This window comes from Sphingobacterium multivorum (genome assembly GCF_039511225.1).
GTDB lineage: Bacteria > Bacteroidota > Bacteroidia > Sphingobacteriales > Sphingobacteriaceae > Sphingobacterium.
In genome coordinates this window covers 4,207,578-4,265,248 of the sequence record NZ_CP154261.1, presented here as the reverse complement: position 1 = coordinate 4,265,248, position 57,671 = coordinate 4,207,578, and the positions used below count along the sequence as shown (strand labels likewise).

Genomic DNA, 57,671 nt, shown 5'->3' with positions numbered 1-57,671 from the left:
TTGGTACCCAGTATAGTCCCGTAAATACTGAAATTTTTGATCCGACAAAGGTGGGTATGGATCTGATTAAAATGGTACAGATCAATAACACAGATACCTACGCTTATGTGAAGGATGGTAGCGGCCAACTGTATGAACTGAAGTTCAATGCAAATTTTAACGGACCGTTTATGATTACGGCAATACATAAGAGACTCTTTATAAAACAAGAATGGATAAATACCGAAACAAAGATGGTGGCCACCCGCAATGGGTACATCTATGTGGCCTACAAAAATCAGGTGTTTCGCTATAATCCGCTCAATCAGCAGGTGGAACTGTTGAAGGCAGCCATCAAATCGGATGTCAGCCTGCTCAAACTGGATGATGACGAGAATACATTGATTGCGGGGGCAGAAGGCGCGCTGTATTATATAGATATCCGGGTAGGGAAAAACGGCGAGCTGCTTAAAACAATTGACGGTCTTCCCGGAAATCCCGTGGATATGACCTGGCGTAAGTAAAAAAAGAACAATATACAATCTAATTATATAAACATGAAAAATTTAAAAATAGCTGCCTTAGCGCTGGCATTTTTGCCCTTGACATTATTTGCGCAACAAGCCGGTTTTCAGATCAAAGGAACTGTACCACAAGCTTTCAATGGCAAAAAAGTGTATCTCGATTACACAAAAGATGGATTTCCAGCCTCGGATTCATCGGCTATTGTGGATGGCAAGTTTAGTTTCAAAGGAACGGTGGAGGAGCCAGCTTACTCCCGAATGGTGTTTGATCAGGACGGTAAGGGTAAATTGATCGCACAAAATATTGGCGATCGATTATATTTTTATTTGGGTAATGAAACTTACAACATGACCATCAAAGATTCACTGCGTACCGCTGCCATAAAGGGGTCGCCCTTGCATAACGCCTATGTCGCTTATTTAAATGAGATTGGCGGTGGTTTTATGGATATTATTGATGCGGGTAACAAGGCCTTTTCGGCGGTAAAGCAGGATGCTCCTGATGCCAATGAGCAGTATAAGGCTATCCATGAGAAGTTTGAGGCGCGATTTGAGGCGCGACGGGTTAAAGAGCTGGCATTTGCTGCCAAAAATCCCAATTCAATCTTTGCGGTGGACGCGCTTATTGATGCGGCCAATAAACGCAAGCTCAGTGAGATCGAACCTTTGTTTTTAAAGCTTTCCAAAGAGGTGCGTCAAATGACAAATGCGCGACAGTTGGAAGCACGTTTCCTAGCGGAGAGAAGTGTGAAAATCGGTAATAAGGCACCTGATTTTTCCCAGCCAGATACGGAAGGGAAATTGGTCAACGTATCCGATTTTAAAGGTCAGTATGTGCTGATCGACTTTTGGGCAAGCTGGTGTAGTCCCTGCCGTGCTGAAAACCCCAACTTATTGAAGGCATACAACAAATATAAAAATAAGGGCCTGGAAGTGCTCGCGGTTTCGCTGGATGATACAAAAGGAAAAAATGCCTGGTTAAAGGCCATTAAGGATGATGGATTGCCTTGGATACATGTCGCCGATCTAAAGGGCTGGAGCAATGAGGCAGCAGTGCTGTATGGCGTGCGTGCCGTACCGCAAAATTATCTGGTGGATCCTCAAGGAAACATTGTTGCTATCAATATCAAAGGTGAACTGTTACACCAGGAATTAGCCAAAATTTTTGGAAATTAAAGGACAACAGTATGTACTGTTATTGCCTTAAGCCATAAAGGATACTATTATTAGAACGAATGGCCATATCGATCATGGTGTGTATCACTATGGCTGATTATCTGTAAAGGCTAGGGATTGATTCCCTAGCTTTTTTATTTCGTTGTTTTTTTTAGCAATTTAAGCATGCTTGCCGCATAGTTTTTGCCTAGCTGCCGGTATCCCGCAGGACTGAAATGTAGTCCGTCGCCAATACCTGCACAGCCTTTGGAGGAGATGATATGGGCAGTAGGGATGGTAGCGGGCAGTGTCTGAATGATAGCGTTCATGCTTGCGCATTTACCGCCGGCTTCGGCCGAAAGGAGTTCGCCGGCAAGCAGCGGGACATCTTGGGCGCTCAGGTGCAAATCGCGCAGGAGGCTTTCATAGACTTTTTTTACTTTATTGGGCCATTGCCGATCGCCAGTGTTGGACTCACCCTGATGAAGCAAAATACCTTTGATAACACCTTTCTGCTGCGCCATCCTGGCTAGGGCTACCAGTCTCTGATAAGGATTGTTGTCATAGGCAGCAAGCATGGATTTCATCCATTCCGGTGACTTTGCAACATAACTTGCTGTGCTGTCCTGATCAAATAATTGAATATGACAGCCACCTACTGAAACGTTGATGACACCGACCTCAATATTTTTGGGAAGATTTTCTACAAGTGTTCGGCCAAAATAATCTGCAGGTGTAAGTCCGGTGTGGCAGCGTGTGAGTGGTGCCCGGGCCGGCGACCATTGGCCATATTGCCGCTCTAAATCGGGGCAATCTACTGCCGATAGTACCTTGAACCGTTCGATGGCCATGGTATCCTGGGGTTCGAATTTACCGTGCCCTTCCATATTGGATTGTCCAAAGCAAAGGTAAATATGGAAGTTTTTGTCTTGGGCGAACGCTGCTGTACCTGAAAAACCGTATAGAAGGAAGATCATTAACAGGATTTTAAATTGTGTTTGTCGCATGGTGAAGTTTTTCATGTGATTAAAATAAACTATTTCGCGGTAAGAATAGCTTACCGCGAAAAGATGACCTTTAGTTCATCGCTATAAATTTGAATTTAAACAACTGACAGGATGTACCATAGTAATCCCAAAGCTGCAGATTGGAGTTGCCATCCATCGTGCAGTTGGGTACATCCCAACCGCGTGTGGCATCTACCTTTGAGGTAATTTTGTAATAGCCATTAGCTACAGCTGTGACCTTCCAGGCCTGCGCATCATTGCCATAGTTCTGCCAGAGCCGGATGGCAGTTCCGAGTACATTGCTGTTACTTGTCAGATCGATGCAACGACTGCTTGCGCTTGCTTTGGAGACAAAGCGCCAGTAACCATTGCCTGCATCGATGGCTACCCAGCGCTGTGCGTTTGCACCATTTCGGGTCCAAGGTCTGAGTGCTGCACCGTTGGCATCTTCCCCTGATTTCAAATCAAGGACTTTGTTGGCATCGGTCTGAAATTCAATTTCGTAAATCCCATTGTTCACCAAGCTGGTGACGGTGCAGTTAGACATGGGGTAATTGGAGGCGGCATATTGCTGAAACCATTGTTTACTCGGTGCAGCGCAGGCCTCCCAATCGTTATTAAAGGCGGTGCCGGCATTGGGGTCGCCTTTATGGAGCAGGTCGTCGGGAGCAAGGAGGTTCCAGCTGACATTGCCAGACTGATCGACGATATATTTCAAATTTGCACCAAAACCATTACCACCAGCGGTGCCCGTAGATCCTGTGCCGAAAGTACCATATCCCTGTGGAGCCCAGTCGGTCTCTGTAATAGCGATTGGCGCAATGTCAGCAATAGGTTTGACATTGGTATTCCAGGCATTTTGGAAAGCTTGATAGGTATTGACACCGCCCCAATAACCGGGATAAATGTGTACCGCATAGCCAATGTTGCCACCCGTAATCTGGTTATTGACGTAGCCTTGGTAATGGGATTGCCAACCGGTACCGGGTATCCAGCAGACGTTGTTGGCTCCGTTGTTACGGATGATATTGACTAAGGGCTGAAAGAAATTCTTCAGCGCGGCAAAATGTTCATTTCCCGTCATTCCCCAAGTACCGTTCGTCCCAAGGATTTCAACAGGTTCGTTAGCCAATTCAAACATCACATTGTCTGCATTTTTTAGGGCAGTGTGCTGCGACAGAAAAGTCCATACGGTCTTGAGATAGGTATGATAAGCATCATTGACGGCGATACGGTGCGGACATACACCTGGAGGACGCAAGATGACATACATACCGCGGCTGCGGGCATGATTGATTAAGGGTACAATGACCTGGTCAGTGTAAGTAACCAGACGATTGTAGTTGAACCTTGAGATATCGTCTTCGGGAATGGGTGCACCTGGATCATTGGTCCAATAAGGATCAATATGCAGACGGATATAATTGAGGTACCAACCGTCGGCGGCGCTGCTGAGCTTGTCCATGACCGCCTTGTTGTAATTGAGTGCGCCCTGCACATTGTAATTGTCCCAGGTGCAGTAGCCCGAGTTGGCTCCATACTGACAGCCATTGAACCAAGGGCTTGGTGTAATGGCTACCCCGTGCAGGACAATATTATTGTCACAGGGATCTTTGAGGTACTTGCCACCGACATGTAGGGTAGGGGTTGGCCGCGGCCAGCTTGTAACGGCTTGCGCGGAAACATTGGATTTAAGACTTCTTTCGGATTCGCTGATCAATGTTTTTTCTTCCAGCCGCGAGCAGCTGGAAAAAATAGCTAATAAAAAGATCAGCAATAACCACATGTTGTTTGTTCTCATAATTTACATATTTAAAGGGTGATTAATGATCTTATTTTTTAGCTGACAATGCCTCAGCAACAGCCTGATAGGCTGGCTTTCGAACAAATCCTTCGGTCCATAAGCCGATGGGCTCTCCACGTCGCCAGAATGAACCCTCTTGGTCTGGACTATCCAACGGGCTCCATAGGGTGATACCGTACTGTTTATCCTTGGGAATGATCTCGAGGTATTTCTCAATGACAAACTTGTATAAGTCAGCCTGTTTCTGATACATTTCAGCTGTTGCATTGCTGGTCTTTATGCCGTTTCCAAGGCCGATATCGAGCTCAGACACTTTAATCAGCTTGCCTGTTGCGGCCAATAGATTGAACATGCTGACGATTTGGTCTTTACTGGTATTGATATCGATGTGCATCTGGGTGCCGATTCCATCCACTTTGGCCCCTTTGCCTTCGATGTAGCCGACATAGGCGATGAGCCCTTTACATTTGTTGCCACTGCCTTCCAAGCCATAGTCATTGATGAAAAGGAGATCATTGGCATTACCATATTTGCGGGCAAACTGGAAGGCTTTCACGGCATAATCTTTACCCAAATAATCCTGCCAGTAGAATTCATCATCCGCCAGATCGGTTTTGCCGACTCCCGTCTTTAGGGCATATTGGTCGGGCCAGTCGGACATCGGTTCGTTGACTACGTCCCAAGCCTTGATGTAGCCTTTGGTTTTCTCAAGCATGCCGGCAATAAATGTCTCCAGCGCTTTCGCGAGAATGGCTTCTTTCTCGGCAGGGGTTTTCTCGATCGTGCTGCCCCCAGGGCTTCCATAACCTTCGCCATTGGCGGACTGCGCTCTGGAGGAATTGTTTCCCCAGCCAAACCAGCCATCAATATTGTTTTCAAAATCACTGTTGGCAATAAGGCTTGCCGAACTACCTGTTTTTGTCAGCACGACTTTGTCGATGAAAATAGTTCCATCATATTGACCAAAATTGATGATAAAACGGTTACGCGCTGCAGTTGCGGTGACTTTGAGTTCGTATTCTTTGTAGCTTGTTGTTAATGCCAATGAACCCATATTGTCGCCCGTATAATTGGAGGTGCTCTGCAGATCGATACCAATGTTGCCCGCTTTACTGCCCCGGGCTACAATCTTCAATACATATTCTTTCCCTATTTCCGTTGGGTTAATGTCTGTGGCTGTCTGTGCTTCCCAGGCATTGACAAAAGAGGGATTGCTCATTTTTAGTGCATGTCCCGCTAGAGCTGGTCCTCCAGAACCTGGTATAACCACAGGAGCGATTAACTTATTCAGATAGGCGGCATTCTGTCCCGAATGCCAGCACAACGTGTGGCCATAAAGTGCCATGTTGTTTTCCTGTGCAGCTGTGATCAGCTGTTCTACACGAGATAGATTCAGGCTTCCGTCGGCTTGCACAATGGAACCATGCTTCATTTCATAGCCCATCACCATTTCTTCGAAATTACGATTAGCCAAGCGGTAGAGTACTCCTTTATTAAAATAATCGTTCATATTGAGCGCGACACCAAGTTTAAATGCGGGGTTTGCCTGTTTGTCTAAATAAGTTTTCAGGGGATTGTAGGCATTTATATCTTCCTGCGCCAGCACTTCCTGCGGTTTATCAACAGCAAATTCCAAGGGTTGATATTTGGAGCAGGAACTCCAGACAGTGCCGAGCGAAAGTAGGATGACGATAGTTTTATTGATTTTTTTCATCGTTGTTCGTTATTGAATTGATACTACTTTTTGACGGGCGTAAAAGTTTCCATTTTTACGGATCGGTCCCGCATAACGAGGGTATCCTTGCTTGTGACGGTCATTTGTGCCATATCGATCGTGTAGGATAGATATAGTGCGTCTCGGTCTGCATTGCCCCAGCTGTTTTTTTCACCCCGTTTGACGAATTTTCCACTTCCGGTAGCTGATACGCCGGCACTAGCCGAGCTAACACTGCAATTGTTGTCGTCGTCAAAAGATAGGTTCAGATTGACATTGATATTGACATCACCTGCTCCTTTAAAAGATAGGGGCAAGACTGATTTCTTAAGTGCTGCCGTACTGATGTTTTTGACTTCATCTTTTTCGACGTAGGCCTGATGCCTGACAACGCTTTTTGTCAAGCTACTGTTGGCGCCTTTGCCAACGATCTGATCGGTACCGCGGCGAAGGTAATTGCCATGCCAGGGATTGATATATTTGAGGGCATAGAAGATAAAATCTTTCGGTGCAGCGTCCCAGTCGGATGCAATTGCCCTATTGGCAGTCTGTAATGAGGTTTTACCGGAGAGTATTGAATCGGCATTGACAACCTTTGTCATCCGGAGCGGTAAAACGTAATAGGTTTCCAACGACTTGGGGTCGGCAAAAAACGCGTCGGTTAGCTGTACCTCCACACCGCCCGTGAGGCTACCGCTGGGAATGCTGATCTGGTTGCTGGCAAGCTGATAATAATTGTCAGGCAGTGCGGTAACAGCCTGCCCATTTGGGTAGTGAAGCCCATTTGTGAGACTGTTGTCGACAACGAAGTCGATACGAATATCTTTTTTGTTGTTGTACACGCCGCCTGTAGTTGCCATGACTTTGACCTTATGTTGGTTGTCGAGGCTATTGTCAAAGATGTCTTCGCCCAGGGTCACTGTTCTGACCGGTGTCTGATAAGCGAAGTATACCGATTGAAATTCAAAGTCAGGGAACTCCCAGTCGTTATTTTTGCAGGACGCCAAACTTACTAAAGCCATTGCGTACAGGATATTGATTTTTTTCATCGTGTGCATGTTAAGTTTAATTCCAACCTATATTTTGTACAAGATTGCTGTATTTAAGTACCTCGCTGTACGGGATTGGGCCGTAATTCATATAGTTTTCATAGAGTCTATTCTCGACAGGTATTTCGGTATAGCTGTTGTTGTTGTTGATACTCATGCCCTTGGCGGCGACATTGATATCCATTTTCCAACGGCGAAGATCCCAAAACCGGAATCCTTCAAAGCAAAGCTCCAGTCGGCGTTCGTTTCGGATCAGCTGCCGCATTTGATCTTTATTGTTTTTGACTTGCTCCAGGTAAGGGTCGCCATTGTTGGTGCCTACACCTGCACGCCGGCGAATAGCTTTGATGATGTCGTAGGCCGAGAACGTAAAGGTACCCATACCTGTAGGTCCCCAAGCTTCATTGGCCGCCTCGGCATAGGCCAGATACATTTCCGTCATGCGTATACGCGCGTTGAAGTGCATTTGTTGCGTAGAAGATGAGGGGTTGAGGTTGACATCCTGACGCAGGAGCTTTTTCAGGTAATAACCCGTCCGTGTGGATGTTTCGACTTTGTTCAAGCCGTCATTGGTCGGACTATTGGCTGTCGTATTGATTGCTGAATTGCTCACACCTGCTGTCGCACCATTGACAATGATATAGGTCTTCAATCGTGGATCCCGTTTATCGTAAGGATTGGCTTTATTGTAGGCCGAATTGGCATCGGCAATGGGATAGCCATTTTCCATAGGGAAGGCATCGACCAGGTTCTGCGTTGGGTTGAGTCGGCCTCTACCGAATAATGTTGGCGGAAAATGATCTTGTTCCATACTGTTACTATTTCCTTTGTCTGTACGCCAAAGAATTTCGGCCGGATTGGAGCCGGAGGTTAAACCGTCGACCACCTCTTTATTGTACCAGGTAAATCCTTTAGGGTCGATCCCACTGACACCGCCTTTGGCTTGGATGACCTGCCCCGCATAGATCGCGGCTTGCTCCCAGGTCGTTTTACTCCCTTCACTGTATGCTGGACTTGCTGCTAATAGCGCTGCCCTGGCACGAATAGCCTGTGCAATGCGCTTGGTCATCCGTAATTTAAACGTGGAGCCAAATACGCGATTGTAATCATTGGCGTTTACGGTTCCTGCATATTTAACTGGAACCTGGCTATCGCTTGCTATATTTTCATAATCCATCGGCAATAGATCCTCTGCTTTGTTGATGTCGTCGTACAATTGCTGCATACAGGCTTCAAATGAGGCTCGGGGTTGATTGAAATCCGAATTGACGGTCTCAGGAGTCAAATGGATCGGAACGCCCAATATCTCTCCAGTGCCTGACTTGCCGGCATGCGCCTGTAGGAGATGGAACATAAACAGTGCACGAAGGCCATAGGCTTCGCCTTTCATCCGGTCGTTGAATAGGGCGCTAACTTTTGGCTCCATGGCCCATTCAACCTGGTCTGTTAAGGACAGAAAATTGTTCAGGTATTGTATGGCCGAATAGCTGTTGCGCCATTGATCAAAGGGGTTGTTGATACTTGTCCACTGGCCGGTTGCCGTTTTTAGAAATGTATTGTTCTTATCGTTGCTCACCGCATTGTCGGTCGCAACGTCATCAAAGCTGTAGCTATTGCTTGGGATTCGGTTGTATCCGTTTAAAAGCAATCCCTGAGCATATAACGGGCGGCTATTGGCCGTTTCAATTTCAAGATTATTCTCGAGAGCCGGTTCAAACATATCTTCGCAGGAAGAAAATAACAGGCTGCTCGCGATGGCTAGCGTTAATAGTTTTTTCATCATTCTCATTTTAAATATTCATGATTAAAATAGAGCCTTTAGGCCGACGTTGAAAAATCGCGTTTGAGGCGCTTGTCCGATATTCAATTGCATGATTTCTTTTTCCTTTGCAATCATCAACAGATTGGATCCGTTGGCGTAAATACCTAATTCATGGATAAATTTGGAACTGAGTATACGTTTGGGGAAATCGTAGGAAAGCTGCACTTTGGACAGGTTGATGCGATCCGTCTTATAAAGCCAAAAATCTGAGCTTCGAAAGTTGTTATCACTGTTGAAGGTAGTTAGGCGTGGATAAGTAGCGGTTTCTTTGGTCGACTCTGTCCAGCGGTCGCGCACGACCACGGAATATTTATCCTCCGCATCTACCCAAAAGTAAGAACTGTTTTTCATGGCCTTGGCACCAAACTGGCCCGTAGCGGCAGCAAAAAGGGTGAAGTTGTTCCATTTGACCGTCAGGTTGAGTCCTAATGTAAGTGGAGCTCCGCTCCATCCGCCTTTGCCCAGATAAACTTCGTCACGCGTATCAATCGTGCCGTCCCCGTTTTGGTCTTTATACTTAATATCACCCGGTTTTACTTCACCAAATGAAGAGAAGGCCGAATTGTCAATGTCGGACTGGCTCATATAAAAACCATCATGCTGTAAACCCCATAATGCATCGAGCGGTTTCCCGGCTTTATTTTGATAGCTAAACTGATAAAGTTCGTCCCTTTTTACGGCCTTTGTCGTATAGTACATCCCATTGAGTCCCAGTGATACAAAAGTTTGGTTTAACTGTTTGTTCAGATTGACTCCAAAGTCTACACCCCGCCGTTCGTCACTGTTGTAATTGATAAAGGGAAGATCCGAATAAACAGGCCAACCTGTCGTAAAATACATCGGGTATTGCGTTGCCGCTTGCACCAAACCACCGCTCATGCGGTTAAAAAAGTAGGATGTATTGAAAGTGATCAAGTTATTGTAAAGTCCACCTTCAAGGCTGATGTTAAGTTCCTTGCGTTTTGGAAATTTCATGTTTGGATTGTCGCCTCTCCGTCGGTCAAAAGAGTGCACCAATGCGCCATCCGCCCAGCTATACCAGGCCCCATTGTTGTAGGTATAATAGCCTTGATACAGGAAATAATCGCTAATGTCCAGATCTGTGTTTAAGATCCCCGCCGAAGCGGACAATCTTAGGTCATTGACAACTTTGCTATTGACAAGAAAGTTTTCTTTTGACAGGCGCCAGGCAAGGGCTAATGTCGGGGAGAGGGCCTGTCTGTTCCCCTGCGGTAATTTTGCCGAATGGCTATAGGCGCTACTAAAATCAACATAATATTTACCGGAATAGTTGTAGCCTAACTGTAGCCCTAGGTTGGCATTACTGAGTTTATGGTAACTGCCGGAGGCAGCGATCTGAAATGCATTGGCCAATAGGATTGCCGAAAGATGGTGGTTGTTATCGTAGGTGCGGTTAAAGTTTAAGGATCCATTGAGTCCGATGGTCTGCCGATAGGTGCTGCCGCTGATGTTTTGCAAGCCCGAAATGCGGTCATCCCCATATTTTGTAAGGCTACTGATTCGATCTTTTCCGTCATAGTTGTTCCATGAAGCTTGATATACTGCATAATTGTTGTTGTAGGCCTGATTGTAATTGGACTGATAGTCCACGGCGAGGTTGGTTTTGAAAACCAATCCTTCCAGGATATTTTTCAAGTCAAAATTCAAACCTGTATTGAATTGAAACTGGCGGTTGAGATAGCGGTTGGTGCCACCGGCATAAATGTTAGCAAAGGCATTGGTCTGATCCAGCTGACTTCCCCCCAGAAGGTATTTACCATCGATGAGAAAATTACTATTGTTGACATACACCATCGAATTGATGTCACCTTCTTCGATCATATCGATCGGGATGAGTGGGGAGAAGCGATGCGGCCTAGCGATGGCGGCTGCTCCCCAATAATCTGCGTTGACTCCTTTTAACATGTAAAAGCTGGCCGAAGCGTCCACATTGAGCGAGATCATTTCATTGACTTTGACGTCGATGTTGCCACGCATATTAAATCGATTGGCACCACCATTTTTCTTGGCCTGTCCAAAATTGAGCATAGACCCTTCGGACCAAAAACCAAAGTTGGTATAATATTGTGCCCGCTGATTTCCGCCTGAGATTTCGGCGGTGGCATCGTAGCGATTATAATGATCCTTGATATAGTCCGAGGAATAATAATCAACATTTGGGTAGCGGAAAGGGTTTGTTCCGGCTGCATGTTGGTAGATGGTTTCGGCACCGTAGAGTGCCGAGAGACCGTCATTTTGCCGGGCCTCGTTGTATAACGTCATATATTCGGCAGAGCCCAGGTATTGCGGATAACTGATCGCCGTATTGATACCGCTATTGGCCCTGATTTTTATCTGCTGACCCCCAGCTTTTCCGCGTTTGGTGTTAATGCTGATTACTCCTTTTGCCGCCCGACTACCATAGAGTGCAATGGCATTGACTCCTTTTAGGACACTGATCTGATCGATCTCGGTCGGCATAACGTTATTGGCGTCGCGCGGAAATCCATCCACTAAGACCAGATAACCGCTCATCCCCCAGATATTACCGTTATATCCGGAAATAAAGGCATCGAGATTTTCCAGACTGTAGGTGTTGTAACTCTTGTCGAGCAATTGTGGGATGTTGATGGACTGGACATTGCCCATGAGGTCTTTTTTCTGAACTTTTCGGAAAGCAACTTGTACAAGTGTTGTACTGTCTTTGCCGATACTATCCTGAAGACCAGTTTTCGAACATGTTGAATGTGTATTTTTATATTGTCCAATGGTTGGATTAAGCGATTCTTTGGCCATTCCTTCCGTGGTGGCGATCCAGCTTAATCCAAGACATAGTGCTATACTTAATTTTTTGTACTTCATTTTTTAAATGATTAAATGAAAAACTCGTTACCAGCCTGGGTTCTGATAGAACTCGGGATACATATTGACATCTCTGACCTTTAGTGGCAGCCAATAATGCTTGCTCGTAAATTTGCGTTCCAGAATAACGTTCTCTTGAATATTGACTACGCGATTTTGAGACGGATCTTGGTTGTTAAACATACCTGCTCGATCAAACGAAACTGCTTTCTTTAAGGTGTAAGGCGCTTCGGTCAATAACAACCAACGGCGCAGATCATTAAAACGGTGACCTTCGAAGGCAAGTTCCACAGCACGTTCGCGACGTAGCTCGGGAAGCAGGGCGGCCGCGGAGCTGAGAAATTTGCTGTCTACATGGCCCACACCGGCGCGATCGCGTACGATATTGATGGCATCGACAGCTGTTTTACCGTAATTGTCTGCTTTGCCCGTAGCCGAATTGGAAGCCATTAGGGCAGACTCGGCATACATCAGATAGACATCAGCAAGACGCATGTAAGGGACGTAAATATGAAGATTGGTACCGTAACTGTAGGCTTGATCATATTTATTGGATGTTAAAGGGATAAATTTGCGTAAGACGTAGCCCGTCTGACTTCCGGTACGGGTATCCCGATAGCTGCCACCTGTGAATAGATTGGCATAGCGGTTTTTTTCTTCTGATGCCGACATATTTCCCTGTATGACTTTTGTGCCGTCAAAAATAATGTCCTTATAAAAGCGTGGGTCGCGATCTTTCCAGGGGTATTCGGCATTGTATCCCGACTCCGCATCGGACTGGGTAATGTCCTTGATCGGTAAGCCGCTTTTCATGCCATAGTAATCGACATAATTTGCCGTTGGGTTAAACTTAAGGTCGCCATCTCCAACCTCCAGTGGAATATATTGTTTGCTTGTTCCCCAGTTAGACACCCAAGCGTCAATATAAGGGCCTCTGAATATGGCCTCTGTACTACCTGGCATGGCCCAGTTTTGTCCCGTGGTGTAAAAGTTTAAATGAATATTGGCCAGGGGTACCAGTGCATAATTTGTTTGGCCGCTCTCCACAAGGGACAGCAATTCGCCAAAGGCTTGGGCAGCTTTTTTGCAGTAATCAGCCTGATAGGTTTTACTTCCGGTGGACTGAAAATTCATCAGTGGACTTCCTGCCCAAAGGTAGTTTTTGCCAAGATAGGCCAGTGCCATGATTTTATTGATGCGCAACTGGTTTTTACCGAGTGTACGCTTTCCTGCGGTTGTATTGTCCCAGTCGATCGGCAAGAGGTTGGCCGCTTCTCTAAAATCGGCTGCAGCTAGGTCTGCACAGGCCTGGTAGCTAAGTCTTGGCAACCGGAGCTTTTCGTCACTTGGGAGTACATAATTGATGTACGGCATACCGCCAAAGTATTCCATCAACCGGTGGTGAAACCAACCCCTGAAAAATAACAATTGCCCTTTGATCAGGTTTCTTTCCTCCTGCGTCGCTTCGGTCAGTTTATCGATATTCTCTAGGCCAAGGCTTATTTTACGAAGGCCAAACCAGGAGGCACTCCATAGATCTCGGAAGGCACGATTGGCAAATACATCGTCGTTTCTGGTGGTAAAATCACCCTGATCCATCCAACCGGCACCCCAACCGTCGAATTCCCTTTGCCAACCCCAAAAATTGCCTTGATCGATCTTGTTTACGTAATGAAAGTTGTTCGCTGTGGAAGTTATTTCATCTTCACCCCAGTTCCAGGAGTTGGTCCAGTAGTTGTTGCTGAAATTGACTACACAGTTGTACAGTTCTTCAGTATAACCCTGAAAGTTGATAAAGTTTTTAAATGCTTCTTTGGATGATACATTCGACTGTTCCTCTTTGTCTAGATATTTATTGCAGGATAGTAGTGAGGCAGTGGACCACAGTACACCCGTTATAAAGATTACCTTAAAATATTTTTTCATCTGTCTAATTGCTTTAAAAAGTAATGTTTGCACCTAAATTGAAACGCTTTACCGTAGGATAGGCTCCTTGAGAAGCCCAACCGGTACCGGCGTAATTGGATTCTCGGTCATCCGGCATTTTCGACCAGAAGACCAGGTTGTTGCCATTCAGGAATAGACGGAGATTTTGAAGGCCCAGGCGTTTGATTACGCCGGATTCGCGATTAAAATTGTAAGCAATTTCTGCTGTCTTCAACCGAATGTATGAACCGTCAAACATATATCTGTTGCCAGGGGCGTAGCTGCTTGACTGGGATAACCATCGGGGGAGTGGTACATCCGCATTGATATTGTCCTTTGACCAATAGGAACCCTCATCGTAGGCCAAATTTAGCTGTCCCGAGAAACTATTGAAGACAACCTGACGCGTCACATTGTTGACGGCATACCATTGTGTCATGACACTGAAATTCTTCCAGTCAAACCCAATCGTACAATTGTAGGTGTTTTGTGGAACGGAGGGAAAGGCATAAGGAATATTGTCTTTGGCATCGATAATACCATCGCCGTTATAGTCCAGGATGTGGTAATTGCCGGGAAGCTTAGCAAGGTCATTGCTTTCATGTATGGTGCTGCCATACAGTTCATCCCAGGTATTATAATATCCGGAGCTAACATAGGAATAGGTTTGACTCACCTGTTTGTTATCCGGTTTTTGATATTCGGGTAGCAACTCAGGTGCATCGGCATTAATGACTTTATCCTTGGCATGAGTAAAATTGACATCGGCCCATATCCGCCAATCGGGGTTAAGTTGTTTATTGAATTTCAGTTCGACCTCATAACCTTTATTTTCTACCTCTCCAAGGTTGGCCGTTGGAGCCTCGACTCCAAAATAGGATGGAATAGACCGACCGCCACCTGTGATAAGCACATTCGTCCGATGATCTTTGAAGAAGTCTACCTTTCCGGAAATCTGTCCATTGAACAGTCCGAAATCTACGCCGAAGTTTAATTTCTTCACTTTTTCCCAACGGATATTGGGGTTTCCAAGCACATTTTCTTTATACCAGATGTAAGGACTGGTATTTCCATCCGAGTAGGAAAACCGGCCGTCTACCCCCATTCCTGAAGTACCGCCATAAGCCCATTGCGTTAAATAAAGAAACTGTCCACCACCACTATCGTCGCCAATATCCCCATAAGAGCCACGCAGCTTTAAGGTGTTCAAAAAGGATAATGGCTTCATAAACTCTTCTTCCGAAACTAACCAGCCAATACCACCTGAATTAAAAAAGGCAAATCTGTTTTCGGGGGCAAATTTCTCCGATCCTGTGTATGCGCCGTTATACTCCAGCATATATCTGTTTTTATAGTTGTAGGTCGTGCGGAATACCCAGTCTTCGCGATAGGAGGGAACGGTGCTCCCCCTACCGTATTGATTTCGGTTGACAAGTCCCATTGCCGAAATATTGTGGTGTTGAGCAATGGTTGTTGCATAATTTAATTGTAGCTGATAAAATAATCTTCTGTAAGTGGCTCTGTCGTCGACAAATCCTGCTCCTGTTGTCCAGTCAATACCCTCCACAAAATCAAATCTATTGGTGCCATCGAAAGGGATCTGGTAGGTTGGAAGTCCAGTTTTGGGATCTATCCACTTGCTCTGCGTGTTATTATTCGCGTCGTTGATACCACGATTGGCTTCAACAAAAGTGTTATCCAGCGAGAGCGTTCCCCGTATATTGAGCCCTTTTGCTAAGAACTTAAGATCCTGTTCCAGTGTGAAATCGCTTGTAATGCGACTTGTAGTTGTATATTCCGTTCCACTGATGGCCAGTACACGCGCGGAGTTTATTCCGGCATTCGGGTTTGGCGCATTAAATCCCCAGGTGCCATCGGAATAACGTGGATAAATAACATCCGGCGCCACAGTGTAGGCTGCAATCCAATAGGAATAATTATTGCCGCCACCAAACGGACTTTTTCGGACACCGCGGGAGCCCGCAAGATTCGTTGAAAATTTTGTTGTTGGCGTAAGCTGGAAATCCAGATTCGAACGCACGTTGAGCCGGTTAAATCCATAGCCTGCTTTATACCCTCTGGCGTTTTCAAACTGGCGGAACATATCACCTTCGTAGAGATAATCTGCATTGGCAAAGTATTTGACAAATGGTGTACCGCCGGCAATATTAACACTGCTATTTTGCGAAAATGCTTGGCTTTTAAAGAGTTCTTTTGCCCAATCGGTATTTACATAGCGCTCCCGTTCCGTTTGGTCGGCCGGGAAACGGTATTTATTGATAATATCCTGTGGTGAATAATCGGCCCAACTGGCAGGGTTAATGCCTAATTCATACTCAATCACTTTATTGCGCAGCATCAATGCATCATATGAATCCATTTTGCCCGGAAGCTGGGAGACGGTCTTAACAATGTTGTTTACGGTACCGCGGATCAGCATTTGCCCTTCTTTCCCTCGCTTGGTGGTGATTAAAATAACGCCGTTGGCTCCTCTGACACCATACACGGCGGTTGCTGATGCGTCTTTGAGCACGGAAATAGTTTCGATGGAACTGATATCAACAGCGGATAATGGTCGTTCCACCCCATCGACCATGACTAATGGGTCGGTATTATTCCAGGTACTGCGTCCGCGGATCACAATACGGGGGTCTTCTTCCCCCGGCATACCGGTACTTGCCGTGGTAATGACACCGGGCACATTACCGGTCAATGCCGCTCCTACACTAGAAACACCACCTGCGCGCTCGAGTATTTTACCGGAAGTTTGCGCAATGGCGCCAACAACGGTTTCTTTTTTCTGACGACCGTAACCGACAACAACGGTTTCCTCGATTTCGATAGACTTATCGGTTAACTGTACTTCCACCGTGTTCTTATTGTGGATATCCACTTCGAGTTGACCATATCCTAGTTTGGAGATGGTCAATAAATTAATATCGGCAGGGACTTGGATCGTGAAAACTCCATTGTCATCGGTAGCCGTGGCTAGTGAGGTGCCCTTTACCCTGATGGACGCGCCGCTCACCTTTTTATGGTTACTATCGACGACAATACCCCTTATCTGCCTTTTGGCTTGGGCGTAGAGTGTCGCTTGTCCCATGTAAAGTAGGAACAGCAGTAAAGTGAACGGTTTAGCTATGCCCCATAGCTTTTTCCAATGCCTTACTTGTGTGATTGTACATATAATCATCATCGCATGTTGATTGATAAATAGGTTGAAGAATTATTGGTTAAATTTTCTTGAATTGGTTAGGTATAATGATACCTGTTTCGCGCGGTTCATTTGGCAAAAATGAACCGTCATTTAAGGACTGTTCTGTGCTATCATATTTTTGTTTAATAATTGGTTATTTCTCCCGGTCTTAATTATATCGCAACCGGTTGCATCATTGAGACACAATTTCCCCATCAATGGGAGATGCCTTTCAAAGCAGTTTATAATTGTAGACCAAAGCTAGCCATTGTAAATTCGCAGGGATAGCAAGAATGTTTAAATGAAGGATAAGAATGTCAAAAATGACAGTCAGTGGTGTATAAATCGTTGTGAAGACTAGTTTGGAAGGGATTAATTTGATAATTTAGTTGCTCACCTCAAGTTTTTGTGGTGGGATGATATACCTAAAGATATGATACGGATTTTACTGGCATTAAGCTGGATGCTGCTGACGTTGTTTTCATACGGGCAAAACCAGCCTGTAACATTTCAACGCTATTCTTCAAAAGACGGACTTTCCTCCAATACGATCTATAGTATCTATCGCGATAGCTATGGTTTTCTTTGGCTGGGGACAGAAGATGGACTGAATCGTTTCGACGGACGTCATTACAGTGTCTATCGCTATGATGCGAATAAAGCAAACAGTTTAATGGCAAATCATATTTCAGCCTTAAATGAAGACAAAAAGGGAAGGATATGGATCGGTACAAATGGGGGTGGTTTAAGTTATTATGATCGGGAAGCTGACCGTATACGGTCGTATAATCTTACACCCGATGGTAAATGGCTCAGCACGGCGATTAACGCAATTGATCAGGATGCAAAAGGAAATATTTGGATCGCTTCTTATGGTGCTCTGTATATTTTGGATGTCAATGATCTACAAAAGAAGATGGATCCAACCTATCGACGTATTGTGGAAATGTTTGCGGGTAAAGTGACAGGATGTGTCTTTCGCGATCGACACAGCAACATGTGGGTGTCGTCAGAGAATGGAATTTTTCGTATCTCAGCAGATTTAAAGACCATCAAACGTTTTGAAGTTCTTACGGAGCAGGAAGGTTATGGGAATGAGGTTGAAGTTACTTCCATTGTTGAAGATGATAAAGGGAGAATCTGGATAGGGTCTATGCTCGGACTTAAATATTTAAGCCCGGGCGATGTTCAGTTCAATAAATTTGGGGCAGGCGTGGGGAAAGCTGTTTTGAGTAGCCCACGCATTTATACCTTGTGTTATAATCAAAAGCGGGACTTATGGATCGGAACGGACAATGGTCTTGATATACTTAATACCAATGATTTTACAGTTCGGACCTTTAAGCCTGACTTAAGTAATGTTCATAGCCTTTCTCATAAATCGATACGGTCTATATTTATGGACAACAGTGGAATCTACTGGATAGGTACATTTCAGGGGGGCTTAAATAAATTCGATACCAATTTAAGTCAGTTCAGTTTAAAAAGTCTGGATTTCCTGGAAGGTATGACTGGAGACCCAGCAATGGTGACCTCTTTTGCGGCCTATCAAAGTAAGATCTTTTTGGGAGTTGACGGTGGTGGTATTTGGAAATACGATCGAACGACTGACCGATTGTCATCCGTTGCGCTTTCTGCCAGCCTGCCTAAAGATCTTACAGTACTGGCCTTGGAAAGAAAACTCGATGAGCTTTGGATCGGAACTTATCAGCAAGGGGTGATGCGTTATGATCTCACTTCAGGGAATCTCAAAAGATACACCGTTGGTAATCGGACAGACAACTTGAATAATAATGATATTTTTTGCTTGAAAGTTGACTTTCAGGGAAATACATGGGTTGGGACAAATGGAGGCGGTGTGAATATCATCCAAAAGGGAAGTGGAACTGTCAAAAAATACAAACGGGAAGAACACTCAGACGATGGGATGGAGTTGCCAGGGAATTTTATACGTGCCCTAGCTGAAGACCAGGGTCACAACATGTGGATAGGGACGTACGGCTCGGGTCTGGCGATGTATGATCCTTTGAAAAAACGCGCTACACTTTATGATAAAGCAAAAAATAGGCTTCCTAGCAATTATATTTTAGCTATACATGCAGATAAAAACGGGAATCTATGGGTCGGAACAAACGGTAACGGGGTAGGTTTGCTACGAAAAGGGAAAGCACTATTTGAAACGCTTTCCGAGAAAGATGGGTTAGTGAATGGTGCTATCCAGAGTATTATTGAAGATGATAGAGGGCGGATTTGGTTTTCAACGAACAAAGGCTTGAGTTGTTATTCTCCAACACAGCATACGTTTAAAAATTATTCAAATGCAGTTGGATTGCAAGACGGCGCTTTTATGCTTGGGGCGTCGTTAAAAACGGATGACGGAGAAATTTACTTTGGCGGACAGAAAGGGTTTAACCATTTTTATCCCGCTCATTTAAAAACCAACAGTAATCCTGCCAAGGTCGCATTAACGGATCTAAAAATTGACAATGTGATCATTCAGCCTACCGAAAATGGTCCGATACAACAGTCTCTGTTGACTGCCGATCGCATCAACCTGAAGTATAAGCAGAATTTTTCAATTTCTTTTGCGGCATTAAACCTTACCGTGCCGGAAGACAACAATTATGAGTACCGTCTCGTCGGTTTTGACAAAAACTGGATTCGAAACGGAAAGGAAAACAGTGCTTATTATACAAATTTAGATCCTGGAGACTATATTTTTGAGGTACGCGCAAGCAATAATGATGGTATTTGGAATAAGGAAATCAAATCGATAGCCATACACGTTGCGCCACCGATTTGGCGTACAATTTATGCCTATTTATTTTATGTGCTAGCCTTTGTTGCGGTGCTGTTGTCCATCAGGCATCGTGGGATTCAAAAGTTAAAGCAAAAATTTGCGCTCGAGCAGGAACGTATCCAGGCGCGGCAGCTTATTGAGCAACAGAAAAGGGATGCAGAGACCAAACATCAATTGGATGCGATGAAAATTAGGTTTTTAACTAATTTAAGTCATGAATTCCGCACACCAATCTCTTTGATCATGGGCCCTATAGATGCATTGGTTGCTAAAAATAAAGATAGTAAGCTGGGGGAACAGCTTAATTTGATCAGCCGTAACGCGCGCCGCCTGTTGAATTTGGTCAATCAGTTACTTGATTTTCGAAAAATGGAATACCATGAACTGAAATTGCAGGATGAGGCTGGCGAGTTGGTCACTTTTGTCCAGGAAGTATATCGCTCATTTCAGGATATGGCCTTACAAAAAGGGATAGATTATTCTTTCTACCCTTGCCAGGAGAAATTATATTGCCGATTTGACCGTAACAAGGTTGAGCGTATTTTGTTTAATTTGATCTATAATGCTTTCAAATTCACGAAAAAAGGTGGGGATATCGCCGTAAGTATATCTTCGGTAAATATGGTCAATAAAAAGCTGCATGTTTACCTTGAAGTGCGGGATACTGGTATCGGAATTCCCGAGCAGTTGCAACAATCGATATTTGAGAGCTTTTTTCAGCATGATACTGAGGGTAAAGTGGCGAGCCAAGGTTCAGGAATCGGACTGTCAATTGCACAATCATTTGTTCAGATGTATCATGGCGAGATTTCGGTAAGCAGTCAACCTGACAGCGGAAGTGTCTTTAAGTTTGATCTATGGTTGGATCAAGCTGATCCAGTTTACGAAGGTGTGCCTGAACCAGAAGCGATCGCTTTGGCACAACCTGCGGAGCTTAGACAATGCCCACTTGTGTTGATTATTGAAGATGATGAAGATTTTAGGTATTACCTCAGCGAGTCTTTAAAAGAGTATTATCAGATTATCGAGGCTACCAACGGTAAGGATGGCTGGCAAAAAGCACTTTTCCATCATCCTGACCTTGTGGTGAGCGATGTACAGATGCCGTATATGAATGGTATGGAATTTTCACAGAAGCTTGCACAGGATAAGCGGACAAAACATATCCCTGTTGTTTTGCTAACGGCTTCGCAAGTCGATAATGGTCTTGTCTGTGGCCTTGAGTCTGGGGCGGTGGGTTACCTGACCAAACCCTTTGATATGGATGTACTGGTGGCGAAGGTTAACAGCCTGCTCCAGCTGAACCAAGCATTCAAGGAAGTCTATAGTAAACAGGTATCTATTGTAGCTCCCGAAATGACGATTAAGTCCGAAAAAGATAAATTTTTACAAAAAGTGCTCAAATATGTGCACGATAATATCGATAATCCACAACTTTCGGTAGAAGCGCTGAGTGCCCACACATCGATGAGCCGAGCCTCCCTATACAATAAGTTGCTGGAACTTACGGGAATGTCACCTGTAGATTTTATACGCTCGGTAAAACTAGAAAAGGCTGCAGGCTTGCTTGAAAAAAGTGATAAGTCCATTTCTGAAATTGCTTACGAGACGGGATTTGCCAATCCAAACTATTTTACAAAAGTCTTTAAAGCGAAATATCAAATGACACCAAGTGAATATATCCAATTGCAAAAAAGCACATCCGTGTAATAAGCACAAAATTGTCGTTTAAAAAGGTCGTTTTAGATCAGTTTTTTGGAAGGGTAATCTGTTTTAAACATTTTTACCCTTCTTTTTTTTATTTGTTGCAATCCTATCTGGTTGAAAACTATAGTTTTGCCTTATAACCAATCGCTAGAGATCTAGCGAATACAAAACTAATCAACTCAAAAAGATGAAATTTTTTATCGATACAGCAAGGCTCACTGAGATTCGTATGGCTCAAAATTTAGGTGTCCTAGATGGAGTGACGACCAATCCTTCGCTCATGGCCAAAGAGGGCATTACAGGAACAACTCATGTACATGCCCATTACAAAGCTATCTGTGATATTGTGGAGGGTGATGTCAGTGCTGAAGTAATTTCGACAGATTATAACGCAATGATTGAGGAGGGCTTGCTCCTGGCGGCCTTGGACACTAAGATTGTTGTTAAGGTTCCGATGACTGAAGACGGCGTTAAAGCGATCAAATATTTTAGTACGAAACATATTAAAACCAATTGTACGTTGGTATTTTCCGCAGGCCAGGCACTCTTGGCCGCGAAAGCTGGAGCTACTTATGTATCGCCTTTTGTCGGAAGGCTAGATGATATTTCTGTCGATGGATTGGCGCTGATCCGTGAAATACGGACCATTTATGATAATTATGCTTTTGAAACCCAAATTCTTGCGGCTTCGGTACGTCATAGTGCGCATATACTAGGTTGTGCCAAGATTGGTGCAGATGTCATGACGGGACCTTTGCAGGCCATCTTCTCCCTCTTAAAACATCCGCTGACGGACAGTGGGCTCGCTCAATTTTTAGCTGATCATAAACGCGTTGCTGCACAAAGTAACAATTAAGATGGTCATGACGAAACATAGTATACATAATTTAGAAGCTATTGTTAAGCAAGTTAGAAGAGATATTGTCCGCATGGTACACGGTTGTCAATCGGGGCATCCTGGAGGATCGTTGGGTTGTACTGAATTGTTGGTCTCTTTGTATTTCGAGTTGATGCAGCGAAACGATCATTTTGACTTGAATGGTGTGGGGGAAGATCTGTTTTTCCTTTCCAATGGTCATATCTCTCCGGTATTTTATAGTGTGTTGGCGCGATCGGGGTATTTTCCAATCGATGAACTTGCCACTTTCAGAAAACTCAACTCACGGTTGCAGGGACATCCGACAACGCATGAAGGACTGCCAGGTATCCGGGTCGCTTCGGGATCCTTGGGACAAGGGCTTTCTGTCGCTATTGGCGCTGCTCAAGCAAAAAAACTAAATAAAGATAACCGCTTTGTTTATGTGCTGATGGGCGATGGTGAATTGCAGGAAGGGCAGGTATGGGAAGCGGCCATGTATGCCGCCCACAACAAAATGGATAATCTGATTGCTATTGTAGATTATAATGGTGCCCAGATTGATGGTGCGACCAACGATGTCCTTTCGTTGGGCGACCTACCTCGCAAATGGATGGCATTTGGCTGGAACGTTATTGAGATTATGCGTGGTAATGATATTGGTTCTGTGATTTCAGGGCTTCGAAAGGCTCAGGCTTCAACCGGAGTTGGCTTGCCAGTAATGGTGTTGCTCCATACGGAAATGGGTAATGGCGTCGATTTTATGATGGGCTCGCATAAATGGCATGGCATTGCTCCCAGCGAAGAGCAACTGCTTATAGCTTTAAACCAGAATGCAGAAACTTTGGGTGATTATATCGTCTCCTAAGAAAGGAGATTTTGAAATAGAATTAACATGAAAAAATATACATACACAGAATCGAAAGACACACGTTCTGGATTTGGTGCCGGTTTGCTGGAAGCGGGAAAGGAAGACGAAAATGTGGTAGCACTCTGTGCAGACCTGATCGGTTCCCTCAAAATGAACGATTTCATCAAGGCCTTTCCGGAGCGTTTTTTTCAGATCGGCATTGCCGAAGCAAATATGATGGGTATTGCGGCTGGACTTACCATTGGTGGAAAAATACCGTTTACAGGTACATTTGCCAATTTTTCAACGGGTCGGGTATATGATCAGATCCGACAGTCCATCGCCTATTCGGATAAAAACGTAAAAATAGCAGCCTCGCACGCAGGTCTCACCTTAGGCGAAGATGGAGCGACGCATCAGATATTGGAAGATATCGGATTGATGAAGATGCTTCCCGGGATGACGGTGATCAACCCTTGCGATTATAACCAGACGAAGGCAGCGACGAAAGCTGCCGCCAAGCACAAAGGGCCTGTTTACCTGCGGTTTGGACGGCCAGTGGTGCCGGTTTTTACACCCGAAGATCAGCAATTTGTGATCGGTGAAGCCGTGATGCTCAACCCGGGTAATGCAGTGACTATTTTGGCAACAGGGCATCTCGTTTGGGAAGCTATACGTGCGGGGGAAGAATTGGAAACATTGGGTATTGATGCCGAAATCATTAATATCCATACCATCAAACCCCTAGACGAGAAAGCGGTACTGACTTCTGTCGCTAAGACGGGCTGCGTTGTTACAGCCGAAGAACATAACCGTATCGGTGGACTCGGAGATAGTGTCGCGCAACTGTTAGCAAAACAATTGCCTACTCCGCAAGAATATGTAGCTGTAAACGACAGTTTCGGTGAATCGGGACCGCCAAGTGCGCTGATGGATAAATATGGCCTAAACGCCGACGCTATTGTAGCGGCGGTATTACGGGTAATCAAGAGGAAAGTGGCGACCTAATTGCCATGGGCTATTGTTCTATTATGAAATTAGGCAACTGTTTCTAGATTGGATGTGCGCTGTTGCTTTTATCGGTTGCTTACCTAAAATTGATGTACTGTTAAACCAATTATATGATGAGAAAAATGATCTACACGTTATTGTGCGTGTTTTCTGTCAGCTTAATCGCTCGGGCGCAGCAGGCTGCTCCACAAGGATTCGATGTGGAACGAAAATTGGCGTCCTATGGAAAAATCGACTCCGTAGTTTATCCTTCGAAAACTGTAGGGGTTACTAGGAAAGCCTTAATCTATACGCCGCCGGGATATGATACCGCAAAAAAATACCCTGTACTGTACCTGCTGCATGGAATAGGCGGCGATGAACGGGAATGGTTCAGACATGGAAATCCGCAGGTTATTTTCGATAACCTATATGCGGAAGGAAAAATGGAACCCATGCTGGTGATCATGCCCAATGGCCGTGCCATGGAAGATGACCGTGCTGGTGGAAATGTGATGGCACCGGATCGGGTAGCGGCGTTTTCAACTTTTGAAAAAGATCTGCTCAATGACCTGATTCCATTTGTTGAAAAGCAGTTTCCCGTTATCAAGGATCGTGAACACCGCGCGATTTTTGGGTTGTCTATGGGGGGAGGCCAGGCGCTGAATTTTGGACTGGGCCATATGGATACCTTCTCGTGGGTCGGGGGTTTTTCTTCTGCGCCAAACACCAAGATGCCACAGGAATTACTGCCTGCTCCAAAAGAAGCTAAAGATAGCCTAAAAATGCTGTGGATCTCCTGTGGTGACCAGGACGGTTTGCTCAATATCAGTAAGCGTACACATGAGTACCTTTTAGAACACGGAGTGCCTCATATTTATTATCTGGAGCCTGGAGGGCATGACTTCAATGTGTGGAGAAATGACCTCTATAATGTTTCGCAATTGTTATTTAAGGATAAGAAATAAAAGACCTTAATAAGTTGATCATAGCAATAAACTATTCGACGGTTTGCCTCGGCCTATCTCACAATGAGTTTGTTGGTCCTCTGCATTAATCCCGAAACTGCAAAAAATGGTATCAAGAAAAATGATTGAAAACTTTATTTGGAAGTACATAAGTATATTCATTGTGATCTTGTCACTGCATACTACTTTGTTGTTTGCCCAAAAGCGATCGACATTGACCCTATGGTATGATCGGCCTGCAGACGAAAGGGTATGGGAACAAGCTTTACCGCTGGGAAATGGTCGGTTGGGCTCGATGGTTTATGGAATTCCATCTTGTGAACGCATGCAGCTCAATGAGGAAACTATTTGGGCGGGTGGACCTTATCGCAACGATAATAAAAAAGGTGGGGCGGCATTAAAAACTATTCAGCATTATATATTCGATGGAAAATCGGCTGAAGCCGATAGGCTTGCGAATGAAACCTTCTTCACCAAAACCCATGGCATGCCCTATCAGACCGCAGGAAATATACTGCTGCGGTTTCCTGGGCACGAACAGTATCAGGATTATTATCGCGAACTGGATATTGAACGGGCGGTAGCACTGTCCCGTTATACAGTAGATGGGGTAACATTTACCAGAGAAGTTTTTACTTCGTTTGCTGATGATGTCATTGTCATGAAAATAAAGTCGAGTAAGAAAAGGAAACTCAACTGCACATTAACTTATGAGAATGAGTCGAAGCATACTATTTACAAAAACGGTGATAAGCTTATATTAGCAGGACGAGGATCCGATCATGAGGGTATTAAAGGGCAGGTTGTTTATCAGATTCATACGGGAGTAAAGCATACCGATGGACAGCTTGTTGTGAAAGACCAATCGATTGATATAAAAGGTGCAAGTTCTATTTCTCTTTACATTTCCATAGCGAGCAATTTTCAAAATTACAAACAATTGGGGGCTGATCCCCATAAGGTGGCTGCTAAAAGGTTGCAAAAAGCGATGGATAAGGATTATCAGCTTGCTTTGCGGCAGCACATCGCTTCTTATGGCAAACAATTTAACCGCTTCCAGCTCCATTTGGGCAGTTTGAGCAGTGAACATCAGGAGCCTATTGCAAAGCGTATCGCAAATTTTGCCCGTACACAGGACCCGGCGCTCGTGACTTTGTTGACTCAATTCGGCCGCTATTTGCTTATCTGTTCTTCGCAGGCAGGTGGTCAACCTGCTAATCTGCAAGGCATCTGGAACCGCTCCATGCAACCAGCCTGGGACAGTAAATATACGATCAATATCAATACCGAAATGAACTATTGGCCAGCAGAGGTTACCAACCTTTCTGGCACGCTCCAGCCGTTATTTTCGATGATTAAAGAGCTCAGTGAAAGTGGAGAAGAGACAGCGAAGACATTGTACCATGCGCGCGGCTGGGTGGCCCATCACAATACCGATATCTGGCGCGTGACGAGTCCGATTGATTTTGCGGCTGCCGGAATGTGGCCGAGTGGAGGGCTGTGGTTGTCTCAACATTTGTGGGAACATTACCTTTTTACGGGAGATAAGGTCTTTTTAAGGCAATATTATCCAGTAATGAGGGGAGCTTGCGACTTTCTTTTGTCTGTGCTTGTCGAGCATCGTGGTTATCCGACTAAACAATGGCTCGTTCTGAGTCCTTCAATTTCGCCCGAGCAAGGGCCACTTGCGGCAGGCGTAACCATGGATAATCAGCTATGCTACGACATGCTGACACGTACTGCTTTGGCGGCAGAAGCCCTCGGTGTTGATGCAATGTATAGGGACACATTATTGGCAACGGCACGGCGGATTCCACCAATGCATATAGGTCGTTATACTCAGTTACAAGAATGGCTGGAAGACGTGGATGATCCGCACAATCAACATCGGCATGTATCCCATTTATATGGATTGTTTCCAGGTAGTCAAATTTCACCGTTCCGCACGCCTGAATTGTTTGAGGCAGCACGTAATTCGTTGATCTATCGAGGTGATTTTGCGACGGGATGGTCAATTGGATGGAAAATAAATTTATGGGCCCGTTTATTGGACGGAAACCATGCCTACGAAATTATAAAAAAGATGTTGACGGTTTCCGATGAAAACCATCCCGAGGGACGTACCTATCCCAATCTGTTTACGGCACATCCTCCATTTCAGATTGATGGTAATTTTGGCTTAACGGCCGGAATTGCGGAGATGCTGATCCAAAGCCACGATGGTGCTGTGCATTTACTGCCAGCTATTCCCGATCAATGGAAAGACGGCTGGGTAAAGGGGATCAAGGCGCGAGGTGGATTTGAAATTGAAATGCAATGGCAAAAAGGAAAGATAAAGGAAGTTATGGTCTTTTCATCTTTAGGCGGTAATTTGCGGTTGCGCACGGCTTCGCCATTGAAAGGACCTGAACTTCAAATAGCAAAAGGCGAACAGACTAATGCCCTTTTAGCTCCTGTAATAACACCAGCAACTATTCATTCGGCAGATTCACACTTGAAAGGAATTGAATTACCAAGCTATTATGAATACGATGTAGGAACCTTGCCTGGAAAATACTATACATTTAAGGTTTACTAAATTAATGCGACTCATAAATCCTGTCAATATGTTAAGAATGAAAATCAGCGCTTTTGTCTTCTCCTCGATGATCACGTTTTTGGGAGCGACAGCGCAACAGGCCCATAATCCAATCATCTTTGCTGATGTGCCCGATATGTCTATGATACGCGTCGGTGATACCTATTATATGAGCAGCACGACCATGCATATGAATCCCGGTGTCCCGATTATGAAGTCCAAAGATCTGGTCAATTGGACGATGATTAATTATGCTTACGATCGTCTTGGCGATCAGGATGAACTCAATCTGTCAAACCATAAAAATGCGTATGGGCACGGCTCCTGGGCGAGCAGTTTGCGCTTTCATGAGGGGCGGTACTATGTCAGCACATTTTCGGCCAATACAGGAAAAACGCATGTTTACCAGACAGCAGATATTGAACATGGACCCTGGACTTCGAAAGAATTTCAACCGATGATGCACGATCATAGCTTATTCTTTGACGAGGGGAAAATTTATATGATCTGGGGTGGGGGGCGCATCTATATTGCTGAATTATCGCCAGATTTTTCAGGTGTTAAAGCAGGAACACAACGGGTATTGATAGAGAATGCCTCTTTACCCGCCAATCCTAAAGAAGGCAAAGCCGGTTTACCTGCGGAAGGATCCCAAATGTTTAAGATCAATGGTATGTATTATCTTTTTAATATTTCATGGCCAGCGGGAGGGATGCGCACAGTAATTGTACATCGGGCCAGCCAATTGGAAGGTCCGTATGAGGGGAAAGTGGTTTTGCAGGATCAGGGTGTGGCACAGGGAGGGCTGATCGATATGCCCAACGGAAAATGGTATGCTTATCTTTTTCAGGATTATGGTGCTGTAGGCCGAATTCCGTTTTTGGTTCCTGTCAACTGGGAGGATGGCTGGCCTGTGCTTGGAATTGACGGAAAAGTCGCGGCTAAATTGGATCTTCCTGCAAATAAAAGCTTAAGCCCCGGAATTGTTAGCTCAGATGATTTTGAGCGGAAAGCTGGCGAACCCGCCCTTCCCCTAGTATGGCAATGGAACCATAACCCAGTTGCTGATCTATGGTCAGTGACCGAACGCAGTGGCTTTTTGAGACTGCGAACCGGCGACCTTACTGAGGACTTTCTGTCGGCTAAAAATACATTGACGCAACGCACCATCGGCCCGAGCTGCAGCGCCGCTATTGCTGTAGAGGTTTCTAACATGAAAGATGGTGATTTCGCCGGATTATCGCTATTGCAAAAAAACTATGGTTTAGTAGGAGTTCGGATGGAAGGAAACACAAAATCATTGGTAATGATCAATGCGATGACGGGGGCACCACAAGAACTGGCCAAGATCGACCTCAAACAGCAACGTGTATTTTTTAAAGCGAGCTGTGATTTTTCAAACAAAAAAGATACGGCCCAATTTTTTTATAGTACGGATGGACACAATTGGAACAGAATAGGTAACGTGTTAAAAATGAGTTATACCATTCCTCATTTTATGGGGTATCGGTTCGGACTTTTTAACTATGCGAGTAAAGCAGCTGGCGGCTATGTAGACTTTGATTACTTCCATTTGACCAGCAATTAAAATGATATGAGAAAACAATTTTTTACGCTATTACTGGTCGGGTTTCTGATCATGTTTTTTGTTACGATAAATGCATTGAAGGCACAAAATCCGATTGTACAAACAGCCTATACGGCAGATCCTGCACCTTTGGTATATAATAACCGTCTTTATCTATACACCACACAGGATGAAGAAGAGTCCACCTGGTTTACTATGAATAATTGGCGGGTATATTCAACCATTGACATGGTGAACTGGACGGATCATGGTGCGATTCTCTCTTATACTGATTTTGATTGGGCAAAAGGTGATGCGTGGGCGGCACAATGTGTTGAAAAAAACGGTAAATTTTATCTATACGTGCCTGTTATTTCTAAGCAGAACAACCGCGGTGCGATCGGCGTTGCTGTCGGGGATAGCCCATTAGGTCCATTTCACGATCCTTTGGGCAGACCGTTGCTGCAGAGTGAATGGGGCGATATCGATCCGACTGTATTTATTGACGACGATGGTCAGGCGCATATGTACTGGGGTAATCCCCAATTGAAATATGTCAAGCTGAATGAAGATATGATCTCCTATGCAGGTGATATCGTTGAGGTTCCAATGACGGCAGCTTCTTTCGGAAAACGAGCGGGCGACCCGAAACGACCGACAAGCTATGAGGAGGGTCCCTGGTTGTATAAAAGAAATGGCTTGTATTATCTCTTTTGGCCGGGAGGTCCTCTACCTGAATTTATCGGTTATTCGACCAGCAAAAAAGCCGAAGGTCCCTGGAAGTATGGCGGAGTAATCATGCCTGCGGAAGGAAAAGCATTCACAAACCATCCAGGTGTTGTTGATTTTAAAGGAAAGAGTTACTTCTTTTACCACAATGGAGCTTTGCCCGGCGGTGGAGGTTTTACGCGCTCTGTTGCTGTTCAGGAGTTAAACTTTAATCCAGACGGCAGTATCCCGCCGATGAAAATGACAGCTGGAATTACTCGTGCGCTAGCAGCGGTGAATCCCTACGAGCTCCATCAGGCCGAAATGATTGCGTGGTCCGAATATGTTAAATCCTATCAGAATGAAAAAGTAGGCGTTTTTATAAAAGCAAAGAAAGATGGAGCTTATACCTGTGTGAAAAACGTTGACTTTGGTGAGAGAGGTGCAAGCAATTTTTTTGCGCGACTGGGAACAACACATAACGGTGGTGTCAGTATGGAGGTACGTTCGGGAGCGATCGATGGGGCTTTACTAGCTACTATACAAGTTCCCATGACGGGAGGCGATGACCGCTGGACTACAGTGGAGACTGTACTAGCCGATAAAGTGAAGGGAGTACATGATTTATACTTTGTTTTTAAAGGCAAGGCTCCGTCAAATATCCTGTTTTTCGATTGTTGGAAATTTGGAAGGTAAAGTGGTAGAATATGTTTTTTAGAATAGAAAATTTCTTTTGCTTTTCATCTTTTTTTAGTCGTCTAACACTGGTTATTGTTTGTCTTCTCGGACTGCTGCCATGCGCTGCCGGTGTACGGCTGCCAGCAATCATGGGAGACCAGATGGTTCTACAGCGGGATATCGAACTCCATATTTGGGGATGGGCATCGAAAGGTGAGAAGGTTACCCTTCGTTTTAGAGGGGCATACTATTATACAGAAGCCGGACAGGATGGCAAGTGGAATGTGCGGATCCCGCCACAGCATCATGGGGGACCCTATACGATGGAGATTAATGACATTGTTATTCGTGATGTGTTAATCGGCGATGTCTGGCTTTGTTCGGGTCAGTCTAATATGGAAACGCCAATTAAGCGTCTTGTCGAACGTTTTCCTGAAATAAATGAATCTAATAATCATATGATCCGTTATTTCAAGGTTCCGACACAAAATAGTCCCATCGAGGTAAAGCAAGAGATACCGCCTGGTGAACGTTGGCATTCGGGCATAGCTTCAGATGTGATGAATTGGACGGCATTAGCCTATTTCTATGCATTGGAGTCCTATCAACATAACGGTATTCCGGTCGGAATGATCGTATCTAGCCTTGGTGGATCGGGAATAGAACGCTGGGTCGACCAGAAGTCTCTAAGGCAATTTCCAGAGCTGTTGCTAGATCAACATGCGATCGATAGCCTTAGGTTGGCTGAAAAAGATGGCGGGGTAGATCTGTGGACCGCAGAAAATTATAATGATTTGCATTGGCCAACAGTGCCGGTTCCCGAATACTGGAGCAAACCGCATCGATTAAACAGAGGTGTCAGTTATTTTCGGAAGGATTTTGCCGTTCCGGCCGCTAAAGAGGGACGGCATGCCAAGTTGTATTTGGGAACGTTGATTGATAGTGATTCGGTGTATGTAAATGGTCATTTTGTTGGTTCTACGGCCTATCGGTATCCACCACGGATTTACGATATACCAGCGGGGATACTTCGCGCTGGAAGAAATAATTTAACTGTACGTCTTCGAACGGATGATAAGGATGGTGGATTCACACCTGATAAATCCTATGAGATCAAGCTCGACGACGTACGCATTGATCTCACAGGCGAATGGCATTGGCAAGTTGCCGTGGACCAAGATAAAGTTGATCGCTATAAAAGCCGCCTACAGAACTTGGGACAGGTTGGCTCAGGCCTCTACAATGGAATGATCTATCCGTTGCATGACTACGGGTTAAAGGGAGTAATTTGGTATCAAGGGGAGGCCAATACCGCCAATCCATTACGTTATCAGCGGTATCTTACGTCGTTGGTTCATAGTTGGCGCGCGCATTTTGGTCAACCGCAGCTCCCCTTTCTGATGGTACAGTTGCCGAACTTTATGGTCAAGGATACGGTACCAGCAGAATCCAATTGGGCACGTATCAGGGAAGCTCAGTTTCAGGCCAGCAAAGAACTATCATTTACCGCACTGGCGGTAACGTACGATCTTGGTGAGTGGAACGATATTCATCCGCTCAATAAAAAGGATATGGCCAAGCGTTTATTGCTATGCGCGCGCAAGATGTTGTATAAAGACCAAGTCGTTGCTTCAGGTCCTCAGTATAAGCAGATGCGGGTTGATGGGGATCGGATTATTATTTCATTCGACGAAATTGGAAAGGGGCTGGCTGTCCGTCAGGGAAAAAAACTACAACATTTTGCGATTGCCGGTTCAGATCGAAAATTCCTATGGGCGAATGCCGTCATACATGGGAATGAGGTCGTGTTGAGTCATCCAAAGATCAGCAATCCGAAGGCAGTCCGCTACGCATGGAGCAATAATCCCGAAAATGTAAATCTAATCAATAAGGAAGGAATGCTAGCCGTACCATTTCGTACTGATAATTGGTAGCATGAGTAGCTCGTGGCAAAAGAAATCAATTGAATACTATAAAATATAATTCAGCAATTTAATTAATTTAATCAATTTATGAAGGGACTAAATATTGTCTTAAAAAAACGGACAATGGTATTGTTATTATCCGTTACAGGAATTTTATCAACAACAAGGATACTGGGGCAACAGCAAAATATGGTGAAGGATCTCAGTAAGGGGTTTGTGCACCAGTCTATCGGTAATCCATACCTACCGCTTTGGGAGCATCTTCCTGATGGTGAACCCCGTGTTTTTGAAGATCCTGACCAGCCGGGGAAATATCGCGCTTATATTATTGGTTCCCATGATTTACGTTTTACCAGTTATTGCGGGCCTGACATTCGGATGTGGTCAGCGCCGATTGAAAACTTAACGAGTTGGCGCGATGAGGGGGCTATTTTTACCTATCCGATCGATGGAAAATGGGATGTGATGTATGCCCCAGATCTGGTAGAGGTCAAACGTAAAGATGGGAAAAAAGAATACTACTTGTTTCCACACAGCAGAGGAGATAAACGTGAAGCAATGGTAGTCAAAGGCGATCGGCCGAATGGGCCCTTTAAACCGATAAACCTCACGGAAGATGGCAAGCGTACCCTGCCTGGAAGTATCCTTGGATTTGATCCGGCCGTTTACATTGAATATGTGACGGATCCCAAAGATCCTGATTACGAAATTGGATTCCGGGCATACGGTTTTTGGGGGTTTCAACGCTCGATGGCGGCACAGTTAGATCAGAAAACGATGTATTCGCTGCGACCGGGTACCGAAATTATTAATTATCTATTGCCGGCAAGTGCGCGATATGGTGAATTGCGTGATCCAAAAGGCACCGCGTACCCTAATATTTTTGAGGGGGAGGATTTAGGAACTTTTAATTTTTTTGAAGCGTCGTCAATTCGTAAAGTCGGCAACAAATATGTATCGGTATACAGTGGCTATTCAGGTCCAGAATATGGGGTCGGGAGCTCAAATTCAACCTTACGGTATGCGGTGGCAGATTCACCCTTGGGACCTTGGAAGAGCGGCGGTGTCCTGGTCGATTCGCGTGCTCCAGTATTAAATAAAGACGGATCGGCTATCGAAACCAGTAATGCAGGGCATAATACCCATGGGAGTATCGAACTAATCAACGGACAATGGTACGTATTTTACCATAGACCACCGCGCGGATTTGGTTTTGCACGTCAGGCTGTGGTCGAACCTATCAAAGTTGCATGGGATGAAAAAAGTGTCAAAGAAGGGGGAATGGTTTCTATCCGGGCTTTTGACCCTTTTCAAGAAAATTTAACCATCAAAGATAAACAAGGAAAAGAATATAAAGGTGCAGAGGTAACATCAGAAGGATTTCATTTTTATGGATTAGACCCTTATCGGTACTATTCCGCTGGATATGCCTGTTACCTTTCAGATATCAGTTTGCAACAGGATTCATGGGATGTATGGGATAACCATATGCCTGTGACAAATATGAAAAATGGAACTATCGCAGGTTTTAAATATTTCGGATTCGGTGGTCTGAAACAAGATAAGTTTGGGTTAAAGGCTTTTGAGGGAACGAAAAATGGAAACCGCAGCGCTTTTAATCTGTTTATTGCACCAAAGACACAGACTTCATTTAAGGTCAACGTGTGGCTGGATGGCCCTTGGGATAATGATATCTGGAAAGGAAAGCGGATTGCCCAAATAACCGTTCCGGAAAATACTGCGACAACAGTAAAGCAATTTACGGTCGATGTTTCTAACTATGTGGATCAACTGGATGGCAAACATGCCTTGTTTCTTGTCGCTGAGGGTGAAGAAGGCAAGCCGCTTTTTGATTTTATAGGATTGGGATTTAGTTCGAAAGACAAAAAAATTGAACGTCCAGTACCACCTTCGGTTACGATTACAGTGAATGGCAAAAAACTAATGTTGCCTTCGATTCCCGTGCGATCGACTGATGAGAATGGCATCGTTGGTTACAACTATTATGAAGTTACTTTTCCAATAGAAACCAACGACAAGAAGATTCCAGTGGTGAAGGCTGTGGCAAATAATGCTGAAGTTGAAATCAAAGTTAAACAAGGCAGCTCGTTGACCGGTTACGCACAGGTAGATTGTGTTTACAGAGGACAAACCAAAAGCTATCTTGTAAAGTATGTAAGGAATTGAACCTTTAGCCGGTAAGCGGCTTTACAAACCATGTAGAAAAAGGCTGTCTAAAAAAATAGACGGCCTTTTTTAAACATTTTTATTGGAATATAAAACATTTGTATTGGTTCCCGGTCCAAAGCTACTTGTAGTTTTACCCTTGTAATTCAACTAATCGAATAACCAATTATATGGATCAAAGTATGACCGAGGTAAAGCCTATTAAAGGTTTTTACAAACTTTCAATGAAACAACGGGTGGGGTTTGGTGCTGGTGATCTTGCCCAGAATCTTATTTACCAGACTGTTTCGATGTACCTCCTGATTTTTTATACCAATGTTTATGGAATTTCTGCTGCTTCGGCAGGAGTCATGTTTCTTATTGTCCGAATCGTGGATGTACTGTGGGATCCCATTGTAGGCGCATTTGTTGATAAAAGAAATCCACGGATGGGAAAGTACAGATCTTATTTGGTGTTGGGAGGAATTCCGTTGACGGGCTTTGCAATTCTGTGTTTTTGGAATGGATTTTCGGGTTCTTTGGTCTACGCCTATGTCACTTATGTTGGGCTATCCATGCTTTATACCCTGGTGAATGTCCCCTATGGTGCTTTAAATGCTTCCTTGACGAGGGATACAGACGAGGTGACAAAACTAACATCGACGCGTATGTTCATGGCCAACGTTGGTGGGCTTGCGGTCGGTTATGGCGTTCCGTTGGTTGTACAGTATTTCTCTCCGGATGGAAAGATAAACTCAAAAGATTCGGCCGAAGCTTGGTTTATAACGATGCTGATTTACGCTTTAGTCGGATTGGCCCTTCTAATTTTTTGTTTTTCACAAACAAAAGAGCGGGTTATTATGGATGAAAAGGATACAGATAATGTGCGCGTATCTGATCTATGGCGAGAATTTAAGCACAATCGACCTTTGCGCATTTTAGCCTTTTTTTTCATTACAGCATTTGCGATGATGGCCATCGGTAATTCGGCAGGATCCTATTACATGATCTACAATGTACATGCTCCGGATATGTTGCCTTATTTCATGGCCCTGGGGTCTTTACCTGCTTTCATCTTTATGCCATTGGTGCCTGCTATCAAACGTGCAATAGGTAAGAAGCAAATGTTCTATGTTTTTCTGGGTGTTGCTATCCTTGGAATGCTCATGTTATATATGATTTCATCCAACGAGACACTTAAGGGTAATATTGGATTGGTATTGACAGCTCAGTTTATCAAATCAACTGGTGTAATCGTTGCTACGGGGTATATGTGGGCGCTTGTACCCGAAGTCATATCCTATGGCGAGTATAAAACCGGTAAGCGTATTTCGGGGATTGTCAATGCACTGACAGGTATTTTTTATAAGGCTGGCATGGCACTGGGAGGTGTAGTGCCCGGGTTGGTACTCGCCTATGTTGAATTTGATAAAGATAATGCCATAAGACAATCTGCATTGGCTGAAAAAGGAATTTTATGGTTGGTGGCCGTTATTCCTGCAGTACTTTTGGTACTCGCCATGGTTGTTATCTCCAGATATGAACTGGATGATGTAACGATCGATAAAATTAACCGGGATATAGAATCAAGACATACATATTAATCAAAAATAAACCATGAAGATGTTAAAAACTATTGTTGTAGCTGTATCAACATTATTATTTGGTCCTACTGCTTCAGCCACTTTGCAAAATCCGAAGCGAGCCCCAGATTCATTGACCTTGAAAGATGCATTTGAAGGTAAGTTTTATATAGGAACAGCATTAAACCTTGATCAGATATGGGAGCGGGATGAGGCTGCGGTAGCGGTGGTCAAAAAGCAGTTCAATTCCATTGTTGCCGAGAATTGTATGAAAAGTATGTTTTTACAACCAAGGGAAGGTGAGTTCGATTTTAAGGATGCGGACCGTTTTGTGGCGTTTGGAGAAAAAAATAAAATGCAAATTATCGGTCACACGCTAATTTGGCATTCGCAGACTCCAGCTTGGTTTTTTATCGATAAAAACGGGAAAGAGGTCACCCGGGAAGTACTTATCGCACGCATGCGGAAGCATATACAAACCGTAGTGTCGCGCTATAAGGGAAGGGTGTTTGGTTGGGATGTGGTGAACGAGGCTATACTGGATAATGGAGAATGGCGTAAAAATAAATTCTACCAGATTATTGGACCGCAATTTATTGAATTAGCATTTAAATTTGCTCATGAAGCAGACCCAAAAGCTGAATTATATTATAACGATTATTCGACAGCAATCCCCGAAAAAAGAAAGGGGATTATGCGCATGGTGCAACAGGTAAAGGCCGCCGGTGGTCAGGTCAGTGGGATTGGCATGCAAGAACATAATGCGCTGGACAATCCACCTATTGAAGAAGTTGAAAAAACCATACTCGGATTTGCGGGCCTTGGTGCAAAGGTAATGGTAACGGAAATGGATATTTCGGTCCTGCCACATGTACGCCCCAATATGGGAGCCGAAGTTGCGGAACGTCATGCTTACAGTAAAGCAATGAATCCCTACGAAAAAGGGCTTCCAGCAGAGAAAATGGATGAGCTAGGAAAGAGATATGTAGCGTTTTTTAAATTATATCTCAAACATCGGGATAAAATATCGCGTGTGACATTGTGGGGTGTAGGCGATGGAGATTCATGGAAGAATGGTTGGCCTATTCCGGGACGTACAGACTATCCGTTGTTATTTGATCGGAATTATCAGCCCAAACCCTTTGTAAAAGATATTATTGCGTTGACTCAAAAAAAAAAGAAATAAGAAATATGAGCAAAAGTAGGTATTTATATTCCGGAGATTACATGGCTGATCCTTCAGCTCATGTGTTTGAAAACAAAATTTATATTTATCCCTCTCACGACAGGGAGAGCGGTATTCCCGAAAATGATAACGGCGACCATTTCGATATGCAGGATTACCACGTGTTTTCTCTTGAAGATATCAATGCGGACATTGTTAACCATGGAAAGGTACTGGATGTAAAAGATATTCCTTGGGCTGGTCGTCAGCTTTGGGATTCTGATGTGACTGAGAAAGACGGAAAATACTATATGTATTTCTCCATGAAGGATAGAAACGATATTTTTAAAATCGGTGTTGCTGTGGCAAGCCATCCTTATGGACCATTTGTTCCGCAGGAGTATCCTATCAAAGGAAGTTACAGTATTGATCCATGTGCTTTTAAAGATACAGACGGTTCCTATTATTTATATTTTGGTGGTATATGGGGTGGACAACTTCAATTTTATCGGAATAATAAAATTATTTCGCCCAATGAATTGCCAACATCTGATGAACCCGCATTGTCTCCAAAGGTTGTCAAGCTGTCTGCTGATATGATGGAATTTTCGGAACAACCAAGGGATCTCGTTATTTTAGATAAAGAGGGCAAACCATTAACGCATGGGGATACGGAAAAGCGATTTTTTGAAGCTTCCTGGATGCATAAATACCAAGGTAAGTATTATTTTTCCTATTCTACAGGCGACAGCCATTTGATTTGTTACGCCATAGGAGACAATCCATATGGACCATTTACCTATCAGGGTGTGATTCTATCGCCCGTAGTTGGCTGGACCACGCACCACAGCATTGTCGAATTCAAGGGTAAGTGGTACCTATTTTATCATGATTCGGTACCTTCTGGAGGAAAGACCTGGCTTAGAAGCATGAAAGTTATTGAGTTGAGCTATGATGAAAATGGTCATATTAAGCCGATTGATGGATTGTCTTCGTAATGATATATTTTAGTTCAAGATGAGGTATATCATGCGTTTTCATTTCTTTTTTGCGATCGTACTGTATTGTGTTCCTGCTGCTTTGAGAGCTGAGGACGGTAGTCAGTTATGGCTGCGATTTACAAAACAGGAGAAACCTATAGGTAAGATTCAGGTGGTAAAAGGTGAATCGACCGATGCAACACTTGTTTTAGCAAAACAGGAACTGGAATGTTACTGGAAGGGTGAGGATGTCATCTTAAAACTTGATCATAGCAGAAAGGACTTAAAAGATGGTTATCAAATAAGCCGACAGGGAAATCAGGTTTATGTGGTTGCCGGTCGATCAGCGGGTATATTGTATGCTGTTTATCATTTATTGCGGCTTCAGAAGACAGGAGCAGGGATACCTCCTGCAGGATTCATTGAAATACCTTCTTACGATATTAGGGTCTTGAATCATTGGGATAATTTGGATGGGACGATAGAACGTGGATATGCAGGGCATTCGCTATGGAACTGGGAGGAATTACCGAATAAACTTTCACCCCGATATGAACAATATGGACGGGCCAATGCTTCGATTGGAATTAATGCTACCGTGTTGAATAACGTGAATGCTTCTTCGGATCTATTGAAGAAGGAGTATCTGATAAAAGTTAAAGCTCTGGCGGATGTCTTTCGTAAATATGGTATAAAAGTATATGTGTCGATCAATTTCTCTGCGCCGAAAAATTTAGGTGGGTTAGCTAATTCGGATCCCTTAAATAAGGATGTTCAACACTGGTGGAGATCCAAGGTGAAGGAGATTTATGCGTTAATTCCGGATTTCGGCGGATTTTTGGTCAAAGCAAATTCTGAAGGCCAGCCAGGCCCCCAAGATTATGGACGAACCCATGCGGACGGAGCCAATATGCTTGCCGATGCGCTCAGCCCCTATGGCGGTACCGTTTTTTGGCGTGCTTTTGTTTATCATCCGACTAAAGATGACCGTGCCAAACAAGCCTATCAAGAATTTGTTCCACTCGATGGTCAGTTTCGTGACAATGTTATTCTTCAAGTAAAAAATGGCCCGATAGATTTTCAACCCCGGGAACCTTTCAATCCTTTATTGGGGGCGATGCCAAATACAGCGAAGATGCTCGAATTTCAGTTGACACAAGAGTATCTGGGATTTTCCAACCATTTGGTCTATTTGGCACCTTTGTTTAAGGAAGTATTGGATAGTGAAACCTATGCCACTGGAAAAGGCGGAACGGTGGCAAAGCAGACCGACAGTAGCAGGCATTCGGGGCGTAAAACGGCAATCGCTGCAGTAGCTAATATTGGTTTGGATACCAATTGGACGGGGCACCACTTCGCGCAAGCCAACTGGTACGCTTTCGGCCGTTTGGCTTGGAACAATAGCCTGTTTTCAGCACAAATAGCGGATGAATGGATACGGTTGACGTTTACGGGAGCGCAGGAGTTTCTCGAGCCAGTCAAGAAGCTGATGTTGGAATCTCGGGAGGCAGCGGTCGATTATATGATGCCATTAGGTCTACATCACCTTTTTGCTTTTGAGCATCATTACGGTCCCGAACCTTGGGGCGATATCCCGGGGGGACGTCCAGACTGGATGCCCTGGTACTACCATAATGCGGATAGCGTGGGATTGGGTTTTGACCGAACAGCCAAGGGAAGTAATGCCGTATCACAGTACAATCCGCCATTGAACGAAATATATGGAAATAGAGCCACTTGTCCGGAACACCTTTTATTGTGGTTTCATCATGTTTCCTGGAATCATCGAATGAATAGCGGCAATACGCTTTGGAGCGAATTATGTTTCCGTTATGATCACGGGGTCCAAAAAGTGAGAGCGTTTCAAAAAGTTTGGGATCGTATGGAAAGATATATTGATCGATCACGTTTTTCAGCTGTTCAAGCTAAACTGAGAATCCAAACTAGAGATGCAGTTTGGTGGAAAGATGCCTGCTTGCAATACTTTCAACTTTTTTCACGTCAACCGATTCCATACGAGTTAGAGCGTCCCATACACGATTTAGAAGAGTTAAAGAAAATCAAGTTACCGATGGGGCATCATAATTAAATCGAAAGTCAGGTCTTAGCAAGATCCTTTTTACGAAAAAAGCTGTTTTATCTCGTTATTCTGCGTTTGTAACTCATCGGTGTCTCGCCTGTTAGTTTTTTAAAGAGTCTATTAAAGTAAGATATATTTTCAAAGCCCAGTCTAAAACACAGTTGTTGGATATTGCCTTCATCAACTAACATCATTAACTGTGCTTTTTCTATTTTCTTCTGGTTGATATAATTCACTGGTGTGGTATTTATATGCTTTTTAAAGAGTCGGATCAGGTGATCTTTGGAGATAAAAATTAGATTGGCGAGTTGTTCGATAGCAATCGGATGATGGATATTTTCGTCTATGTAATCGAGTACACGTAGAAGGCGTTTTTCGACTTGTGGTATCTTGTTGGTTGCTTCCGCAAGGAATCTGCTCATCAATAAATGAATGATCGCTTGGTTTTCGGAAGCTCTGGCGAAAGGTGAAGCCGTCTGCAGTGCCATGTTTTTCATTAACTCTGTTGAATTATCGTAGCCCTTTGGATCGTATATTTTTAATTCACGACCTGGATTTATAGCATATAGATGTTGGATAACTGTCTCCAATAGCTGATCCGATTTGATTTCCTTCGGAAAAGTGTAACGGTCGAAAATACTTGATCTTATTTCGGGGTTTTCATAAATATGGATATAATAGAGGGATAATTTATCGGAACAGTCATAGCTGTGATGGATATAGGCTGGGGTGAGATAGAGATGGCCAGGTCGGAGTTTAATGACCTCGTTATGTACAATAATAGCTGCTTCTCCTTCAGAGACATAGTGTATTCTGGCAAAAGGACTCTTAATATCTTTAAAATTCCAATCTGCCTGATGTTCCGCATAGCCAATATTCAATAGTGTAAAATCGAGTTTATTCTTTTCGTTATTTATCATTATGCGAAGCGGAAAATAATTAGATACAATATTAATCCCAGATACAATAATACTCGTTTTCTCTAAAAAAAAATAGCGTTTTTACGTACAATTATTGATAATGTTTCTTTTTGGCGCAATCGATGTATCGCTAGGAAATTAATTGTGTTTTTTAAACGGAGCATTTTGTGATGCTTAGTGGAGATGGGTCGATATCGTATTATTTTTTATCGCTAATGTAGTTTCTTTCTCCATGCTATATAATTATTTTTGGCTATATGATAATACAAAGATTTTGAAATAGGAAACCTTCTGAATTCTGATATGATCTTTGGTATCACAATAACCCATAGCAGTTGCTGTTTAAATCTTGATACCATTTATAAATGAAAGCAATAAGAATTATTAAAGCGGGGAGTGTGGAAATCACGGATATCCCGCGTCCCACTGTTAAAGAGGGACATGTCCTGTTAAAAATTGATTATGTTGGATTCTGCGGTTCGGATCTGAACACCTTTCGGGGATTGAATCCATTGGTCAATTTGCCCGTCATACCGGGGCATGAAATTGGAGCAACGGTAGCGGAATTGGGCGCTAATTTGGTGACTGATCTTACGATCGGTACAAAAGTTACCGTCAATCCATATTCCAATTGTGGTCTATGTACAGCATGTAAAAATAATAGGCCTAATGCCTGCCGTTATAATGAGACTATGGGGGTGCAGCGTGATGGTGCTATGGCGGAATATATTGTTGTACCGATTGAAAAGGTTATCGCTGGGGGACAACTATCATCCAAACAATTGGCTTTGGTGGAGCCTATGAGTGTGGGATTTCATGCTGTTGATCGAGCTTCAGTAACGGACAGTGACGTTGTATTGGTATTTGGATGCGGTATGATCGGCATGGGGGCAATCATTCGGGCAGCATTACGGGGAGCCACAGTCATTGCTGTTGACGTCAGTGCTGAAAAGCTTGCTCTTGCAAGAAAACTCGGTGCAAAGTTTACGATTAACAGCGTTGAAGAAGATCTGCAGGCGAAGTTGGCAATGTTGACCCAGGCCATGGGGGCTGATGTCGTGATCGAAGCCGTTGGTAGAAAAGAAACGTACTTGGCTGCTATTGAAGCTGCAGCCTATACGGGGAGGGTGCTGTATATTGGTTATGCAAAAGATGCTATTCCCTTTGATACACAGTTTTTTGTCAAAAAGGAGCTCGATATCAGGGGGTCGCGCAACGCTACGTCAAAAGACTTTGTTGCAGTAATGAATTACCTGGAAATGAAAACCTGTTCATTAGAAGAACTGATAACGGCCATTTATCGTATAGAAGATGCACAATTAGCTTTAGAAACCTGGTCAAATGACCCTGGGCGTATATTTAGGCTATTGATTGCATTTTAAAAGAGCAACTGTTGACCCATATAAGATTGTTTAAAAGGAATCTCGTGTTTTTTTGAACTAATATATGTACATTTAGGCTAATACCTGTAAAAATAATACCTAACAGGAAAAATAGACTTAAAATCAATGAGCAGGAAAGTTGTAGCGTTTTTCTTAGTAATGCTGTTCTCAAAAGTGCTTTTGGGCAATTCCCAGGATTCGGTCCGTGTGGGGTTTGTGGCCAAGATAGAACAATTTTTTAAGGAATCGGCAAAAAGAAGTGTCCAGGATTTGGAGATGGACCGTGCGGCCATCCGTCAAAATCGGGTGCTGGAGGATGTTAAGTTATTGGCTAGCCAATCGCGTTCTTTTCTACGCAAAGGTTTCGATTCGTTAAGTGTGGATCTAGGTTTGAAAGAACTGATCGTTTTACACGATATAGCCAAGGACGGGGTTTTTGAGAATAAAGGATCGGCCCAGTCTTCGCGCAATCTTACCGTAACATTTAATATTTTGAATGCCTTGTCCATTGAAGTGAGGAGCTTAAAGCATGACATGGACCGCTATCAGGACAGGCTTACAAACTATCAGCTGGAACTCGATTCACTGAGCAATGATCCTGCACTTTTTGTTATTTCAAAGGATTCCGCTAATCTTGCCCGTTATCTGAGTCGGATTCGAGTGATTGCATTAGAAATCGCACCCATTACTTTGAAACTGGCAGAACGAATTAATGGGGTTCAAGAGTTACAGAATAAAATTAATCTGGAACTGGCGCGGCTTGAATCGGATATGGAGGAGGTTCTGTATTACCAGAACCGGCTCTCAAGCCGAACAATAGCCCGCAACTTTGTCAATATTTGGATCCCAAGTAAATTTGAACGGCCCATGAACGAAATCCTTTACTTCTCATTCGTGAAAGCCAAATTGCTCTATTCCTATTATTTAAGGGCACATCTTGGAAAGCTGTTTTTCTTTTTTCTGGCGACTGTAATCGTGGTTATCTATGTCCATGTCTTGCGCAGAAAGATCAACGATAAAAATGTGGTTCAGGCAAGTCTGTTGCTGCATAGGCCCTTATTGAGCGGAATGATGATCGGATTGTGTGTCATGCAATTTATATTCCCGTCACCACCTTTTGTATTTACGATCACGATATTGACTATTGCTTCGATTTTTTTGTCTTTTGTTTTTAGATCGGCAATTACGGTGTATTGGATGAAGGTTTGGCTTTGTATTTTAATCCTTTTTATTTTTGCCGGATTGGATAACCTGGTGCTGCAGCCTTCGCGGTTGGAACGCTGGTTGATTCTTGCCATTGCCGCCCTTGCCTGCCTGGTGGGTCTCCTTGCGCTCTGTAATAAGAAACGTCGCGATGAGATAAAAGAACGCTGGATACTTTTTCCGATCTCATTTATGGTTTTTCTAGAATTTGCTTCCATTATACTGAATCTTTTTGGTCGTTTTAACCTTAGTAAAGTGCTCCTTGTAGCGGGATTGACAAATGCTGTGGTCTTTATTTTGTTTTTGTGGGTCATCCGATTGGTCAATGAGGGATTGCAATTGGCCTCATCAGTCTATCAGAAGCAGGAAAGAAGACTATTTTATATCAATTATAACAGGGTGGGCAAAAGAGCGCCAGTTTTTTTCTATGCGGTATTGATTATTGGATGGTTTGTGCTCTTCGGCCGAAATTTCTACGAATTCAAATTCCTCGCGGATCCCTTGAAAGATTTTTTGGAAACTGGACACCGCTTGGGCAACTATCAGTTCTCTGTCAATAACCTCGTGGTATTTTTATTAATTATGGTCTGTGCGACAGTGCTTTCGAAGATCGTATCCTATTTTGCTGCGGATTCCCAATGGGAGAAAAAGGAAGGGGCAGCTCAGAACAAATTTCGACTGGGAAGCTGGATTTTGCTCGTTCGAATCACGATTATCGTGATTGGATTTTTTTTAGCCTTTTCGGCACTGGGAATTCCGGTTCAGCAGATCGGAATTATTGTAGGGGCATTGGGGGTAGGAATAGGTTTTGGTTTGCAGACGCTAGTCAACAATCTTGTGAGCGGTTTGATTATTGCTTTTGAAAAGCCTGTGAATGTGGACGATTTAATCGAAGTAGGTGGACGATCGGGAAAAGTGAAATCGATAGGGTTTCGCAGCAGTGTAATTGCGACAGCCGAGGGAGCCGATCTGATTATGCCCAACGGGGATCTGCTCAATGCACATGTGATGAATTGGAGCCAAGGTGGTGCAAAAAAACGGCTCTGCATTCGGCTTGAGGTAAAATATGGGGTAGATCTAGAACGGGTAGCTCAGCTGCTCAAAAAAATAATGGAAGAGGATCAGCAGATTCTCTCTTCAGGTGGCATTGCTGTGCAGTTTGTGCAGGTGACCTCACAGGCAGTGGTGGTTGAACTCTATTTTTGGGTCAGAATATCCAAAGATAGTGGCAGCGTCAAGAGCGAATTATTAACCAAGATTTATAACGCGTTTGCTGATGAAGGTATCGATATGGCTTTGCCGATTCAACAGGTCATCCTCAACCAAGCCGATAGCGGAACAACAGTGAAACCCAATCATTAAAGTTGCTCTGCCTGAAAAGGTCGAGTAAAAGAAGCCGCCTTCCCTTTGTGGAAAGCGGCTTCTTTTTTTGATCTGAGGATTATTTTAGTATCATATTCCCTGATGGTGACGTCAATACATTAGTTTGCGGGAGTCGACTTTCGAGGTAATGGGGTAGACGTCTTTGTAAATATCGATTCCAGTCTGATTGAGGGGAATACCTGCCATAACGGTTTCTGTTCCCTGGATTATAATGTCTGTCTTCGCAATAGATACCGTGGCCCATATGGGGTCTTGATAGACCAATGCTCGTTTTAAGATGCTATGATCCTTATAGAACGCTGCGTCAAAAGCTTTGCTTTCAAAGGTTTCGCCCGCCCAATAATACGATGAGCTATTGATCTGTACATAGTGGATCCCATTTATTTGGTTATGATAATTGAGGTGGTGATGTCCCGTCAGTACAAGGATGATTTTATTAAAGCCTGCCTCGTTGTTGATCTGTTCAAGTAGATAGCGGACCTGCATACCATTGTCTAGGCCGTTCATGGTATTTTCGAGCCCTTGATGGCAAAAAATAACCGTTCTGAGTTTTGTCTGTTGAAGATCCTGTTTTAGCCAGGTCAATTGTTCTTTTCCGATGGTACGCGCATAGCCTTCAATTCGATTATTGAGATCTTTTTCATTGCCATCCAGCACCACAAAATGAAAATCTTTATTATCGAAGGAATAATAGGGGGATGTCGCGTCCCAGAAGGCTAAGGCCTGTTGCTTGGTAAATCCGCCGTCGGTATCGTGGTTGCCCAGTACATAGTGTTTTTTACCCTTAAACTGTGCCCATATAGCCATCAGTTTTTTGTTTGCCAGTTTGGGAACACAGAAATCACCTAAGGAAATAATAAAGTCCGGTTGCTCACGGATCATTGCATCGATAAAGCATTGGGCACGACGGTCGCCATCATGCATCAGATCGTAATGTAGATCGCTGATAACACCGAATTTAAGGTTTTGTTGTCTAACTCCAAGCTCCTCAGTTACAGCTTGGTCCAATTCGGTACGCGTTTTTGCATGGATAAAAGTGGAGGGAACTAAAAGACCCGAAATACCCAGGCTGCCAATTTTTAAGAATTTTTTTCGGTTTATCATGGTTTTTTAATTGATTTTGGGTTTTGGACAACACTAATGACTGTTGCGCATATCGCACATATCAATGCAACAAAAAGAAATATATTGGCTGTGTTGCCTGTGTAATCAATCAGCTTACCAAATAAAGGTTCACCGACCGCCGCAAATACATACGCAAACATGTTCATCACGCCGATACCTGTTCCAACAAGTTTGGTTCCAAGCAGATCTGGGCTCAGGGTCCAGAAATTGGCTTGCGGACCATACACAAAGAATCCTGAGGTAAACATGAGTATGCCCATCAGGAGGTGATTGTGAACAGGTACCAAATAAATGAGAAGGGCAATAATGCAGCTGATCATCATACCCGCAGCGATCGATTTACTTCTGTTTTTGTTAAAAACGAGGTCTGAAATGTATCCGAAAGAAACCGCACCGAGGGCCATCCCAATGGGGATGAGTAAAGTTAGCCACATGTTGCCTGAAGATTCTTTGTAGTTGTTTCCTAAAAAGTGGATCGGTACCCAAAAGATTAAGCCATAACGTGCCATACTTTGAAAACCAATGGCGAGCGAAGCGATCATAAAGTTGCGATGCTGAAATACATGCAGATAGGACTGCTTCCAGTTTTCTTGTTTTTCTGATGCTGCAACTTGTTCTTGTGCGTCTTCCTGTTCCGCTGTTCCTTCTTTTTCGTCAGCAGGAGTATAGCCTTTTTTTTTAGGGTCGCTGTACGCGACAAAAAGAAAGACCAATAATGCGCCGGCGAGAAATAGGATGGGGTAGCGAAATAGGGTGCGCCAGCTTTGTTCCTGTTGGACGAGTACCAAGGCCATCAGAAAGGTCAGAACGGAGGAGCTTCCGGCAGCCATGGTATAAAAGCCAAAAGCCTTGCCACGTTCGGAAGTGCTCCACCAATTGGAGATAAGTTTACCTCCCGAGCCCCAAGCCATGGATTGGAAGTATCCGTTTAATGTCCAAAGAACCAAAATAGGGGTATAAGAGCTGGCAAAGCTGATGGCGAGATTACAGAGAATGGACAGACCTCCACCAGCGACAATCATCATCTTGGGGCTCCATCGATCGGCGAGATTGCCATTGATGAGCTGGCCGATCGCATAGCCCATTAACATTGCGAAACTGATCCAACCGACTTGCTGAAAACTGATGTCTAGCTCTTTGGCAATACCTCTTGCTGCCCATCCAAAATTGTGTCGACCTGTGTAAAAGAATAAATAGCAAAACATGGTTACAAACAACATTTTCCACTGGTCTTTTCTAAATTTTCTTTCCATTAAAGCTGCTCCGTTGAGGGGTGGACGAATAAACCTGCTCGTATTGGTTTGTGCGTTAACGCATAGCTTATTGCTTCATTGACTTCAGCAAGTGGGAATTCACGTTCGATTAATAATTCAAACGGATACTTTTGCCAGTTTTCGATGATAAAATCTACAGCGTCAGAGAAATCGGTATAATTGTAATTGTGCAGCCCCCTGATCGTGAGCATCTTTCGAATCACTTTTTCGGCGTCTATCCCCGTAGCGCGCTGCTTAAACACAGCACCTACGAGAACAGCATTCCCATGGAGCCCCAAGGTGTCTATACCGAGCTCCATGGCTTCTGGGGAGCCGCTCATGTCGATAAATCGATCAATAGTTCTACCATATAAGGCTGTGCTGGATGTGGTTTCACGAAGATCTATTGTAGTTGTCGCTCCAAATTTTTTGGCGAGTTCTAAACGTGCAGGATTAATGTCAGAAGCGATGATACTTTTAGCACCCATTTCTTTGCACATGGCAATGCTAACCAGCCCCAATAATCCAATGCCTGCGACATGAATGTTTTTTTTTGCAATGGTTCCTGCCAGGCGAAGGGCCCCGGCCGAAGTAGCAACAGCACAATTGATGGTGGCGGCTACAGCAGGAGAGATATCTTTTGGAAGTATCCGTATGTAGGTATGTTGCCGTAAGACGATATGTGTTGCCAATCCACCATGAAGGTCATCCGCTTCGGTTATCTGGCGGTGACCATATTTGTAGATCTGATCGTTTTTCTGTGGAATATCGGGCAGATAATTGGCACTGTTGGGATCGCTGGAAAAAACTGTCCAGGTAATCAAGTCGCCAACATGTAGCGTATTGCCCCGCGCATCAAGCCCGCTATGACCAGAAGATATCGCTGCGATAACGCCCACAATCTCATGACCTAAAATTGTAGGACATGGCTCGCTGCGCAACCCGCAATAGGTATGAAGGTCACTACCGCACAGTGTGGTATAGCGTATGTTGACCAAAATTTCCCCATCTTGCAAAGGTGGAATAGGTTTACTCACTTTGGTGAGCGTCGTATTGGCACGATCAAAAACGTAATATGTTGCTAGTTGTTTCATTTTGCATAAAAATACATAAGTTTTGCAATACTAAACAAAGTTTATTTATGCTATATTTTTAAATAATTAAATTTTTGTGAATTGGGGCGTATTTTTTACTATCGAGCGAAAAAAATAGAAAAAAGGAAGTGTTGTGGCGCATATTTTGTTATTTTATCAGAAAACTGTTTTTTTAGATTATTCTATGAAAGTTATTAAAAAGATGGTGCTGTTTTCGGGGTTTATAGCAGTTTCCGCATGTAGTGATAAGGTCGAAGATAGTGTCGTGGATTGTTTCGGTCAATCCATTCTGGTTGATGTGGTTCATAAAACTTCAGAGTCAAATGTATCAAAGATTGATTTCAACATCACTTATGCAGGCAAGCAGACAATTGACAATGCTGTTCGTTGGGATTTTGGTGATGGAACGGTGCAAGATTTTACAGGACGGGATGCGAGTCATACCTACACAAAATCGGGGACGTATACAGCCATTGCCAAGGTAAGATTGAACAACGGACATTGCTCTTTTGATATTAAAGAAACAGTAACAATAAAATAGAGTTTTAAGCTAGGCTCACCCTATAATTATACCTTGTTATGAAAAAGAAATATTTTTTTACGATACTCTTACTGAGTATGTCTTGTTCGATAATCGCCCAAGAGTACAAAAAAGTAAATACAGGTTGCAGTATGGCATCCACCTATGCTGAAATGGCGTTTATAAGCTTTAAAAAAGCTTATCAGGCTGGATCACTGGACGATGCCAGGGTTTCGCTTAAGGACGCTGTGGGCAAAGCAAAGGAAGCTTCCGCGTATAGTTTAATTCCGGATTGCAACTGTGCTAATGCCAAAAATTACTCACTTAATGCCGTGACCTTTGGTAATAAGGCTTTAAAAGCAGCAGATTTTGAGAGTTTGAAAAAGTGGGCCAAGAAAGCGATGGATATGTCGCTCGATGTGATGACAGCCATACCCAATTGTAAATAAATCGGGAACACGTTGCCACAAAATTGGTATATTTGGATTGGCCACTTCTGGGAAATAAAACGGCGTGACATGTGCAGGCAAAGACTGGTAGATGGTATACAAAGTATATGCATATTAGGGAATAGTTTTTGTAAAGGCTGGGGAAATGTCGACCCGGTCTTTTTTGGGGGGGAAATCAACGATTGGCCAAAACAAGTGAGACTTGTTTTAAGGTAAATTTTTTAATTAGCACGCGATTGTTTAGCTTTGATATTCCATTAGTCATTATTATTATAAATTTATTACCTGAAAATTGTGCAAAGCCAAACTATTATTACTTTACTTATTGTTGGAATAATCATCAGTAAAACGCTGATAGGCGTACTTATCTACTTTTTAATCCGAAAGAACCGTTTGCTAAAGGTCGAGCAACTCAAATTGACGACTGCCAATAGTATCCTCAGTGAACAGGCAATTCGTATTCACCATTATAATGAGGAGTTAAAAATTGCCGAGAGTTTCAAGACTAAAGTACTGTCGATTGCCTCGCATGATCTCAGAGCACCATTTGCATCGGTCGAAATTTTATTGGGGATTGAAGATATTTCCCTAGTCGATAAGGAAGATCTTAAACTCATCTTTTTAAATTTAAAAGGACAAGTGGCCAGATCACGTACGATGTTGGAAGAGGTATTGCTATGGACTGAATCACAACTTCGGGATAAGCTTGAAAATACCGAGAATTGTAATATTTGCGATCAAATTAACGCGGTATTAGGCATCTATACCCTAGAAATCCAGCGATTCAATATACAGATCATAAATTCAGTGAGCCAGGATTTTTGGGTGGATACCCATAAGGGAATCTTTGCTTTTGTACTTAGAAATGTGATCAGCAATGCCATTAAATATGGAAGAGTCGGCGGTAATATTACGCTGCAATTGATCGATGAACAGAGCGATCGATGGGAACTTATTGTCAGCAATGATGGGGAGGAACTTTCATCGGAAGTCCTGCATAATTTAAATTTTGTCAATAGTTGGGATCGTAGAAGATCTGAAAACAAAAATGGTGCGGGATTGGGTATCTCACTCTGTAAGGATTTGATCAAACGGATTGATGGAACTATGCAGTACGAAAATCAGCATGGTATTGGGGTTACTGTCCGTATCTCGTTTCCACGGAAAGTTTATCAGGCTGTCTCTTGATAACATAGGCCTGCTTTAAGGGAACTCTTTGAATTGTCTTAATACGTTGTACTTCATGTTAATAAGTTCAATAATGTGTATAAGTTCAACGTTGAGGTAAAGCCGTCAACTTGATTCATGAACATGCTTGGATCGGTTATACCACATCTAATGCCTAAAAATTATTGCATTAAATCATTAAGGCGCTCAATTTAATGGATGCCTTTTGTTTGTTCTGTATATTGAACTTGATTTCTGTATGCCTTTTTGGAGTGCCTTATTAGGATAAATTCGCATTTTAATTCTTAGCAGCTTCCAGCATAAACAGCCCTTCGGTTTCGAAAGGGAGGTCAGGAATACGATTTTGGGCATCCATATCGACATCTCTCTTTGTCTGAATGAAAAAGCCATCGATACTAGCACCATGAAAATTAACTCTATCAAGGCATAGGATAGCTATAAGTAGTAGTAGTTGATTGCGCGGATAGGCAATCGGTAAATTGGTTGGAAAGCGAATTTTAGCTATTGCTTGACTGTTTTAAGTTCATCAATCGTTCGATTGTATCGATCATAAATTACTTTTTCAAATTCAAAACTTGGGTTTGGTTTCCAGTATTCTTCAATCTGAATCGTATTTTTCCTTAAGGTGGTCTTTGAGCTCAGTAGTGTACCTTTTCCATGGACTTCGTTTATGTCAACAGGGTTGATGGAGGAAAAATGTTTTTCTAGCATTTTCGGGATTTCGCGAAAATTGATGCAATTTTCGTAAATAACGACCTTTTTACTTGTTTTAATCAAGGGTAGGAGAACTTTCGCTAACCATCCTGGCTTTTCTGACGCGATTTGAAATGCCGGTTGTGTCAGATAAAAGCTGAACTGCGCCTGGTCGTCGCTGTGGTAGTTGCTGTAGATAATGGTCTCGATAATTTCCCAGGAGATAAATTGGGTTATTTTTAGCAAGGGGATTTGATAGGATATGCCTTTATGATCGGATCTTACACTTTCCTGTTGGGCAATCTGTTGTGTTATGGTTTTCTCGGATACTCGAAATCCAAGGGTCATACCGTATAGGATAATACCGGGGAATAGTATGAAAAGTACAGAAACGACATAAGCTCCCACAACTTTGCTGCCATTAACCATCATCAATATAGTCAAAGCTATTCCGATACAGATAAACAGCCCAAGTAATAATTTAATGACTAAGAGAGGGTTAAACTTCATTTGCTCAAAGCGCATGATTTTTAGTTAAATGTACTAAAACTTCTTGATGTTTTAGAAAAAATTTGAGCGTTTTGAAAAGAGGCAGTTCGTTGTTGGTATGTCAATAATTAGTATATTTGCTGCACTAGCGATACATGAAAGCGAAACAATTGATATGGATTCTACTGCCGCTGATGCTCCTGCAGAGCTTCTCGTCGGTATGGCTATGGACTGTTTTTGAATTTAACAGAGATTATATCGCTAAGAATGAATGTATCAATCGATTCAATGAAAAGGCACTTTCCTGTAGAGGACAATGTATTTTGATGAAAAAAATGCGTGAACATGAGGAGAAGGAACAAAAGAACCTGGAATCTCGTATAATCGATCTTGTATTTATCAATAATCAGCAATGTTTTAACCTTGATATCACTTTTTTTGAAGAAGCAGCGGCAGAAACCCTACTTCCGGAATATCAGGCAAACTATGCTTATAGACCAATCTTTACTATTTTTCACCCACCCTTGGCTTAAATCATTTTGCTTTTCGTACGGGCTGTCGGCATATTGACTGATGGCAGGTACTGTCTATTTTCAAAAGATTTAAATCAATACATATGAATTTATATTCCCGTGTCGGGACTGTCGGGGGCGTAATCTTACTGCTACTCGCATTTTCAGTTGCTTTTTCAACATCATCCTGTACCGCCGATCATTCAAAAAAGAACGGTAAGAATGCTACAGATTTTATACTGCCTAAGGAATCCGATCTGGTCCGTATAGCGGATACTGTTTGGGCTGTTACCAATTATACCGTATATGCGGATGCCAAACTCAACAATAAATATCATACCATTTATCTGCGTTTAAGAGATACCTCGGGAATTCCGATCAATGACAAATCCCTTGATTTCTATCCAGAAATGAGTATGGGACGTATGAAGCATAGAGGCCCCTTTGAGCATCCCGTCGCGCTCGGCGAAGGCTGGTATAGAGGCCCAATGGTTTTTATTATGGCGGATATCCCGCAGATGGGAAAGGGGTGGCAATTACATACGATACGTAGTCATAATCGCATAAAAGATACACTTGCCATCAAGATTCCGGTTACTGCAGCAGCAACCATGCGAACAATGAGCTCTGGAACCAGAGACGATAGCCGCGTATTTATTTCCTGCCTATTGCCTGATAGCGTAAAGCAGGGAAAGCATCGGATTCGATTTCTATTGAATAAAATGGATGGTCATCATTTCCCGGTATTAGATCATTATGTGATTAAACTAAAAACCAATAGGCTTTCTATGGGGCAGGGGCCTTCGGAAAATTTTGCTGCTGAAAGTACAGGTAATGGTTACTATGAAGGCACTGTCAATTTTTCTATGCCTGGTCGTTGGGAAGTCATTGTCGAACTATGGAAAGCGGGCAAAAAATCAAATCAGGATGATATAAAATATCTAGTGCAGGTCACTTAATACAAACAGAATTTATTTTACCAATATACTTAAACAATAAAAATGAAAAAGAGAATCAACGTAATCCTAGGCTGTTTCGGTTTTGTAGCTATACTGGCGTGTAGCGGAAATGAGGCGACAAAAGTCAAGAAGGAAAATAGTGCTCAGCAACCTTCCGCAGCTGAGTCTGGGACCATGCTCGATTATAAAACCGAGGGGCCCAAAGGTATAGGGATCATTACATCTTTCGAACACAAATCGTTTGATGCGCAGCTTGCAAATAGGGGCGTAGAACTATTTGTGTCGAAATGTGCAATGTGCCATAGTTTTGATCGTACATTGGTAGGTCCATCGTTGGACGCTGTCATCAAACGTCGTACGCCTGAGTGGATTATGAACATGATGCTAGATCCGGCAACCATGCTGGAGAAAGATGCCGACGCGAAAGCACTTAGTAAGGAATATGCTTCGCCAATGATTAGTTTGGGCTTGAAGCAAGAAGAGGCACGTGCCATTTTAGAATATTTGCGCGAACGTAATAGCACCACAAAATAGATAGGATCAATGAAATCTCTATGCAGTAGATGGTGGTTTTGTATGATAATGGCCTGGGCGATATGTTTGCAGGCAACCAATCTCCTGTGGACATTTCTTGAATTTGAATGCAATCGTGCGTATATCGAACAAAATCTCTGTGTCAATCGTTTTGAACCCGCAGCGACTTGTAAAGGTTTTTGTTACGTCAGTGAAAAAACGGTTGAACAAAAGGATGTGAACGATACACTTGCTAAGATGAAAGGGATGGAAATATTGGTCTTTGTACAGCAAATTAGAGAAATCTTGCTGTGCTCTCCCGTGTGTGCTGCTATAAATATTGTGTATCCAAAGGCTTTTGACTCCGATACGTGCAGGGGTATAATGCCTAAAATTTTAAGACCGCCGATTGTTTGATTATTCTACACATATTTTTTTACAGAATAATCATAAAGAAATGGTCATACGAAAAGAGAAATTAGATTTTCTAAATTTAGAAGATATTGATCCCACTTCGCAGGGAATCGTTATTATGCCTATAGCAGATTTTTTGCAAGCTAAGGCTAATCAGAATACGTTGCATATACGTTCGTTTTACAGCCTTTTGTTCGTTAACAGCGGCGAATTGTCCATGGTAGCAGATCAACGTTTACATATTGTGAGGAGTCATGATATCATCAGTATCAATTCAAATTGCGTTTGCAGTTTTCAACCATGTTCATCTATAGAGGGGTACAGTATATTATTTAATGAATCTTTTTTTAGGGAAAAGTATAGTATGGAAGTAATGAACTACACTCATTTTTTGAAGAGTAGGTATATGCACGAGATTACATTATCAAAAGAAGATACGATTGGTTTCCTACAAATAGTGCGCTTGATGGAGACCGCATACAATTCCTTTAAATTGAGTGCTAACAGTGTCTTGAGACGCTACTTAACTACGCTGTTCCAAATTCTAGGCAGGCATATGATGGTGGATCAAGGGGGGATGACATGGGATGAAGTCGACTATAAGGTCCGGAGTTTTGAATCTTTGGTTGATAGTCATTATGCGCAGCAGCGTTATCCTTCATTTTACGCGGAGCAATTGAATATATCGATCAACTATCTTAATCGAATTTGTAGGAAAAAGAGATCCACGAGCTGCGGTATGATCATCCGTGGACGCATTTTGTTGGAGGCAGAGCGCTTACTTTACCATACTTTTAAAACGGTAAAAGAAATTGCCTTTGAGCTCGGTTTCGAAAATGTCCCATATTTCAGTACATTTTTTAAAGTAAATAAAGGAATAAGTCCCGAAGAGTTTAGGAAAAATTGCTAGTTTAAATACCACTAAAGGCCTTTTTCATATATTTGAAAAAGGCTTTACTTTTCAATATTATAGCTGTCTTTAGCCAGATTTTGGCAACAGCTTATTTGAATTCAAAGGCTTGATCTTTCCTCTTACTTTTATTGATCCACTTCTATTTTTTCTTGTCCGATTTTTTCTGACCTTCAACAGGTAAATCCAATATAGCCATTAGTAATAGATAATAACCTTTTTCCAATCCCATTTTTTTTGCTTTTTGGTGTATCGTATCCATATCTTTAGTCAATTGTTGTTTAAATTTTATTTTGCGATTTGGATAAGCATAATCAAATGCTGTACCCAAAAATTTCCCTTGGCTCGCTAACCGTATTTTTAGTGTGTAAATAACGTAGAGGTTTCATTTTGTGACAAAAAAATACGGACTGCTCAGGTATTTAATGCAGTAAAAATAGCGGATGCATCAGCAGTAAGATGTAAAAAATACATGAACGTCTTTGCTGTAAAACATTTTCCACGCCAGCATTGTCATACTTCCGATTAATAATTAAAACAGGTATTTATGAAAAAGTTAATTCCATTTGCACTCATGTCGAGTTTATTGGTACTCGTGTCGAGCTGTGCAGCAATTGAAGGTATATTTAAAGCAGGTGTATGGTCGGGCATCCTATTGGTTGTTGTCGTAGTCGCTATTGTCATTTGGTTGGTGAGCAAGTTGTTTGGTGGATCAAAATGATTATAGGAACAGGATTTTCGCAACTTAGGGACTTATCTTTTTTCAACCAGATATTTCCAATAGCGTTTTGGAACATGTCTTAAGTGAAGCTTCAGGTTTTTGCGTGATTCAATAGAGGTACTTTTAAAATAAGTCTTCCAGAGATGTTGATAATCTTTTTCTTGAGGATCGAGATCCACTTCTAGCTGATATGGATCTTGAACCTCGTATGTATTGTTATTGGATACCTCTAAGATATTTTTGCCATCATAATGGAAGCCATAGTTTCGCCGTATATCATAAATTAACCAGCACTGGTCCGCGAATCGGTTTTTAAAGAAGTCTACAACCAGGGGAATCACATTGAAATCGGGTTCAACGATGGCTGTGTAGAGATTATCGTTAGACCGGACAAATCGGATAAAAGCCTTCATGCGGTGTCGTTCGCGGTTGATCTTTTTGACCATCTGATGGATACGGAGTATAGGTGGGTATCCATAATTGCGTATATCCAATTTTCCCCTTTGAAAAAGTTCAACAATCAGTTGAAATCCATTGAACCATTCAGATTGATTATCGGACAAAAAATTATGATAAAAGATTTTTGTTTCTTGTGCTCCAAGTATCTTTTCCATTCCCACTAAAATGCGCATGGCTTTTTTTACATCAGTATGTACTTGTCGCTTTTGCGAAAAAATATTAATTGCCATAGATTTTTCTGTTGTGGGAATGCTATCAAATTCTTTCCGTTCAAAAGCTTCAAATATACAACAGAGGTAACCGGAATAACTTCCGTCAAAAATATAGTCCATCAGAAAAGTGTTAGCTGTGTATTGGAAGCCGTGGCTTGTGTACGAGGATTACTTTCAAGAATAGACTTTCTGATGTTTTCAGGATAGTGGAAGCCCCCAGCGATGAGTGTATCCTGACAAACCATAAAATATTTGGCGCGATTATAGGCAATTCCTATTTTTCGAAGCTGATATTCCTTTAGTTTTCCATATTTGCGCGACTGTATAATTTTTTTGGCGGATTGCCTGCCAATACCCGGTATTCGTATAATCCACTCATAAGTAGCGCTGTTGATGTCGATGGGAAAGAATTGCGGGTTGCGTAGCGCCCAAGCAAGTTTTGGGTCTATTTCCAGATCGAGTTGTTGATGCGTACTGTTGAGTATTTCATGAAGCGAAAAACCATAAAACCGAAGAAGCCAATCTGTTTGATAAAGTCTGTTTTCACGCGCAAGCGGTGGTGATGTTCCGATTTGGGGAAGATTGGAATCGGTAGCATTAATGGGAATATAACCCGAATAATACACCCGCTTG

At 43.1% G+C, this 57,671-nt stretch carries 41 protein-coding genes (2 of these 41 cut by a window edge); 26 read left to right on the top strand and 15 right to left on the bottom strand.

The annotated features are described in order from the left end of the window. On the top strand, positions 1–503 hold the 3' end of the coding sequence (locus AAH582_RS17720) for a PKD-like family lipoprotein (RefSeq protein WP_167450488.1). 949 nt of this gene lie to the left of the window's left edge; the window shows 503 of its 1,452 coding nt (coding positions 950–1,452); its start codon lies beyond the left edge, outside the window; its stop codon occupies positions 501–503. 33 nt (positions 504–536) lie between these two features. Then, positions 537–1,679, top strand: coding sequence for a TlpA disulfide reductase family protein (locus AAH582_RS17715; RefSeq protein ID WP_343319201.1), 1,143 nt, complete (start codon positions 537–539; stop codon positions 1,677–1,679). Positions 1,680–1,813: 134 nt separating this feature from the next. Here the strand turns inward: AAH582_RS17715 and AAH582_RS17710 are convergent, their stop codons facing one another. From AAH582_RS17710 to AAH582_RS17675, 8 genes are all read right to left on the bottom strand, one after another. Further along, positions 1,814–2,635, bottom strand: a complete 822-nt coding sequence (locus tag AAH582_RS17710) for a sialate O-acetylesterase (RefSeq protein WP_231585304.1) — start codon at positions 2,633–2,635, stop codon at positions 1,814–1,816. A gap of 100 nt (positions 2,636–2,735) precedes the next feature. Then, positions 2,736–4,466: an RICIN domain-containing protein gene (locus tag AAH582_RS17705; RefSeq protein WP_343319197.1), complete on the bottom strand. Its 1,731-nt coding sequence runs from the start codon at positions 4,464–4,466 to the stop codon at positions 2,736–2,738. A 31-nt stretch (positions 4,467–4,497) separates the two neighbouring features. Then, positions 4,498–6,183 (bottom strand): endo-1,4-beta-xylanase, encoded by a 1,686-nt coding sequence (locus AAH582_RS17700; protein ID WP_343319194.1) that lies wholly within the window; start codon positions 6,181–6,183, stop codon positions 4,498–4,500. A gap of 23 nt (positions 6,184–6,206) precedes the next feature. Next, a complete protein-coding gene (locus tag AAH582_RS17695) occupies positions 6,207–7,232 on the bottom strand; it encodes a DUF5627 domain-containing protein (RefSeq protein WP_046675259.1) in 1,026 nt (341 codons plus the stop codon). A gap of 16 nt (positions 7,233–7,248) precedes the next feature. Further along, positions 7,249–9,015 (bottom strand): RagB/SusD family nutrient uptake outer membrane protein, encoded by a 1,767-nt coding sequence (locus tag AAH582_RS17690; RefSeq protein ID WP_343319191.1) that lies wholly within the window; start codon positions 9,013–9,015, stop codon positions 7,249–7,251. A 21-nt stretch (positions 9,016–9,036) separates the two neighbouring features. Then, positions 9,037–11,916, bottom strand: coding sequence for a SusC/RagA family TonB-linked outer membrane protein (locus AAH582_RS17685; RefSeq protein ID WP_343319189.1), 2,880 nt, complete (start codon positions 11,914–11,916; stop codon positions 9,037–9,039). Between the two features lie 27 nt (positions 11,917–11,943). Further along, entirely contained in the window at positions 11,944–13,842 is a 1,899-nt protein-coding gene (locus AAH582_RS17680; RefSeq protein WP_343319187.1) for a RagB/SusD family nutrient uptake outer membrane protein, read from the bottom strand. Between the two features lie 13 nt (positions 13,843–13,855). Continuing rightward, positions 13,856–17,038 carry a SusC/RagA family TonB-linked outer membrane protein gene (locus AAH582_RS17675; RefSeq protein ID WP_343319185.1) on the bottom strand — a complete coding sequence of 1,061 codons (3,183 nt, stop codon included), beginning with the start codon at positions 17,036–17,038 and terminating at the stop codon, positions 13,856–13,858. 433 nt (positions 17,039–17,471) lie between these two features. On the opposite strand from AAH582_RS17675, the gene AAH582_RS17670 reads away from it, so the two are divergent. The 14 genes from AAH582_RS17670 to AAH582_RS17605 all read left to right on the top strand — a co-directional run bounded on the left by AAH582_RS17670 (position 17,472) and on the right by AAH582_RS17605 (position 40,648). Beyond that, positions 17,472–21,548 carry a two-component regulator propeller domain-containing protein gene (locus tag AAH582_RS17670; protein ID WP_343319183.1) on the top strand — a complete coding sequence of 1,359 codons (4,077 nt, stop codon included), beginning with the start codon at positions 17,472–17,474 and terminating at the stop codon, positions 21,546–21,548. Positions 21,549–21,732: 184 nt separating this feature from the next. Further along, positions 21,733–22,401: a fructose-6-phosphate aldolase gene (gene fsa, locus AAH582_RS17665; RefSeq protein WP_343319181.1), complete on the top strand. Its 669-nt coding sequence runs from the start codon at positions 21,733–21,735 to the stop codon at positions 22,399–22,401. 7 nt (positions 22,402–22,408) lie between these two features. Next, complete coding sequence (locus AAH582_RS17660) at positions 22,409–23,269, top strand: transketolase (RefSeq protein WP_343319179.1); 861 nt, start codon at positions 22,409–22,411, stop codon at positions 23,267–23,269. A gap of 27 nt (positions 23,270–23,296) precedes the next feature. Continuing rightward, a complete protein-coding gene (locus AAH582_RS17655) occupies positions 23,297–24,259 on the top strand; it encodes a transketolase family protein (protein ID WP_046675266.1) in 963 nt (320 codons plus the stop codon). Positions 24,260–24,372: 113 nt separating this feature from the next. Then, positions 24,373–25,209: an alpha/beta hydrolase gene (locus tag AAH582_RS17650; RefSeq protein WP_343319176.1), complete on the top strand. Its 837-nt coding sequence runs from the start codon at positions 24,373–24,375 to the stop codon at positions 25,207–25,209. A 106-nt stretch (positions 25,210–25,315) separates the two neighbouring features. Continuing rightward, positions 25,316–27,787 (top strand): glycoside hydrolase family 95 protein, encoded by a 2,472-nt coding sequence (locus AAH582_RS17645; RefSeq protein WP_343319174.1) that lies wholly within the window; start codon positions 25,316–25,318, stop codon positions 27,785–27,787. Positions 27,788–27,815: 28 nt separating this feature from the next. After that, complete coding sequence (locus AAH582_RS17640; RefSeq protein ID WP_343319172.1) at positions 27,816–29,375, top strand: glycoside hydrolase family 43 protein; 1,560 nt, start codon at positions 27,816–27,818, stop codon at positions 29,373–29,375. A gap of 6 nt (positions 29,376–29,381) precedes the next feature. Next, on the top strand, positions 29,382–30,758 hold the full coding sequence (locus tag AAH582_RS17635) for a glycoside hydrolase family 43 protein (RefSeq protein ID WP_343319170.1): 1,377 nt from the start codon (positions 29,382–29,384) through the stop codon (positions 30,756–30,758). 11 nt (positions 30,759–30,769) lie between these two features. Then, entirely contained in the window at positions 30,770–32,674 is a 1,905-nt protein-coding gene (locus AAH582_RS17630; protein WP_343319169.1) for a sialate O-acetylesterase, read from the top strand. A 114-nt stretch (positions 32,675–32,788) separates the two neighbouring features. After that, complete coding sequence (locus AAH582_RS17625) at positions 32,789–34,852, top strand: hypothetical protein (protein ID WP_343319167.1); 2,064 nt, start codon at positions 32,789–32,791, stop codon at positions 34,850–34,852. A gap of 170 nt (positions 34,853–35,022) precedes the next feature. Next, on the top strand, positions 35,023–36,435 hold the full coding sequence (locus AAH582_RS17620; protein ID WP_046675272.1) for an MFS transporter: 1,413 nt from the start codon (positions 35,023–35,025) through the stop codon (positions 36,433–36,435). Between the two features lie 13 nt (positions 36,436–36,448). Beyond that, complete coding sequence (locus AAH582_RS17615) at positions 36,449–37,600, top strand: endo-1,4-beta-xylanase (RefSeq protein ID WP_156167707.1); 1,152 nt, start codon at positions 36,449–36,451, stop codon at positions 37,598–37,600. A gap of 5 nt (positions 37,601–37,605) precedes the next feature. Next, positions 37,606–38,577, top strand: a complete 972-nt coding sequence (locus AAH582_RS17610) for a glycoside hydrolase family 43 protein (protein WP_046675273.1) — start codon at positions 37,606–37,608, stop codon at positions 38,575–38,577. Between the two features lie 19 nt (positions 38,578–38,596). Next, complete coding sequence (locus AAH582_RS17605) at positions 38,597–40,648, top strand: alpha-glucuronidase (protein ID WP_343319165.1); 2,052 nt, start codon at positions 38,597–38,599, stop codon at positions 40,646–40,648. 47 nt (positions 40,649–40,695) lie between these two features. Here the strand turns inward: AAH582_RS17605 and AAH582_RS17600 are convergent, their stop codons facing one another. Further along, on the bottom strand, positions 40,696–41,559 hold the full coding sequence (locus AAH582_RS17600; protein WP_343319162.1) for a helix-turn-helix transcriptional regulator: 864 nt from the start codon (positions 41,557–41,559) through the stop codon (positions 40,696–40,698). Positions 41,560–41,924: 365 nt separating this feature from the next. Between AAH582_RS17600 and AAH582_RS17595 the strand changes: the two genes are divergently transcribed. Further along, entirely contained in the window at positions 41,925–42,941 is a 1,017-nt protein-coding gene (locus AAH582_RS17595) for a zinc-binding alcohol dehydrogenase family protein (RefSeq protein ID WP_343319160.1), read from the top strand. A gap of 126 nt (positions 42,942–43,067) precedes the next feature. Continuing rightward, complete coding sequence (locus tag AAH582_RS17590; RefSeq protein WP_046675277.1) at positions 43,068–45,506, top strand: mechanosensitive ion channel family protein; 2,439 nt, start codon at positions 43,068–43,070, stop codon at positions 45,504–45,506. Positions 45,507–45,617: 111 nt separating this feature from the next. On the opposite strand, the gene AAH582_RS17585 is transcribed toward AAH582_RS17590, so the two are convergent. Genes AAH582_RS17585 through AAH582_RS17575 form a run of 3 tightly spaced genes read right to left on the bottom strand, consistent with a single transcriptional unit; the run spans position 45,618 to position 48,999 of the window. Continuing rightward, complete coding sequence (locus tag AAH582_RS17585) at positions 45,618–46,631, bottom strand: metallophosphoesterase family protein (RefSeq protein WP_343319158.1); 1,014 nt, start codon at positions 46,629–46,631, stop codon at positions 45,618–45,620. Continuing rightward, complete coding sequence (locus tag AAH582_RS17580; protein ID WP_343319157.1) at positions 46,628–47,905, bottom strand: MFS transporter; 1,278 nt, start codon at positions 47,903–47,905, stop codon at positions 46,628–46,630. The genes AAH582_RS17585 and AAH582_RS17580 overlap by 4 nt, the downstream gene beginning before the upstream one ends. Next, on the bottom strand, positions 47,905–48,999 hold the full coding sequence (locus tag AAH582_RS17575) for a zinc-binding dehydrogenase (protein ID WP_343319155.1): 1,095 nt from the start codon (positions 48,997–48,999) through the stop codon (positions 47,905–47,907). The genes AAH582_RS17580 and AAH582_RS17575 overlap by 1 nt, the downstream gene beginning before the upstream one ends. Positions 49,000–49,183: 184 nt before the next feature. On the opposite strand from AAH582_RS17575, the gene AAH582_RS17570 reads away from it, so the two are divergent. The 3 genes from AAH582_RS17570 (at position 49,184) to AAH582_RS17560 (ending at position 51,156) form a co-directional block, all read left to right on the top strand. Next, positions 49,184–49,540 carry a PKD domain-containing protein gene (locus AAH582_RS17570; protein WP_343319153.1) on the top strand — a complete coding sequence of 119 codons (357 nt, stop codon included), beginning with the start codon at positions 49,184–49,186 and terminating at the stop codon, positions 49,538–49,540. Positions 49,541–49,578: 38 nt separating this feature from the next. Continuing rightward, positions 49,579–49,968 carry a hypothetical protein gene (locus tag AAH582_RS17565; RefSeq protein WP_231585308.1) on the top strand — a complete coding sequence of 130 codons (390 nt, stop codon included), beginning with the start codon at positions 49,579–49,581 and terminating at the stop codon, positions 49,966–49,968. Between the two features lie 294 nt (positions 49,969–50,262). Continuing rightward, the gene (locus AAH582_RS17560; RefSeq protein WP_046675282.1) at positions 50,263–51,156 is read left to right on the top strand and encodes a sensor histidine kinase; all 894 of its coding nucleotides are present in this window, start codon (positions 50,263–50,265) and stop codon (positions 51,154–51,156) included. Positions 51,157–51,657: 501 nt separating this feature from the next. Here the strand turns inward: AAH582_RS17560 and AAH582_RS17555 are convergent. Beyond that, the gene (locus AAH582_RS17555) at positions 51,658–52,374 is read right to left on the bottom strand and encodes a hypothetical protein (protein WP_156167708.1); all 717 of its coding nucleotides are present in this window, start codon (positions 52,372–52,374) and stop codon (positions 51,658–51,660) included. 119 nt (positions 52,375–52,493) lie between these two features. Here AAH582_RS17555 and AAH582_RS17550 point away from each other — a divergent pair, with 119 nt between their 5' ends. The 5 genes from AAH582_RS17550 to AAH582_RS17530 all read left to right on the top strand — a co-directional run bounded on the left by AAH582_RS17550 (position 52,494) and on the right by AAH582_RS17530 (position 56,367). After that, positions 52,494–52,871 carry a hypothetical protein gene (locus AAH582_RS17550; protein ID WP_053003833.1) on the top strand — a complete coding sequence of 126 codons (378 nt, stop codon included), beginning with the start codon at positions 52,494–52,496 and terminating at the stop codon, positions 52,869–52,871. A gap of 83 nt (positions 52,872–52,954) precedes the next feature. Beyond that, a complete protein-coding gene (locus AAH582_RS17545) occupies positions 52,955–53,809 on the top strand; it encodes a FixH family protein (protein ID WP_343319149.1) in 855 nt (284 codons plus the stop codon). 42 nt (positions 53,810–53,851) lie between these two features. Next, entirely contained in the window at positions 53,852–54,343 is a 492-nt protein-coding gene (locus AAH582_RS17540) for a c-type cytochrome (RefSeq protein WP_046675284.1), read from the top strand. Between the two features lie 436 nt (positions 54,344–54,779). Then, positions 54,780–55,646 carry a helix-turn-helix domain-containing protein gene (locus tag AAH582_RS17535; RefSeq protein ID WP_343319147.1) on the top strand — a complete coding sequence of 289 codons (867 nt, stop codon included), beginning with the start codon at positions 54,780–54,782 and terminating at the stop codon, positions 55,644–55,646. Between the two features lie 547 nt (positions 55,647–56,193). Beyond that, positions 56,194–56,367 carry a hypothetical protein gene (locus AAH582_RS17530; protein ID WP_197084106.1) on the top strand — a complete coding sequence of 58 codons (174 nt, stop codon included), beginning with the start codon at positions 56,194–56,196 and terminating at the stop codon, positions 56,365–56,367. 32 nt (positions 56,368–56,399) lie between these two features. Here the strand turns inward: AAH582_RS17530 and AAH582_RS17525 are convergent, their stop codons facing one another. Further along, positions 56,400–57,158 carry a TIGR03915 family putative DNA repair protein gene (locus AAH582_RS17525; RefSeq protein ID WP_343319144.1) on the bottom strand — a complete coding sequence of 253 codons (759 nt, stop codon included), beginning with the start codon at positions 57,156–57,158 and terminating at the stop codon, positions 56,400–56,402. Then, positions 57,158–57,671, bottom strand: partial view of a putative DNA modification/repair radical SAM protein gene (locus AAH582_RS17520; RefSeq protein ID WP_343319142.1) — the final stretch only. It continues 740 nt past the right edge of the window; 514 of the gene's 1,254 nt are visible here — the last part of the coding sequence; its start codon lies off the right edge, out of view — the gene reads right to left on this strand; its stop codon occupies positions 57,158–57,160. Before AAH582_RS17520 ends, AAH582_RS17525 begins: the two co-directional genes overlap by 1 nt.

What these genes read in the sequence shown, in the direction of transcription:
- AAH582_RS17575 (WP_343319155.1), bottom strand. Translation starts at nt 48,999, where the DNA reads ATGAAACAACTAGCAACATATTACGTTTTTGATCGTGCCAATACGACG.
- AAH582_RS17600 (WP_343319162.1), bottom strand. Translation starts at nt 41,559, where the DNA reads ATGATAAATAACGAAAAGAATAAACTCGATTTTACACTATTGAATATT.
- AAH582_RS17695 (WP_046675259.1), bottom strand. Translation starts at nt 7,232, where the DNA reads ATGAAAAAAATCAATATCCTGTACGCAATGGCTTTAGTAAGTTTGGCG.
- AAH582_RS17680 (WP_343319187.1), bottom strand. Translation starts at nt 13,842, where the DNA reads ATGAAAAAATATTTTAAGGTAATCTTTATAACGGGTGTACTGTGGTCC.
- AAH582_RS17585 (WP_343319158.1), bottom strand. Translation starts at nt 46,631, where the DNA reads ATGATAAACCGAAAAAAATTCTTAAAAATTGGCAGCCTGGGTATTTCG.
- AAH582_RS17535 (WP_343319147.1), top strand. Translation starts at nt 54,780, where the DNA reads ATGGTCATACGAAAAGAGAAATTAGATTTTCTAAATTTAGAAGATATT.
- AAH582_RS17545 (WP_343319149.1), top strand. Translation starts at nt 52,955, where the DNA reads ATGAATTTATATTCCCGTGTCGGGACTGTCGGGGGCGTAATCTTACTG.
- AAH582_RS17705 (WP_343319197.1), bottom strand. Translation starts at nt 4,466, where the DNA reads ATGAGAACAAACAACATGTGGTTATTGCTGATCTTTTTATTAGCTATT.
- AAH582_RS17615 (WP_156167707.1), top strand. Translation starts at nt 36,449, where the DNA reads ATGAAGATGTTAAAAACTATTGTTGTAGCTGTATCAACATTATTATTT.
- AAH582_RS17660 (WP_343319179.1), top strand. Translation starts at nt 22,409, where the DNA reads ATGACGAAACATAGTATACATAATTTAGAAGCTATTGTTAAGCAAGTT.
- AAH582_RS17635 (WP_343319170.1), top strand. Translation starts at nt 29,382, where the DNA reads ATGAGAAAACAATTTTTTACGCTATTACTGGTCGGGTTTCTGATCATG.
- AAH582_RS17590 (WP_046675277.1), top strand. Translation starts at nt 43,068, where the DNA reads ATGAGCAGGAAAGTTGTAGCGTTTTTCTTAGTAATGCTGTTCTCAAAA.
- AAH582_RS17565 (WP_231585308.1), top strand. Translation starts at nt 49,579, where the DNA reads ATGAAAAAGAAATATTTTTTTACGATACTCTTACTGAGTATGTCTTGT.
- AAH582_RS17670 (WP_343319183.1), top strand. Translation starts at nt 17,472, where the DNA reads ATGATACGGATTTTACTGGCATTAAGCTGGATGCTGCTGACGTTGTTT.
- AAH582_RS17610 (WP_046675273.1), top strand. Translation starts at nt 37,606, where the DNA reads ATGAGCAAAAGTAGGTATTTATATTCCGGAGATTACATGGCTGATCCT.
- AAH582_RS17580 (WP_343319157.1), bottom strand. Translation starts at nt 47,905, where the DNA reads ATGGAAAGAAAATTTAGAAAAGACCAGTGGAAAATGTTGTTTGTAACC.
- AAH582_RS17605 (WP_343319165.1), top strand. Translation starts at nt 38,597, where the DNA reads ATGAGGTATATCATGCGTTTTCATTTCTTTTTTGCGATCGTACTGTAT.
- AAH582_RS17685 (WP_343319189.1), bottom strand. Translation starts at nt 11,916, where the DNA reads ATGAAGTACAAAAAATTAAGTATAGCACTATGTCTTGGATTAAGCTGG.
- AAH582_RS17555 (WP_156167708.1), bottom strand. Translation starts at nt 52,374, where the DNA reads ATGCGCTTTGAGCAAATGAAGTTTAACCCTCTCTTAGTCATTAAATTA.
- AAH582_RS17655 (WP_046675266.1), top strand. Translation starts at nt 23,297, where the DNA reads ATGAAAAAATATACATACACAGAATCGAAAGACACACGTTCTGGATTT.
- AAH582_RS17550 (WP_053003833.1), top strand. Translation starts at nt 52,494, where the DNA reads ATGAAAGCGAAACAATTGATATGGATTCTACTGCCGCTGATGCTCCTG.
- AAH582_RS17625 (WP_343319167.1), top strand. Translation starts at nt 32,789, where the DNA reads ATGGTATTGTTATTATCCGTTACAGGAATTTTATCAACAACAAGGATA.
- AAH582_RS17690 (WP_343319191.1), bottom strand. Translation starts at nt 9,015, where the DNA reads ATGATGAAAAAACTATTAACGCTAGCCATCGCGAGCAGCCTGTTATTT.
- AAH582_RS17595 (WP_343319160.1), top strand. Translation starts at nt 41,925, where the DNA reads ATGAAAGCAATAAGAATTATTAAAGCGGGGAGTGTGGAAATCACGGAT.
- AAH582_RS17530 (WP_197084106.1), top strand. Translation starts at nt 56,194, where the DNA reads ATGAAAAAGTTAATTCCATTTGCACTCATGTCGAGTTTATTGGTACTC.
- AAH582_RS17525 (WP_343319144.1), bottom strand. Translation starts at nt 57,158, where the DNA reads ATGGACTATATTTTTGACGGAAGTTATTCCGGTTACCTCTGTTGTATA.
- AAH582_RS17640 (WP_343319172.1), top strand. Translation starts at nt 27,816, where the DNA reads ATGTTAAGAATGAAAATCAGCGCTTTTGTCTTCTCCTCGATGATCACG.
- AAH582_RS17675 (WP_343319185.1), bottom strand. Translation starts at nt 17,038, where the DNA reads ATGATGATTATATGTACAATCACACAAGTAAGGCATTGGAAAAAGCTA.
- AAH582_RS17645 (WP_343319174.1), top strand. Translation starts at nt 25,316, where the DNA reads ATGGTATCAAGAAAAATGATTGAAAACTTTATTTGGAAGTACATAAGT.
- fsa (WP_343319181.1), top strand. Translation starts at nt 21,733, where the DNA reads ATGAAATTTTTTATCGATACAGCAAGGCTCACTGAGATTCGTATGGCT.
- AAH582_RS17620 (WP_046675272.1), top strand. Translation starts at nt 35,023, where the DNA reads ATGGATCAAAGTATGACCGAGGTAAAGCCTATTAAAGGTTTTTACAAA.
- AAH582_RS17715 (WP_343319201.1), top strand. Translation starts at nt 537, where the DNA reads ATGAAAAATTTAAAAATAGCTGCCTTAGCGCTGGCATTTTTGCCCTTG.
- AAH582_RS17700 (WP_343319194.1), bottom strand. Translation starts at nt 6,183, where the DNA reads ATGAAAAAAATCAATAAAACTATCGTCATCCTACTTTCGCTCGGCACT.
- AAH582_RS17710 (WP_231585304.1), bottom strand. Translation starts at nt 2,635, where the DNA reads ATGATCTTCCTTCTATACGGTTTTTCAGGTACAGCAGCGTTCGCCCAA.
- AAH582_RS17540 (WP_046675284.1), top strand. Translation starts at nt 53,852, where the DNA reads ATGAAAAAGAGAATCAACGTAATCCTAGGCTGTTTCGGTTTTGTAGCT.
- AAH582_RS17570 (WP_343319153.1), top strand. Translation starts at nt 49,184, where the DNA reads ATGAAAGTTATTAAAAAGATGGTGCTGTTTTCGGGGTTTATAGCAGTT.
- AAH582_RS17650 (WP_343319176.1), top strand. Translation starts at nt 24,373, where the DNA reads ATGATGAGAAAAATGATCTACACGTTATTGTGCGTGTTTTCTGTCAGC.
- AAH582_RS17630 (WP_343319169.1), top strand. Translation starts at nt 30,770, where the DNA reads ATGTTTTTTAGAATAGAAAATTTCTTTTGCTTTTCATCTTTTTTTAGT.